Annotated in this window: 51 protein-coding genes and 6 pseudogenes (1 of these 57 only partly in view); 29 read left to right on the plus strand and 28 right to left on the minus strand. The window is 59.1% G+C overall.

Annotated features, from left to right (window positions below):
* Window positions 1-290: 290 nt before the first annotated feature.
* Window positions 291-1,400: an NAD(P)H-binding protein gene (locus L0Z65_RS18050; RefSeq protein ID WP_392342313.1), complete on the plus strand. Its 1,110-nt coding sequence runs from the start codon at window positions 291-293 to the stop codon at window positions 1,398-1,400.
* A gap of 5 nt (window positions 1,401-1,405) precedes the next feature.
* On the opposite strand, the pseudogene L0Z65_RS18055 reads toward L0Z65_RS18050, so the two are convergent.
* Together L0Z65_RS18055 and L0Z65_RS18060 are read right to left on the minus strand one after the other, a co-directional pair.
* Window positions 1,406-2,652: pseudogene (locus L0Z65_RS18055) on the minus strand (lytic murein transglycosylase).
* A gap of 87 nt (window positions 2,653-2,739) precedes the next feature.
* Entirely contained in the window at window positions 2,740-3,213 is a 474-nt protein-coding gene (locus L0Z65_RS18060; protein WP_392342315.1) for an Lrp/AsnC family transcriptional regulator, read from the minus strand.
* A gap of 84 nt (window positions 3,214-3,297) precedes the next feature.
* Between L0Z65_RS18060 and L0Z65_RS18065 the strand changes: the two genes are divergently transcribed.
* Together L0Z65_RS18065 and L0Z65_RS18070 are read left to right on the plus strand one after the other, a co-directional pair.
* The gene (locus L0Z65_RS18065) at window positions 3,298-4,323 is read left to right on the plus strand and encodes a pyridoxal-phosphate dependent enzyme (protein WP_392342317.1); all 1,026 of its coding nucleotides are present in this window, start codon (window positions 3,298-3,300) and stop codon (window positions 4,321-4,323) included.
* Window positions 4,316-5,443 (plus strand): amidohydrolase, encoded by a 1,128-nt coding sequence (locus tag L0Z65_RS18070; protein WP_392342319.1) that lies wholly within the window; start codon window positions 4,316-4,318, stop codon window positions 5,441-5,443. The genes L0Z65_RS18065 and L0Z65_RS18070 overlap by 8 nt, the downstream gene beginning before the upstream one ends.
* Here L0Z65_RS18070 and L0Z65_RS18075 read toward each other — a convergent pair.
* From L0Z65_RS18075 to L0Z65_RS18095, 5 genes are read right to left on the minus strand one after another with little or no spacing between them, the layout of a single operon-like run.
* Window positions 5,435-6,595 (minus strand): sensor histidine kinase, encoded by a 1,161-nt coding sequence (locus L0Z65_RS18075; RefSeq protein ID WP_392342320.1) that lies wholly within the window; start codon window positions 6,593-6,595, stop codon window positions 5,435-5,437. The two genes, L0Z65_RS18070 and L0Z65_RS18075, sit on opposite strands and share 9 nt — an antisense overlap.
* A 4-nt stretch (window positions 6,596-6,599) precedes the next feature.
* Entirely contained in the window at window positions 6,600-7,613 is a 1,014-nt protein-coding gene (locus L0Z65_RS18080; protein WP_392342322.1) for an ATP-binding protein, read from the minus strand.
* Window positions 7,610-8,017, minus strand: a complete 408-nt coding sequence (locus L0Z65_RS18085; protein WP_096873306.1) for an ATP-binding protein — start codon at window positions 8,015-8,017, stop codon at window positions 7,610-7,612. The genes L0Z65_RS18080 and L0Z65_RS18085 overlap by 4 nt, the downstream gene beginning before the upstream one ends.
* On the minus strand, window positions 8,014-8,376 hold the full coding sequence (locus L0Z65_RS18090; RefSeq protein ID WP_096873305.1) for an STAS domain-containing protein: 363 nt from the start codon (window positions 8,374-8,376) through the stop codon (window positions 8,014-8,016). The genes L0Z65_RS18085 and L0Z65_RS18090 overlap by 4 nt, the downstream gene beginning before the upstream one ends.
* A gap of 1 nt (window position 8,377) precedes the next feature.
* Complete coding sequence (locus tag L0Z65_RS18095) at window positions 8,378-9,253, minus strand: STAS domain-containing protein (protein ID WP_096873304.1); 876 nt, start codon at window positions 9,251-9,253, stop codon at window positions 8,378-8,380.
* A 219-nt stretch (window positions 9,254-9,472) separates the two neighbouring features.
* Between L0Z65_RS18095 and L0Z65_RS18100 the strand changes: the two genes are divergently transcribed.
* The 5 genes and pseudogenes from L0Z65_RS18100 (at window position 9,473) to L0Z65_RS18120 (ending at window position 14,697) form a co-directional block, all read left to right on the plus strand.
* Window positions 9,473-9,970, plus strand: coding sequence for an MgtC/SapB family protein (locus tag L0Z65_RS18100; protein WP_392342325.1), 498 nt, complete (start codon window positions 9,473-9,475; stop codon window positions 9,968-9,970).
* 126 nt (window positions 9,971-10,096) lie between these two features.
* Window positions 10,097-11,439 (plus strand): annotated as a pseudogene (locus L0Z65_RS18105) (hypothetical protein).
* Window positions 11,440-11,716: 277 nt separating this feature from the next.
* Window positions 11,717-12,250: an ATP-dependent Clp protease proteolytic subunit gene (locus L0Z65_RS18110; RefSeq protein WP_392342327.1), complete on the plus strand. Its 534-nt coding sequence runs from the start codon at window positions 11,717-11,719 to the stop codon at window positions 12,248-12,250.
* Window positions 12,251-12,361: 111 nt separating this feature from the next.
* A pseudogene (locus L0Z65_RS18115) lies at window positions 12,362-13,509 on the plus strand (lytic murein transglycosylase).
* A gap of 138 nt (window positions 13,510-13,647) precedes the next feature.
* Window positions 13,648-14,697: a DUF418 domain-containing protein gene (locus tag L0Z65_RS18120; protein ID WP_392342366.1), complete on the plus strand. Its 1,050-nt coding sequence runs from the start codon at window positions 13,648-13,650 to the stop codon at window positions 14,695-14,697.
* A gap of 116 nt (window positions 14,698-14,813) precedes the next feature.
* Here L0Z65_RS18120 and L0Z65_RS18125 read toward each other — a convergent pair whose 3' ends face one another.
* Together L0Z65_RS18125 and L0Z65_RS18130 are read right to left on the minus strand one after the other, a co-directional pair.
* Complete coding sequence (locus tag L0Z65_RS18125; protein ID WP_392342329.1) at window positions 14,814-15,467, minus strand: Rho termination factor N-terminal domain-containing protein; 654 nt, start codon at window positions 15,465-15,467, stop codon at window positions 14,814-14,816.
* 292 nt (window positions 15,468-15,759) lie between these two features.
* A complete protein-coding gene (locus L0Z65_RS18130; RefSeq protein ID WP_392342331.1) occupies window positions 15,760-16,338 on the minus strand; it encodes a metallophosphoesterase in 579 nt (192 codons plus the stop codon).
* Between the two features lie 127 nt (window positions 16,339-16,465).
* Here L0Z65_RS18130 and L0Z65_RS18135 point away from each other — a divergent pair, with 127 nt between their 5' ends.
* Genes L0Z65_RS18135 through L0Z65_RS18160 form a run of 6 tightly spaced genes read left to right on the plus strand, consistent with a single transcriptional unit; the run spans window position 16,466 to window position 20,945 of the window.
* Window positions 16,466-18,289, plus strand: coding sequence for a YjbH domain-containing protein (locus tag L0Z65_RS18135; RefSeq protein WP_392342333.1), 1,824 nt, complete (start codon window positions 16,466-16,468; stop codon window positions 18,287-18,289).
* Window positions 18,282-18,596 carry a YjbH domain-containing protein gene (locus tag L0Z65_RS18140; RefSeq protein WP_405112800.1) on the plus strand — a complete coding sequence of 105 codons (315 nt, stop codon included), beginning with the start codon at window positions 18,282-18,284 and terminating at the stop codon, window positions 18,594-18,596. The genes L0Z65_RS18135 and L0Z65_RS18140 overlap by 8 nt, the downstream gene beginning before the upstream one ends.
* Entirely contained in the window at window positions 18,593-19,087 is a 495-nt protein-coding gene (locus L0Z65_RS18145; RefSeq protein WP_392342335.1) for a YjbF family lipoprotein, read from the plus strand. The genes L0Z65_RS18140 and L0Z65_RS18145 overlap by 4 nt, the downstream gene beginning before the upstream one ends.
* The gene (locus tag L0Z65_RS18150) at window positions 19,080-19,253 is read left to right on the plus strand and encodes a YjbF family lipoprotein (RefSeq protein WP_392342338.1); all 174 of its coding nucleotides are present in this window, start codon (window positions 19,080-19,082) and stop codon (window positions 19,251-19,253) included. Before L0Z65_RS18145 ends, L0Z65_RS18150 begins: the two co-directional genes overlap by 8 nt.
* Before the next feature lie 34 nt (window positions 19,254-19,287).
* On the plus strand, window positions 19,288-20,661 hold the full coding sequence (locus tag L0Z65_RS18155) for a polysaccharide biosynthesis/export family protein (protein ID WP_392342340.1): 1,374 nt from the start codon (window positions 19,288-19,290) through the stop codon (window positions 20,659-20,661).
* 26 nt (window positions 20,662-20,687) lie between these two features.
* A complete protein-coding gene (locus L0Z65_RS18160; protein ID WP_405112805.1) occupies window positions 20,688-20,945 on the plus strand; it encodes a hypothetical protein in 258 nt (85 codons plus the stop codon).
* A 26-nt stretch (window positions 20,946-20,971) separates the two neighbouring features.
* Here L0Z65_RS18160 and L0Z65_RS18165 read toward each other — a convergent pair whose 3' ends face one another.
* Both L0Z65_RS18165 and L0Z65_RS18170 read right to left on the minus strand, forming a co-directional pair.
* Window positions 20,972-22,417, minus strand: a complete 1,446-nt coding sequence (locus tag L0Z65_RS18165) for a UdgX family uracil-DNA binding protein (protein WP_392342343.1) — start codon at window positions 22,415-22,417, stop codon at window positions 20,972-20,974.
* The gene (locus L0Z65_RS18170) at window positions 22,417-23,652 is read right to left on the minus strand and encodes a putative DNA modification/repair radical SAM protein (protein ID WP_392342345.1); all 1,236 of its coding nucleotides are present in this window, start codon (window positions 23,650-23,652) and stop codon (window positions 22,417-22,419) included. Before L0Z65_RS18170 ends, L0Z65_RS18165 begins: the two co-directional genes overlap by 1 nt.
* A 189-nt stretch (window positions 23,653-23,841) precedes the next feature.
* Between L0Z65_RS18170 and L0Z65_RS18175 the strand changes: the two are divergent.
* Together L0Z65_RS18175 and L0Z65_RS18180 are read left to right on the plus strand one after the other, a co-directional pair.
* A pseudogene (locus L0Z65_RS18175) lies at window positions 23,842-25,220 on the plus strand (NAD-dependent succinate-semialdehyde dehydrogenase).
* 74 nt (window positions 25,221-25,294) lie between these two features.
* Window positions 25,295-26,272: a DNA topoisomerase IB gene (locus tag L0Z65_RS18180; RefSeq protein ID WP_392342347.1), complete on the plus strand. Its 978-nt coding sequence runs from the start codon at window positions 25,295-25,297 to the stop codon at window positions 26,270-26,272.
* Between the two features lie 9 nt (window positions 26,273-26,281).
* On the opposite strand, the gene L0Z65_RS18185 is transcribed toward L0Z65_RS18180, so the two are convergent.
* Entirely contained in the window at window positions 26,282-27,616 is a 1,335-nt protein-coding gene (locus L0Z65_RS18185) for an MATE family efflux transporter (protein ID WP_392342348.1), read from the minus strand.
* Between the two features lie 193 nt (window positions 27,617-27,809).
* On the opposite strand from L0Z65_RS18185, the gene L0Z65_RS18190 reads away from it, so the two are divergent.
* The 5 genes from L0Z65_RS18190 to L0Z65_RS18210 all read left to right on the plus strand — a co-directional run bounded on the left by L0Z65_RS18190 (window position 27,810) and on the right by L0Z65_RS18210 (window position 31,836).
* Complete coding sequence (locus tag L0Z65_RS18190; protein ID WP_392342349.1) at window positions 27,810-28,823, plus strand: ligase-associated DNA damage response exonuclease; 1,014 nt, start codon at window positions 27,810-27,812, stop codon at window positions 28,821-28,823.
* Window positions 28,823-30,379 (plus strand): cisplatin damage response ATP-dependent DNA ligase, encoded by a 1,557-nt coding sequence (locus L0Z65_RS18195; RefSeq protein ID WP_392342351.1) that lies wholly within the window; start codon window positions 28,823-28,825, stop codon window positions 30,377-30,379. Before L0Z65_RS18190 ends, L0Z65_RS18195 begins: the two co-directional genes overlap by 1 nt.
* Window positions 30,380-30,456: 77 nt before the next feature.
* Entirely contained in the window at window positions 30,457-31,179 is a 723-nt protein-coding gene (locus L0Z65_RS18200; protein WP_102898345.1) for a tryptophan-rich sensory protein, read from the plus strand.
* A 41-nt stretch (window positions 31,180-31,220) separates the two neighbouring features.
* Window positions 31,221-31,496 carry a type II toxin-antitoxin system ParD family antitoxin gene (locus L0Z65_RS18205; RefSeq protein WP_040169778.1) on the plus strand — a complete coding sequence of 92 codons (276 nt, stop codon included), beginning with the start codon at window positions 31,221-31,223 and terminating at the stop codon, window positions 31,494-31,496.
* Window positions 31,480-31,836, plus strand: coding sequence for a type II toxin-antitoxin system RelE/ParE family toxin (locus L0Z65_RS18210; protein ID WP_392342353.1), 357 nt, complete (start codon window positions 31,480-31,482; stop codon window positions 31,834-31,836). Before L0Z65_RS18205 ends, L0Z65_RS18210 begins: the two co-directional genes overlap by 17 nt.
* 12 nt (window positions 31,837-31,848) lie before the next feature.
* Here L0Z65_RS18210 and L0Z65_RS18215 read toward each other — a convergent pair whose 3' ends face one another.
* From L0Z65_RS18215 to xylF, 4 genes and pseudogenes are all read right to left on the minus strand, one after another.
* On the minus strand, window positions 31,849-32,277 hold the full coding sequence (locus L0Z65_RS18215; protein WP_392342368.1) for a helix-turn-helix domain-containing protein: 429 nt from the start codon (window positions 32,275-32,277) through the stop codon (window positions 31,849-31,851).
* Window positions 32,278-32,402: 125 nt separating this feature from the next.
* Window positions 32,403-33,185: an ATP-binding cassette domain-containing protein gene (locus L0Z65_RS18220; protein ID WP_061047529.1), complete on the minus strand. Its 783-nt coding sequence runs from the start codon at window positions 33,183-33,185 to the stop codon at window positions 32,403-32,405.
* Entirely contained in the window at window positions 33,182-34,483 is a 1,302-nt protein-coding gene (locus tag L0Z65_RS18225) for a sugar ABC transporter permease (RefSeq protein ID WP_392342355.1), read from the minus strand. The genes L0Z65_RS18220 and L0Z65_RS18225 overlap by 4 nt, the downstream gene beginning before the upstream one ends.
* Before the next feature lie 118 nt (window positions 34,484-34,601).
* Window positions 34,602-35,628, minus strand: a pseudogene (xylF, locus tag L0Z65_RS18230) (D-xylose ABC transporter substrate-binding protein).
* A gap of 186 nt (window positions 35,629-35,814) precedes the next feature.
* On the opposite strand from xylF, the gene L0Z65_RS18235 reads away from it, so the two are divergent.
* Window positions 35,815-37,029 carry an ROK family protein gene (locus tag L0Z65_RS18235; protein WP_392342370.1) on the plus strand — a complete coding sequence of 405 codons (1,215 nt, stop codon included), beginning with the start codon at window positions 35,815-35,817 and terminating at the stop codon, window positions 37,027-37,029.
* Window positions 37,019-38,577 (plus strand): annotated as a pseudogene (locus tag L0Z65_RS18240) (CRTAC1 family protein). Before L0Z65_RS18235 ends, L0Z65_RS18240 begins: the two are co-directional and overlap by 11 nt.
* Before the next feature lie 12 nt (window positions 38,578-38,589).
* Here L0Z65_RS18240 and L0Z65_RS18245 read toward each other — a convergent pair.
* Both L0Z65_RS18245 and L0Z65_RS18250 read right to left on the minus strand, forming a co-directional pair.
* A complete protein-coding gene (locus L0Z65_RS18245) occupies window positions 38,590-39,942 on the minus strand; it encodes a cytochrome-c peroxidase (RefSeq protein ID WP_392342357.1) in 1,353 nt (450 codons plus the stop codon).
* Window positions 39,935-40,996 carry an aldose epimerase family protein gene (locus tag L0Z65_RS18250; protein WP_392342359.1) on the minus strand — a complete coding sequence of 354 codons (1,062 nt, stop codon included), beginning with the start codon at window positions 40,994-40,996 and terminating at the stop codon, window positions 39,935-39,937. Before L0Z65_RS18250 ends, L0Z65_RS18245 begins: the two co-directional genes overlap by 8 nt.
* A gap of 355 nt (window positions 40,997-41,351) precedes the next feature.
* Here L0Z65_RS18250 and L0Z65_RS18255 point away from each other — a divergent pair, with 355 nt between their 5' ends.
* Both L0Z65_RS18255 and L0Z65_RS18260 read left to right on the plus strand, forming a co-directional pair.
* Window positions 41,352-42,035, plus strand: a complete 684-nt coding sequence (locus L0Z65_RS18255) for a sugar transferase (protein ID WP_102898338.1) — start codon at window positions 41,352-41,354, stop codon at window positions 42,033-42,035.
* 120 nt (window positions 42,036-42,155) lie between these two features.
* Window positions 42,156-43,649 carry an oligosaccharide flippase family protein gene (locus L0Z65_RS18260; RefSeq protein WP_392342361.1) on the plus strand — a complete coding sequence of 498 codons (1,494 nt, stop codon included), beginning with the start codon at window positions 42,156-42,158 and terminating at the stop codon, window positions 43,647-43,649.
* Between the two features lie 824 nt (window positions 43,650-44,473).
* Here L0Z65_RS18260 and L0Z65_RS18265 read toward each other — a convergent pair.
* From L0Z65_RS18265 to L0Z65_RS18310, 10 genes are all read right to left on the minus strand, one after another.
* Window positions 44,474-44,893 carry a methyl-accepting chemotaxis protein gene (locus L0Z65_RS18265; RefSeq protein ID WP_405112816.1) on the minus strand — a complete coding sequence of 140 codons (420 nt, stop codon included), beginning with the start codon at window positions 44,891-44,893 and terminating at the stop codon, window positions 44,474-44,476.
* Window positions 44,850-45,770 carry a methyl-accepting chemotaxis protein gene (locus L0Z65_RS18270; RefSeq protein ID WP_392342372.1) on the minus strand — a complete coding sequence of 307 codons (921 nt, stop codon included), beginning with the start codon at window positions 45,768-45,770 and terminating at the stop codon, window positions 44,850-44,852. Before L0Z65_RS18270 ends, L0Z65_RS18265 begins: the two co-directional genes overlap by 44 nt.
* A complete protein-coding gene (locus tag L0Z65_RS18275; RefSeq protein WP_392342174.1) occupies window positions 45,767-46,624 on the minus strand; it encodes a cache domain-containing protein in 858 nt (285 codons plus the stop codon). Before L0Z65_RS18275 ends, L0Z65_RS18270 begins: the two co-directional genes overlap by 4 nt.
* A 177-nt stretch (window positions 46,625-46,801) precedes the next feature.
* Window positions 46,802-48,604, minus strand: a complete 1,803-nt coding sequence (locus L0Z65_RS18280; RefSeq protein WP_392342175.1) for a M24 family metallopeptidase — start codon at window positions 48,602-48,604, stop codon at window positions 46,802-46,804.
* Complete coding sequence (locus tag L0Z65_RS18285; RefSeq protein WP_392342177.1) at window positions 48,597-49,595, minus strand: ABC transporter ATP-binding protein; 999 nt, start codon at window positions 49,593-49,595, stop codon at window positions 48,597-48,599. Before L0Z65_RS18285 ends, L0Z65_RS18280 begins: the two co-directional genes overlap by 8 nt.
* On the minus strand, window positions 49,592-50,590 hold the full coding sequence (locus L0Z65_RS18290) for an ABC transporter ATP-binding protein (protein ID WP_392342179.1): 999 nt from the start codon (window positions 50,588-50,590) through the stop codon (window positions 49,592-49,594). Before L0Z65_RS18290 ends, L0Z65_RS18285 begins: the two co-directional genes overlap by 4 nt.
* Before the next feature lie 27 nt (window positions 50,591-50,617).
* The gene (locus L0Z65_RS18295) at window positions 50,618-51,484 is read right to left on the minus strand and encodes an ABC transporter permease (RefSeq protein WP_096873275.1); all 867 of its coding nucleotides are present in this window, start codon (window positions 51,482-51,484) and stop codon (window positions 50,618-50,620) included.
* On the minus strand, window positions 51,481-52,422 hold the full coding sequence (locus L0Z65_RS18300; protein ID WP_392342181.1) for an ABC transporter permease: 942 nt from the start codon (window positions 52,420-52,422) through the stop codon (window positions 51,481-51,483). Before L0Z65_RS18300 ends, L0Z65_RS18295 begins: the two co-directional genes overlap by 4 nt.
* 68 nt (window positions 52,423-52,490) lie before the next feature.
* Window positions 52,491-54,077 carry an ABC transporter substrate-binding protein gene (locus L0Z65_RS18305; RefSeq protein WP_392342182.1) on the minus strand — a complete coding sequence of 529 codons (1,587 nt, stop codon included), beginning with the start codon at window positions 54,075-54,077 and terminating at the stop codon, window positions 52,491-52,493.
* A 147-nt stretch (window positions 54,078-54,224) separates the two neighbouring features.
* Entirely contained in the window at window positions 54,225-54,836 is a 612-nt protein-coding gene (locus L0Z65_RS18310) for a helix-turn-helix domain-containing protein (protein ID WP_040182375.1), read from the minus strand.
* A gap of 200 nt (window positions 54,837-55,036) precedes the next feature.
* Between L0Z65_RS18310 and L0Z65_RS18315 the strand changes: the two genes are divergently transcribed.
* The 4 genes from L0Z65_RS18315 to L0Z65_RS18330 form a co-directional block, all read left to right on the plus strand.
* Window positions 55,037-56,062, plus strand: coding sequence for a trans-3-hydroxy-L-proline dehydratase (locus tag L0Z65_RS18315; protein ID WP_392342184.1), 1,026 nt, complete (start codon window positions 55,037-55,039; stop codon window positions 56,060-56,062).
* Window positions 56,063-56,155: 93 nt separating this feature from the next.
* Complete coding sequence (locus L0Z65_RS18320) at window positions 56,156-56,824, plus strand: GntR family transcriptional regulator (protein WP_096873272.1); 669 nt, start codon at window positions 56,156-56,158, stop codon at window positions 56,822-56,824.
* A 155-nt stretch (window positions 56,825-56,979) separates the two neighbouring features.
* Entirely contained in the window at window positions 56,980-57,420 is a 441-nt protein-coding gene (locus L0Z65_RS18325; RefSeq protein WP_392342186.1) for a hypothetical protein, read from the plus strand.
* A 109-nt stretch (window positions 57,421-57,529) separates the two neighbouring features.
* Window positions 57,530-57,671: the 5' end (the start) of a Dps family protein gene (locus tag L0Z65_RS18330; protein ID WP_014881656.1), read on the plus strand. The gene runs 332 nt beyond the window's last position; the window shows 142 of its 474 coding nt (coding positions 1-142); the start codon lies at window positions 57,530-57,532; the stop codon falls past the right edge of the window.

Raw genomic sequence — 57,671 nt, forward strand, 5'->3', positions numbered from 1 at the left:
CTGATAACTTGGCCCCTGTATGGCGACCTAACGCGCCAGAAGGTTCCGGTCATTCAGCTGCTAGGGTTCATGCAAAGCGTGCATTACATCCAATCGAAACTTTGAAATCTGCGCCTCAGGATTTCTGAGGCTGCCGGGCGCATAGACCATCAGACATCGCTGATGCCCGACCTCAAGATTTTCGATGTGCAATTTTGACCTGCCGCTGCGAGCTTGCCTGCGGATGGAGGGCGCGCCGCGTGTCGGCTCGCCCAGTTTGAACGTATCGCTCTGAATAAGGGGACAATGCCATGACCCGTGCCACCCTGCCGCAAAATCTGAGACGAGCTTCCTTCGGCAGTACTCAACGCAAGGCTCGGCATATCTGTGTGGCTGGTGTTTCTGGACTGGCAGGCGCACATATCGCCCGCGCCGCCCTCGCGTCGGGATGGCATGTTACCGGCACATTGCGGGACGCGACAGATACCTCAAAAACTGTTCCGCTCATGGCTTTACCCGGCGCCCGTGACAGGCTCCGCCTGGTATCCGCAGACATCGCCCAGCCCGAAAGTTTTACCAACGCACTGAAGGGGAGCGATGCTTTGGTCATTGCCTGCTTGCCATCGATTCGGACCGCCCCGGACGGGATCCCTGCAAACGATCTGGATCCGCGCGCCGGGATGGCGCATTGCGTAACCCCCGCAAAAACAGCCTGCCGAAACCTGATCACAGCGGCGGATCGCAATGGGATTAGTGATATCGTGCTCCTGTCGAGCATCGCCTCAGCAGACCCAAACCCGCCCCCCGCGATCAAGAATGAACTGCAGCACCATTCTGACCTTGAGCACCAGATTGAACACGGGAAATTCATCGCGGCCCAGAAAACCGCGATGGAGATTGCCGCGACACGTCTGGCACAGGACCGTGACTTGCGTCTGGTTACTTTGCTCTCGGGTATGATCCTTGGCCCTGGGCTAATGCCCTGCCATGATCAGGGTCATGTGTTGGGCCAGCTTCATGACATGGCCGTCAAGGGGCGCCCCTGGCATCGCAATATGCCTAATGGGTCAATGTCGCTGATCCATCCAGTAGATCTTGCAAGCCTATGTCTTGCAGCTCTGCAAAAACCTGAAGCGGAAGGCCGCTACTTTGCTGTTGCGAAAAGCTGGCAGTGGTCTGATATATATAATGAAATATCTAATTTCGCACCCAAAGACGCCTTACCCACCGCTGTCCCCAAGGGGACAATCCCAGCAGCAACCACGGCGTTTGATTTCACCAGACGGGACAGCCTTGCACCGCCGCGCAACGGGTTGCCGGAAATGGTTGCCGACTTTTATCACTGGCTGGATGATCGCGCCGAACCAAAGCTGAACGGTCTGCAAATCAGCGCTGAACCGGTCGGTGCAGTGGTCAGGTAATAGGCTTATCTGGACAGGTCAGCCAGCAGTGCAGCACTTGGGAAGCAGGTCGCCCGCCGTCCGGTTGCCTCCTGCCAGCGTCCGATCGAACGCCGTGTTTTGAACCCCGCAAGCCCATCTGCGCCGCCAACATCATGGCCGCGCCGTTCCAACCCGCGCTGCATGGTGGCCACATCAGACCGCAGCATGCTGTCCACCCGGCCCCAAGCGCCCCGGAAGTCCTGCACGCCAAACTGGATGCGATCCCCGACATGCCCGACAAACAACGCATAAAGATCGCTCTTGTTGTAGTCCTTCAGCACATAGAAATTCGGTGTCACCAAAAACGCAGGCCCGCTGCGCCCTGCTAAGCATCATCAGATAGGCTACGCCGTCCCGTTCATGGGCTGGAAACGGCTAAGCCCGAACTGCGTCGGATGCCGCGGGCTTCCCACTCGCGAATGCTCAGCCCTTGGTCCGGTCCCTCCAAAGAACAGGATACCGACGCGGGCACAGAAACCTCAAACCCCCAGTCGCGGGTCTTGTCCCAGCCGTGTCGCGCCAGATACCCCCCGATTGAGGCGATCGTATCCGCTTCTGATCGCCAGATATCAGCGCGTCCGTCCCCATCGCCGTCTTCGGCAAACTTGAGAAAACTGGACGGCATGAACTGTGGCTGCCCCAGCGCGCCCGCCCAACTGCTTCTCATCGCCTGTTCAGGCGCATGTCCGGCCTCAGCGATTTGCAACGCAGCAATCAATTCCTGGCGAAAATAGTCTGCACGACGGCTCATAAATCCCTTGGTGCCCAGAACTTCAAACGCGTTGTGAGGGATTTCCACCTGACCATAGCCACTTTCGCGGCCCCAGATCGCCAGAATAATCCGCCCCGGCACGCCAGTGCGACGTTCGGTTTGCCGCAGGGCGGTCGCCTGCCGCTTAGCCATCCGCCTCCCCATGGAGGTTGCGCCATCAACGGAACCGCGGTTGAAATATCGTCCCGGCGCGCCGAATTCCGCCTGACGTTGGCGGCGGGGTGAGGTCGTTTTGCTACCGGGCGGCACCAGATCCGGCAAGTCCCAGTTCAAGCTCACTCTGGAGAAGGCCGCGTCAAATGTCGGGCGCCGCACCCCAGCCGCCCGCGCCTCGGGCCAAATCTCCTGCACCAACCATTGCTGAAACTGCCTTTCGACCTGTGAACGATCCACGGCCAACGCAGGCCCATGTGGCAGCGCCAAGAGGATCAACAACAGGGATAGTAAACGAAACAGCATCTCAGACACTCCGTTCGGTTGATAATTGGGAGGCGGCCCGCATATGTCGGCGGCCCCGCAACTCCGCACCGCCCTGTCCACCTGATTTCACCCGGCGGAGATTGGAATTTCAAGGCTGACTTTCTTTCGCCCCATCACCACGGAAGTGCGGAAGCGGCGCACATTTGAGTCCTCGAAAAACAGTCGTTTGGTCAACTCTTCAAATGCCTCCATATCCGACGCGGTGCAGATCAGACAGAAATCCGCCTCACCTGTTAGATAGTAACACTGCTGGACCATCGGTTCGGAACCAGCCCTCCGGGTGAAGGCGTCAATCTGGTCCAACCGCTCCCGCTCCAGCTCCACCATCACCACAAATGTCATTGGCATACCCACCTTAGCCGGATCGACCAATGCTATTTCATCGGTGATCACCTTGCGCTGGCGTAGCGATTTCAGGCGCCGCTGGACGGAGGCCGCAGACAGCCCTGCCTGAGCCGCCATCGCCTCAAGCCCGAGCCGCGTGTTGCGCTGCAGGAGGGTCAGGAGCTTCACATCCGCCTTATCGAGTCTTTCGCCCACAGAACCTCACCAGTATGCAATATTTTTTCGCATGTGGCCCAATATTGATCAGAACACAGCAACACTCTTGCCTAGACTGCCGGTATGAACAAGATCAATGTCACGCTCGACCCCGCGAAACCACAGCAGATGCTGCAGGCCTGCCCCGCGTATCGCCCCTCACCACTGGCCGTGCATGAGGTGGCCGGAAAGCAGGTCTGGATCAAGGATGAAACCGATCGGATGGGCCTTGGCGCCTTCAAGGCGATGGGGGGTGTCTACGCCGTCGCCGAGTTGCTGATGCGTGAAACCGGGCTGACGGAAAATGATCTCACCAGTGACGCCGGGCGGGCGGCGGCATCACATGTGACCTTCGTCTGTGCGAGTGCGGGGAACCATGGCATGGCCGTTGCCGCCGGAGCGCGGCTTTTTGGGGCGGCTTGCAGGATCCATCTCGCCGATACCGTCCCTGAGGATTTTGTCCAGCGGCTGCGCGCCAAGGGCTCCGAGGTGGTCCGCTCCGGTGCTACCTATGAGGAGAGCATCGCCGCCGCCATCAAGGACGCTGAGGAAAGCGGCGCTGTTCACCTCGCCGATGGGTCCTGGCCCGGCTACACGGAGCCCCCCCGACTGGTGATGGAAGGCTACACGGTGATCGCGCAGGAAATACGCGACAGTTTCGCAAGCTCGGGCCAATGGCCGACCCATGTCTACCTGCAGGCTGGTGTCGGCGGATTGGCTGGTGCGATGGCCTATATGATCCGCACCAATTGGGCGGTTCAGCCCGAAATCATCGTGGTTGAACCCGACGCGGCGCCTTGCCTTCAGCATAGTGCACGCGCAGGTGAAATGGTAACAGTAGAAGGCCCGGTCTCCAATATGGGGCGTCTGGATTGCAAGACACCCTCGATGCTCGCCTACGAAATTTTATCTAAGGCAGCCGACCGATATGTGACCATCTCTGATACAGCGGCGCTCAGAGGGGTCGAGGTCTCGGCCACGCTCGGGATTGCCAGCACCCCATCCGGCGCTGCCGGGTTGACGGCTCTGGTTCAGGATCTGGAGGCGGGCACATCTCCTGACATGCGCCCGCTGGTGATCCTCTCAGAGGGGGGCGTTGACGATGCCTGAGCTAGATCTCGTCGCCTTTCGGCGTGATTTACACGCGCATCCGGAAACAGGTTTTGACCTCGCGCGCACCTCAGATGCCATTGCTAAAGAGCTGGAACAGGCCGGGCTGACGGTGACCCGCGGAATTGGTGGGACAGGTCTCGTGGCCACCCTGACACGGGGCCAGTCTACCGCCGGGGTCGCGCTGCGCGCCGATATGGACGCGCTGCCGATTGAGGAAGCCACCAAGCTCCCCTATCGCTCCCGCCATCCCGGCCGGTTCCATGGCTGCGGTCACGATGGGCACAGCACCATGCTTCTGGGGGCTGCCCTGCGTCTGGCGCAGGATCCAGATTTCAATCAAACCGTTCATTTCCTCTTTCAACCGGATGAGGAAAACGGCACGGGCGCTGCGGCGATGATTGCCGATGGCCTGTTTGATCGCTTTGATATCACCCGGATTTATGGCCTTCACAACATGCCGGGGATGCCGCTTGGTCACTTCGCGACTGAGACCGGCGCTTTCTGTGCCTTTGAGGATAATTTCGAGATCCGCATCACAGGGCGGGGCGGCCATGCCTCCATGCCGGAGAAAGCGATTGACCCAATCGTGACAGGCGCTGCGATCGTCACCCAACTACAGACAATCACATCGCGCTCGGTGTCAGCACGGGATCATTGCGTCGTTTCAATAACGGATTTCGAAACCGATGGTGCGCGCAATATTCTGGCTAGCAACGTATTGATTTCCGGAGACTGTCGGGGATTTGACACCTATATATCCCATACAATCGAACAGCGCATGCGCGACATCGCCAATGGCATCTGCGCCGCACAAGGCGCCAGCTGCGAGGTGGCCTATTCAACATCATTCCAGCCACTGGTGAATGATGCGGAAGCAACTCCATTGGCCGTTGCTGCAGCAGGATCCGCTGGCAGCATTGATACGCAGTACGGTCGTGTGGGGTTTTCAGAGGATTTTGCGGCCTTTCTACAGCACCGACCAGGCGCATTTATGTTGATGGGCAATGGCACTGACGGCGCCCATGCTATGCCGCTGCACAATCCAGGGTATGATTTCAACGACGGCGCCATCGAACATGGCATTGCGTATTGGTGCGCCTTGGCCAGATCAGGTTGATCTGTCGGCCTGCTCGCGGACAAACGGCAGAGTGAACTGCACCCGCATACCATTGGAGCCATCCACCTCGGTTGTGCCTGCATATTTTCCGACCATGCTGCGGATCATACGCCAGCCGAGAGAACCCGACCGCTCAGGCCGAGCATCCCCCTCGGCCAGGCCGCGCCCGTCATCCGCGATCACCAATCGCAATGCGTCATCCTGTTCGGTCAGCTCAACCAGTATATTTCCCTGCTCACGCCCGACAAAGGCGTGCTTGTACGCATTTGTCAGCAGCTCACCCGTCAGAAGGCCCAGATCAATGGCCATCGAGCTGGGGATCTCAACGTCGTCACCACGTACCGACACCGCCACGTTGAGGCTGTCGGAGTTGAACGCCCCCTCGGCATTGGTCGCGACCTCCTGCAGGAAAGGCACTGCCTGCAGATGATCGACTCGCGCAGAACGCTGCAATTGTTCGTGCACGCGGATCACCGATTGCACCCGCGCCTCCAGATCCGACAGCACCGAGACAGTTTCCGGTGCCTCGGCCCCTCTCCGGCTCATCCGGATCAGCGCGCCAATCAGGGCCAGGTTATTGCCCGTCCGATGATGCACCTCTTTCATCAGGAGATCCCGTTCCGTCAACGCCTCAAGCAACACCCGGTTCTGTTCTGCAAGTTCCGCAACAGGATCAGCGTCGCGGATCTTGCCGATGGCGTCCGTCGCAGCCTGAGCAGAGACGATCATTTCGTCGCTTTTTACCGGGCTCAGGAACAGAAGTTCAATCTCAGTGCCCTCTGGCCCGCTGCGTATTGCGTGATGATCCGAAAGACGTGACAACCCACGCAGCCCCAGCCCCAACCCAGGAGCCGGCGCCACCCCGCCCCGACGGCCCCGCAGAATGTCGTCGAGCCCGTCAATACCCGGTCCCTGATCCGTGATGATGGCCCGCATGGCCACCTTGTCGCCGTGTTCTTGCAGGCTCAACCGTACCCGTCCAACACTGGCATGTTGTTGGGCATTTCGAGCCGCCTCAAGCAGTGCCGTCACCGCCCGCGTCTGCGCAAATGTCCCAAACTGCAAGGCCTTGGTGATCGCCATCGCGATAAATCGTAGCCTCAGAACATCCTGTTCTGTATCAATTTTCAAAGTAATCAGGGCGGTCGACACGAGTTTAGATCTCTTTCGCGATTTTAATGACAGCAAGGCTGGCGTCGTCACGACCTCTGAAGTTCTCGGCCATCAGTTTTCCAGCAATCAACAGCGCCGAGCGCATCAGCAGAGCGGGTTTCTCGTGCAGGTCACGTAATGTCCGCAAACCATCGCTATGCAGAATTACAGTATCACCGGGCTGTAAATTGACCTCGTCCGAAAACGGAGAAAGTGCGGCTCCTCCAAGATGGCCATCGCGGGTCGCAAATCTCTTTGTCTCACCCAGCCGGGCGCGGATCGTCGCAATATTGCCAACGGAGGCATAGGACAGGCGTCGCCCGTCCGCAGCCACCGCGACACAGGCCGCAACAGCACCACGGGTATCAGCGATGTCATCCGATATATCCGCCAAGGCCGCGGCAGGGGTGCGACCCGGCTTGTGCCCGAAGGCCTGCAGAACCCGCTCAGCAGCATCCGCCGCCCGATGCCCGTGGCCAAGCCCGTCGCAGAGGATCAGATCCAGCCTGCCATCCGGGGCGATGTTGGGTGTCACACACGTCATATCCCACGCATCGCCACAGCGGGTTTCGCCAGGGTGGGTCACCAATAAACCGGCAACATCCATAGCGGCTGGCCGGTATGGGCGCTGCTGGAATTCACACGCAACAACTGTGCCTTCATCACGGTTTGAATAGATGTCAAACTGATCCGACAACCGTTGCATCGCACCCAGACCCAGCCCCGCCGAACCTTCGCTGCTGCTCCCGTCCCGCATCATTTTGTCGAGTGTATCAATCCCCGGCCCCTGATCCACGACGACCATCGCCAAACGCGGACCACCGATGCCCGGCATTTGTTGCAACAGACAACGGCCCCGTTTGGCATATCGCAGAACATTGGTCGCCGCCTCGCTGACAACGATGGCGATCTCCTCTGTCCGGGCCTGTGAAAATCCGGCCACCCGCGCCAACTGGCGCGCGTTGCGGCGACAGACCGAAACGTCGCTGGGATCTGAAAGAGGCAACCAATGGGTCATATCCGGGCCATCATTGTCACGCGTGTTCCTTTGCCTTCGTTGGTCTCGACCTCCAGCGCATCACTCAGTCGTTTCGCACCACCAAGACCACGCCCCATGCTGCCCGCAGTGCTGAAGCCATCACTGAACGCAGCGTCCAGATCCGCAATCCCGGGCCCGTTGTCGACACAGACCACGCTGATTGCGAGCGGTTCACTGTGCATATAGATACGCGCTTCGCCTCCGCCACCATGCATCACCACATTTCTTGCGATTTCACTGACCGCAGTGACAAACCGGGTTTTTTGAACAGTGCGCGCTCCGCGCTGGTCCATTTCGCGACCGGCGATCCGACGCACCTGAATAACGTCGCGATCCCTGATCAGCGCGTAAACACCAATCAGAACACCATCCGTGGGTATCATCCCCGAGCTTCACCGCGCAGATCGCGCAGCGCATGTGTCAAGCTGAGCGCCGTTTTGCTCTCAGGTAGGTCCATGCCCAATTCCACCAGTGTCATTGCCACCGCCGGACGCATGCCAACCACATAAGTCTGGGCATCCAACAGTTTTGACACGCTCGCCAGTTGCGCCAGAATCCGGCCCACGAATGTATCGACAATCTCCAATGCGCTGATGTCCATAACCACCGCGCGGGCCGCTTCGTCCACCACACGCTCGGAGAGGGCCTCCTGCAAATCCAGAATATCGGTGTCGGAAATATCTTCCTGGATCGCCACCAACAAAACGCCTTCGACAAAGTAAATGGCCGATGCGCTGGACATGTCAGTGATCCTTCTTCTTGGTGATTTCATACCCTACACGGTTCAACGCATCTGCCAGACCACTGCGGATGGTAGACCGGGTTGTTACCTCACCAACATCCACACCCAATTGCACCATTGTCTGCGCGATGGTCGGGCTGATACCGCTAATAATGCACTCCGCACCCATCAGACGTACAGCTGCAGCCATCCGCAGCATATGCTGGGCCACCTGGGTGTCCACGGTCTGCACGCCGGTAAGGTCGACGATCACCACCTCTGCCTGACGGCGCAGAATGGTCTCCAACAGGTTTTCCATCACCTCCTGCGCGCGTGCTGAATCCATCGTACCGATGAGGGGCAGGGTCAGTACCTTATCCCACAGTTCAACCACCGGTGTGGACAGCTCCTGCATCTGGTCACGCTGCTGTTCGATGATGCGGTCCCGTTCGGCGATGAATACGTCGGTACAATAAACCGCAAACGCATCAATGACCCTGCTGATGAACCAGATTTCTTCCACCAGTTGGCTGGGATAATCAGCGAGTCGATCCTTCAATCGGTAGAAAATTGGTGCCTTAAGAGCCAAGACGAATGAGGCCATATCACTCGGAGTAACCCCGCGAGAACTGCGTTCCTGAGTGACATCTATCAGAACGGTACGCAAATCCACCCAAGCATCGCTGGACAAATCAAACCGATCGCCGGTCGCACCCTTTTCGATCCCGGAAATTAGCGCACGCAACAAGGCACTGGTCTGCTCCCGCCCCTCTTTGTGGCTGAAAAGATCAGTCCGTTGCACGCCTTCGTCGCTCTGGGTCGAAATCCAGGACGCAACGATTTCATCAAAATCATTCTGCAAAATCGTGAGCACGGTTTCAGTAGCGGTTTCTGACATCTCAACCTCATTTGGGCAGGAGATCCGGCATCAGAAGTGCCGGAATGCTCTGTGGAGTGATCGATTTGATAACGCTCCATAGCCCTAGCTGTAAACAGAGAGTTTTGAAATCACACACAGAGTGGTGGAAATTTTCCTTTTTTCTTGCAAGGATAGGACGTGATGGCCGTATCGCGACACGTAGCATGCATTCCGGCTCCTCACTTGGAAAGGTCCACCATGTCCGCATCCCAGACAGCCGCCATGATTGCCTACGACAGTTTTATCCTGCGCTGCTGTCTCGCCGTTGCTCTGGGCCTGTTGATTGGTCTTGATCGCGAAATCAAAAAGAAGCCGCTGGGCGCGCGGGCCTATATGCTGATCTGTCTTGGCTGTTGCGCGCTGACGATGCTCACTCTTAATCTTGCGGCAACTGCGCAGGAGGGAACCGCTGCCGTTGATCCATCCCGGACGATACAGGGTATCGTGGGAGGTATCGGATTTCTGGGCGCCGGGGCGATCATGTCGACGACCGAGACCGGCAAACTCCGCGGGGTTGGCAGCGGTGCAGCCATCTGGGTTGTTGGCGTGGTTGGCATTGCGGTTGGATTTGGCTTCCTTGCCGAGGCTGCCTCGGTCGCCCTGCTGGCGTTTCTGATCCTCACCATCGTTGATTGGGCACAGCAACATAGACCAGATCTCGACAACGGCCAGGACACCTCCGACGGCGACGATTAGTTCCCGGCCCCAAGGCCCGACCAAAACCGACCCAAATAGCGCGGCAATTCAACAGCGCTGCGACAGCAGCGATTGCATCTGCCCCTCTGCGTCATATCTTGGACCCAGCAACAAGGAGCATCGCACATGACCACTGAACCCAGCGGCCAGCACTCAGATCGTGCAACCGGATCCGCCTCCGGGTTGAGTCGGAGCGAAGCTCGCGCCGCGCAGAACGCCCGCGATCTGGAGGACCACCTCAGCTGGCTTGATAGCATCACAGGCACTGCGCTTGGCGTCCTGGCCGTCGCTTCGGGGATCTACACCTATCTTGGCGTCTCATCTCTCTTGGATGACACCGGCGCATTCTCGGTGATTGCTGCCTTGGCCTATTCGGTGGCCGTATCCGTCGGAATTTTTGTATTCTGGTCTTATATGATGCGCCTGGTGCCAACCGTACGGACAGCCGCCGCGCGCATCGGCCTTGTGCTGTCGATGGCGCTAGGATCGGTTGCGATCATCGCAATGTCATCCTGGCTGAATGCCGCGGCCCTAGCCGGTGCTGCCGCTGTTGAACAGCATCTGGCCGTGACGGTGCAGGACTACCAAACGGCATTGGAACGCGCGGATGAAATCACCCAAAGCGGTCAGAGCCTGGCGCGGGATGTTGCACGGGTGCGGCAGACCTTTGTTGATCTCTCCGAGCAAGAGGCGACCGGTCAACTATCCGGTTTCGCTGGTCAGGGCGCGGTTTTCCGATTGCTGCGTCAAAAATCGGATGAGCTGGCGGCGTTGGAAACGCAGATCACCAGCCAGCAACCCTTGGTGGAGGCGGCCTTCGATGAGGGCAACGCCATCCTGTCACGCATGCGGGCGCTCACAGTCGAACAAGGTCCGGTCGCCCAGCGATCAGTCCTCTTTTCAGAAGAGGCTGTACGCCTTGCCAATGTCATCACCCAGCTGCGCCAACTGTCGGTCGCTCCACTGGTCCAAAGGGCCGCGCGCGACCTTTCCGACAGTGTCGTCACACCAGAACTGGACGGTTCGGATGCGGCCACCCGACAGGGGCAGCAGGCCACAATCGACAGCGTTCGCCGTGTTCTGGCGCAACGCGCAGATGGGCTTGGCGCTGCGGCCAGCGCGGTACTGAGCATGACCCCGCCACGTGATACCACCTACACTCCTGTCTCTGCTGCGGATGCTGTTATTCTCTATGCTGGCAATTTCGTACCGTCTTGGGCAGGCGCGATTGCGATTGACCTCCTGCTCGACGGTGCTGGTGTTGATTGTCGCCATTACACAAGCGGCAATCCGCGCCTAGCCGTGAAGGGGCCGCCACCGAGGACACAATGACGCTGGCGGAGCTGCGCGCCGCCGTGGCCGCCATCCGGGATATTGACACGTCTCTGGAACGCGCGGGCCCCTTCGCCGCACCCGGCAGTCAGCCCCCGGATATCGCCAGTCTGGACGATAAACGCCGTGCCGACTGATCGCGACGACCCCCAGCCGATAGCTGTCGCGCGCCGTCGTAAAAGGCCAGATACCTGGCGCGTATTGCGATGGGTATTTGCGGCGCAGCTCGGGTTTGCGGCTGTCCTGCTCGGAACGGATCTTGCAAAGCTAATCCCGCAACTGGCTTGGCCCTCTACCGCACCGGAGCTGACAGCACCGATTGGTCCTGGCGATCAGACCAGGCGATACACTCCCACACAGCTGCCAGATCGCCCGCCTGCCCCTGGCAGCCGACCATTGCCCAGCACTGAGAATATGCCCGACAGGCTGACCTTCGCCACACCTGAGTGGCAGGGTGAAACCGTGTTGACCCTGACTGGCCGGATCGCCGAGGGCGACGCGATGCGCTTTAGCGACTATCTGGAGACGCTGGAAACTCTGCCGTCACGAGCCTACCTCAATAGCCCGGGCGGCTCCGTCTCTGACGCTTTGACCATTGGTCGCGCCCTGCGCGCACGAGATATGAACACTGTGATGAGTGCCAGTGACATCTGCCTGTCCGCGTGCCCCTATATTTTGGCCGCCGGGGTCAGCAGAATTGCAGATGCAGACGCCATGATCGGCGTACATCAGCATTATTTCGGTCAGAATACCGTGCTGCCCGCCTTTGTCGCCGTAGAGCAGATCCAGCGCGGTCAGGGTGAGGTCATGAGCTATCTTCAGGAAATGGGCGTGGATCCGCTGATGATGCAACCCGCGCTGATGACCCCATCCGATGAAATCTACCTCCTGACGCCCGCCGAGCGGAGCACCTACCGCCTCACCACCACGGACGGTGATCCAGGGTAGGCGCGCTGACGCCTCTCCATCATGACAGGCGAATAATCGCCAGCCAAAGCCTTGCAGCACCGCAGTGATCCGATAGGATTGTCGTGACAAAAACAGATGGCAGGCAGGCAGATGAGCATTTCACGACGCAGCTTCGGACTCGGACTGATGGCGCTTGGCGTCGGGGCCTGCAGCGAAGGGGTAACCAGGACATCGGCACCGCGCACTGTCGGCGGGTTACCGGCCGATCTGCGCCCGGTACCCAACGCGGCCTATGATGCTTGGGTTGCCGGGTTTCGCCAACGCGCAAACGCCGCCGGGATCAGCAACAGCACTCTCAATGCCGCGTTTCGTGGCGCAGGTTACCTGCCGGGTGTGATCAAGCGCGATCGCAACCAGACAGAGTTCAAACGCAGCCTTGAGGATTACCTCTCTATTGCCGCTTCCGACGAACGCGTCAGCAAAGGGCGCGCGGCCTATGCCCGCTATCGCGGCACTCTCAACGCGCTTGAGCAGACCTATGGTGTTGATGCCGAAATCATCACTGCGATCTGGGGTCTTGAGAGCTTTTTCGGAGAGCGTCGGGGCGACGTGCCGGTCATCTCCGCCACATCAACCCTCGCTTTTGACGGTAAGCGGGGCGCCTTTTTCGAGAAACAGCTGATGGCTGCCCTTAGAATCCTGCAGAATGGCGATATCTCCGCCGCACGCATGACTGGCAGCTGGGCTGGTGCGATGGGGCATACCCAGTTCATCCCCACGTCCTATCAGGCTTTTGCCGTTGATTTTACCGGCGATGGTCGTCGCGATATCTGGTCCGAAGATCCCAGCGACGCGCTCGCCTCAACCGCCGCCTATTTAGCCCGCAACGGCTGGACCCGCGGGCTGCGCTGGGGTCAAGAGGTGAGCGGAACAGCCGCCCCCAGCGGAACACTCATCCAACCCCAGGCAGGCGGTCCGAAGTTTGCCGTCACGAGCAATTTCCGCGCCATCAAGCGCTATAACAACTCTGACGCCTATGCGATCGGGGTTGGCCATCTCGCTGATCGTATCGGTGGGGCTAGCCCCCTGCGCAGCAGCTTTCCACCAGACGCAAATGGGCTGACCAAGGATGATCGTATCCTGCTGCAGAAACGCCTGACCGCGAAGGGCTTTGACACTGGCGGTGCTGATGGCGTTATCGGACCAAACAGCGAAAACGCCATCCGCGCCTATCAGCAAAGCCGTGGCCTGCCTGCCACCGGGGCCCATCGCAAGCCCTGCTCGGCGCATTGGGCTAAGCAAGCAATTAAAATCAGGCTCGCCGGGTCTACGTGATCAACGTCGGCGGTAAACGCATGCGCGGCGCCTTTGGCGCCTTGAACTGGGATGTGCGCACCTCATATAGTGAACGTACGTTCATTCATTTTGGAATCATTATGACCTCCACACCCGCACCTCGTCTGCAAGGCCTGGACCTTGCACGCTATTTCGCATTTGTCGGAATGGTCATTGTCAACTTCAAGATCGCCATGGGGGCCGAGAGCGGCACGGGTGTTGTGGCGTTTCTCAGCACCGCTCTTGAAGGGCGCGCGGCCGCATGTTTTGTTGTTCTGGCCGGGATCGGGCTGGGCCTTGCGTCAAACCGGTCAACCGGAAGCATCGCTGCAACGACGGTACGACGCGCTGCGTTCCTGATGGGCCTCGGGATGATCAACATGCTGATATTTGACGCTGATATCCTGCATTACTATGCCGTCTATTTCATGTTCGCGGCTGTCCTGCTGAGAGCGTCGACACGGGTGCTTGCATCGCTCACAGCCATACTGATCCTGATGTTTCCAGTGCTGCTATTGATCTTCAACTACGACAGCGGCTGGGATTGGGAGCTTTATACCTATGCAGACCTCTGGACGATAACGGGGTTTTTGCGCCATCTTCTGTTCAATGGCTGGCACCCTGTTGTACCCTGGATTGCATTTCTGCTTGCCGGTATCGTCTTGTCTCGAATGCCATTGCAGAGCCAAAGATTTCAGATCGGCCTTATCCTCGTCGGCGCGGTGATTTACACGGTGACCGAAGCAACCAGCGCAATCGCGGTTCAAAGTCTACAGCAGATTGATCCTGAACTGGCAGACTTGGCGACAACACTGCCAATCCCGCCAATGCCGTTCTACATGATCGCCGGGCTCTCCTCCGCCGCTATCGTGATCGGTGGATGCCTGTTGTTGACGCCTACGCTGCAACGGCTCGGCATCGTGCAGGCATTGGCCCCCGCGGGCCGCCAGACCCTGACGCTTTATATTGCGCATATTCTCATCGGTATGGGTATTTTGGAAGAAATGAACATGTTGGAAGGTCAGACGCCTGAGACCGCCGTCGCGGCAGCCCTTCTGTTCTGCATCTGTGCGACCGGATATGCGTGGCTCTGGTCACGATTTGCCAAAACCGGCCCGATTGAAATGGCCATGCGCAAGCTGGCGGGGTGACGGTTGGTATTCTGCGCGGTACCAGATAGGCACACACCCCGCGCACCTGTGGCTGCAAGAAGGATGAGGACCTTAGTACAATCCTCATCACTAGAAATGACCTTGATTAGACCCAGTCAGGTCTTGGCCAAGGCATCAACCAGTTCAGATTTGGTCATGTCAGAGCGGCCGGGAATATCGCGATCCTGTGCGTGTTGGTACAATTCGGACTTGGTTTTCGCATTCAGAGCGGCCTTGCTGCCCTTGGCACGACCATTGTCATCGGTTGAGTGACGGATAACCTTCAGCAGATCTTCCTTGGACATCTCAGATCGCCCGTCGATCCCCAAATCCTGCGCCCGCTCGTACAGCATATTATAGGTCGGGCCGCTCTCCTTCATCTGCGCAACTTGGTCTTGGACGTCGTCAGGCTGATCGGAAAACTGCTCACTGCCATCCTGCGTATCGCTCTGTTTTTTGGCGGTTGAGCGTTGGTATTCATCTTCGGTCAGAACCATCCGGACTTCCTTGGGCAGGTAGCGCTCGCCGGTGTCGCTGCTTTTGGCGCCGGATTTTGTGCCCCAATCCTCTTCACTCCATTGGTTGAGGTCAGTCTCGTCCTGATCGGGACCGTCATCTGCATAGGTCCCGCCGCGTCGCTTGTACATCTGCACAGCCAGCTGGGCCTTTCGGGCAGACCATTCGCCCGGCTCACCGCCCTTATCGCTTTGCGTGATCTCTTCCTTGACCTCCTGCCAAAGCTCAGGGTCATTCTTCTTGGCTGTTGTCATCAATCGCTCCTCCTGATGCTGTTGCAATCAGCAATCCGCCCGACCAGGAAAAGCGTCCGCCACCCTCGCCCCGTCGGCCATGCAGGTTTGATGAGAAACGCGCCAAGCGGCTTTCCGTTCCCCGACATGAAAAGATCCATTTCACGTCGAGATAAACGTAACCTCGCCGCGATCAATCTCTGCCGCTGTCAGACGGCCGGTGGCGAATGCACCAGTATCCAATGCGATCCGCCCCTCGGCGACGGTCGGCTCGTTCACGATCCAGTGGCCATGCACGACCCAGATACCATCCTCACGGCGTAGGCGGCGTGTATCTGGGCGGCCCCATACCAGCGCCTGCCGAAACTGAGCCGTCAACGGCGCCTCGGGATCGGCACCGGCATGGGCCATAAAGACGTTGCCAGATTGGCAGCAGGCTAGGCAGGGTCTCCAGCCACGTAATCATCTCGGCACCCATCACCGCGCGCAGCGTCTGCGCCGCGCTCTCAAGGTCAGCTGCAGAGGATTGTTCCGAAACCCCACCCACACCAAAGCTCGCCAGCGTCTGCAATCCGCCATTGCGCAGCCAGATCTCCGCGTTCGGGACTGGGTCCGCCAGAAAATCAAGCAGCATCGCCTCATGATTGCCGGTCAGGGCTACAATATCAGGCCGTGCCATCAGCCGCCGCAAAACCTTCGCGCTCTGCTCTCCCCGGTCGATATAATCCCCAAGGCAGACAATAGGCAGATCAGGATCAAGTTGCCCCAGAAGTTTGGCCAGCAGGTCATCACAGCCATGGATGTCTCCGATCACGTAAAAGCGCAGCTCTGGGTTGAGAGCTACGAAATCTTGCGATTTTCCCTGAACTCCGGTAATTAACTTTTTGAACATAATCGCTGCTCCCTGGGGGCCTGACGCTGTTTCAACCGGCAAATCTGCGGGTTTAGTGTTAGGCGGGGTTGGGCGCAGTGTGAAGAAGCACCACCAAAAAAGGTGGGCACGACGAGGCTGGGTGGGAATGCGGGTACACGCAATTCTTCTGATTGGCTGTCTGAGCACGCTCAGCGGCCCGCTGGGTGCAATCCGTGCACCAGCCCAAACTCTGTCGACCTATGGCACCCCGGGGTTGGTCGATATGCCAACTGCTGAGGTTCTGCCGGATGGAACACTGGCGCTGACCACCTCGAACTTTGAGAACACCAGCCGCAATACCCTGACGTTTCAAATGTTGCCGAATGTCTACGGCAGCTTCCGCTACAGTTTTCTGCGGGACTTTGATTCCGGGGTGGGTCTCAGCCGCTATGACCGCAGCTTTGATGTTCACTTTCAGCTGCGCCGGGAAACCGCTGCGGGGCCTGCCATTGCCCTTGGCCTGCGCGATTTCGGAGGTACCGGTGTCTATGCCAGTGAATATCTTGTCGCAACAAAACACGTGACACCCGATGTCATCGTTACTGGCGGGATCGGATGGGGGCGGCTGGCCGGACGCGGCGGGCAGCGCAATCCGCTGACCGCACTGAACGGTCGGTTTGATACCCGTGAAGATTCAAATGCCGGTGGCATATCGACCACAGGCCAGCTGGATTTCGGCAATTGGTTCCGGGGCGACGCTGCCCTCTTCGGTGGGCTGCGCTGGGATGTGACTCCGCAATGGTCTGTGATGGCGGAATATTCCTCCGACACCTACTCTGCAGAGGCTCAGCGAGGGCTGAGCGATGTTCGCTCCCCTTTCAATATCGGGGCATCCTATCAGTTCGACAATGGCGTGACCCTGGGCGGGTCATATCTGAATGGTTCTGCGCTTGCCGTGCAGCTGAGCTATGCGTTTGACCCGCGCCGCGCCGCAACACCCGGTGGTCAGGGCGCGGCAGCGCCCGCGCTGAAACCAGCCGAACAGGTGGCAGTGGCGAGTTGGAACCTCGCCCAGGGCGGGCCTGATGAACCACAACCTCCCCGCCTGAACGATGTGCTGAAATCCCAGCTGGAGGCAGAGGGCCTTCGCTTGATCAGTTTTGAACGCGAAGGGTCCAGCGCGCGCATCACCGTGGAGAATTTGCGCTACGGCGCGGCGGCGCAAGCGGTTGGGCGCACAACCCGCGTCATGGCCAATACTCTGCCGCCCCATTTGCAGCATTTTGAGGTGACGCTCGCTGAAAACGGGCTGCCCACAACCCGCATCAAAAGTCAGCGCAGCGACCTCTACGAGCTGGAGGGGGATCTGGATGAAGCCTGGCGCAGTCTTGCCCGGACTGAGATCGAAGATGCCCCGGACCGCATCGCTGTGGATGAGGATGTCGCTGCCTTTGCCCGCTTCACCTATCGCTTTGGCCCCTATACGCAACTTTCCTTCTTTGATCCGGATGAGCCGCTGCGCTATGAGATCGGCGCGGAGCTGAAAGCCAGCTATCAGCCTGCGCCCGGCTGGACCTTTGCCGGTCAGTTGCGTCAGCCAGTGATTGGCAACCTTGATGCCTCGGCCCGCCCTTCGAACTCCGTCTTGCCCCGGGTCCGCTCAGACTGGGCGCGCTATGCCTCTGAATCCGACCTGCGTCTCAGCCATTTGACCGCTGACTACAGTTGGCGGCCCGGTCAGGATCTGTTTGCCCGCGTCACAGCAGGCTATCTTGAGCAGATGTTTGGCGGCATCTCAGCAGAGCTGCTCTGGTTTCCGGTTGGCAGCAACCTCGCGCTTGGAGCGGAGCTGAATTATGCCAGACAGCGGGATTTCGATGTCCAGTTCGGGTTCCAGGACTACGACGTTATGACCGGCCATGCCTCCGTCTACTACAAAACCCGCGGCGACTATCATGTTCAGGTTGATATGGGCCGGTATCTTGCCTAGCGACTGGGGCACCACGGTTACGGTTGATCGTGAGTTCAACAACGGATTCAAAGTCGGCGCATTTGCAACGCTGACAGACGCGTCTTACGAAGAATTTGGCGAGGGCTCCTTTGACAAAGGCATTCGTGTTGAGGTGCCGGTTGCCTGGCTCACCGGAAAACCCTCCCGACGCAGCATCACACAGGTCATCCGCCCAGTTCTGCGGGATGGCGGTGCCCGCCTGAACGTACAGACACGCCTCTATGACAAGGTCCGCGACAGCCGTGGACGGGCGCTTGCCGCACAATGGGGGCGCTACGCCAGATGATAAACGCGCGACGCCTCCACCGGATCACCCGTGCCATTGCGACCCTCGCCTACCTGAGCACTGGGGCCTGCACGAATGATGAACGCGAGATCCTGACGGCAGAGCAGTTGACACGAGGACTTTCTGAACAGACCACTGCACGCGCCGCCATGCTGGCCAACGCAGGTGCCGAGCAGATGCAGGTCCGATTTCTCAAGACCGGGAGAAGCGGTGTAATGCTGCAGGAGACCCACCGCGCCGGACTGGTAACATGGCTGTCCTCCGACGGGGCAAGTCTGCAAACCGATAAGGGCTTGCTGCGCGCGACCCGTGGGTTCGGGGCGGGTTTGATGGCTGTCGACCTGGAGCAATCTCATCGTCGTATTTTTGCACATGCAGAAGGCCCGGCAGAGCGATTTCACAGCTATCTGACTGGAAATGACGAGACTGAGACCCGAACTTATCACTGCGACATCAGGGATCGCGGCAACCGCACACTGACCATTGCCTAGCCAGGGCATCACGACCCGTCTGATCGCCGAAAGCTGTGTCAACCCGGACCAGAGCTTCCTGAACCTCTATTGGCTACGAGCAACCGATAACAGGCTAGTCCAGAGCCGCCAGTGGACCGGACCCTATCTCGGCACAATGACAACACGGCTGCAGGTGACACCATGACCCGCACCATCCCACCCCGACCGGAGGAAAGACCTTGCGCGTGATTTCCATGATCTGCTGCGCCACCCTTGCGCTGGCAGGATGTTCAACCGTCTACCGCAGCTCTGATGTCATCCCCGGCGCAGGGGATGGCACACAGGTACGTGTGGTGCCGCTGAATGGCGAAACCGTAACGCAAGCCAATCGTGCCCCCTATGCTCCGCAATCCCTTCCGGAGGCCTATGCCCGCAGCGCCGGAACCGGCGCGGGTGTTTCTGTTCGCGGCGCGGGGCGACTGCCAGAAGCGCCATCCACTCAGGATGGGCTTCGCAATCAGCGCCTTGCCCTGAAGCGTCCTCCGGCGGTCCCCGAGATGTCCTACCAGATCGGGGTCGGCGATGTCGTCATGCTGGCAACGCCCACGACGCGCAACACCCTGGAAGAGCTGACCGGGCTACTGGCGGCGCAGAACAGCCGCAATGGCTACACCGTCCAGGATGACGGATCGGTCAATATCCCCGATGTCGGGCGCGTGCGCATTGCGGGCCTGACAATTGAGGATGCAGAGGAACTGCTGTTCCAGAAACTAGTAGAAGCCCAGTTCGACCCGACTTTCAGCCTCGAAATCGCAGAATTCAACTCGCGCCGGGTCTCCGTTGGCGGAGCCGTTGGAAAACCCGGTGTTCTGCCGATCACCCTGACACCGCTCTACCTCAGCGAAGCGCTGGCCGCTGCGGGCAGCGTGTCCGTAGCGGATATCGACGTGAGCTCCGTCAGGATCTATCGCGACGGTGAACTCTATCAGATCCCGCTTACAGATTTCTACGCCAGCCCCGATCTACAAAACACACGCCTCATCTCAGGCGATGCCGTGTTTGTCGATACGGATTTCAATCTCAACCGCGCTGAGCGCTTCTTTGAACAACAGATACGCCTGAAGCAGACGACGCTCGCTGCCCGCGCACAGGAACTGAGTGAGCTGAACACTGCGATCTCCCTGCGCCGCAGTGACTATGCAGAACAGCGCAGCACCTTTGAGGCGCGCGAAGTTCTTGGCGCGAATGACCGTGACTATGTCTATCTGACCGGCGAGGTCGATAAACAGACCCGCTATCCCCTGCCCTATGAACGCCAAGCCTCTCTGGCGGATGCGCTCTATGATGCAGGTGGTGGGATCGCGCGCGAAACCGGTGATGTTTCACAAGTCTATGTGCTGCGCGCCTCCAGCGACCCGCGTGAATTCGGCGCGGTGACCGCCTGGCATCTGAATGCCAGCAGTGCGGCCAACCTGACACTTGCAACTAAATTTCAGCTGCGACCGGATGATGTGATCTTCGTCGCCGAGAACCCGGTCACCAAATGGGGCCGTACTCTACGCCAAATCACCCCTTCTCTGATCACAACACCCGTCGCAGCGGCGGTGAACTGATGGGACAAACGGCGATAGGCTATATCATGCGCCCAACCTTAAGCTGCGCCCTTTCCCTTCTGCTGATGGCAGGTTCGGGTCTGGCGCAGACTGGAACGCCCGCAGAGGACCAACTGGATTGCGAGGATGACCGCAACGCGGAAGAGGACGCGTGTCTTTTGTTCATTGAGCCGGTTGCAGGTCAATTCGCACCGATGATTGCACCTGCAATTGGTCTTCTGGGTCTGGCACTGGTCGCGGGCCTTGGCTCCTCAGGGTCGACCAGCACCACAAGCACGGACTAGGGGCGGGGCCTTAGTGGCGGCCCGCATTAAGGCTTGCCCGACATCTCGCACTGAACCAACCAATCAGCTGCGACCCGCAGGTCTGCCCGCAAATCCTCGGTTGCCTGCGCGCGCAGATGGGGGTCAGGCACCCGAAGCAGATAAGACGGATGCAAGGTGATCAGGACAGGGGTCCCGTCGGTGCGATGCTCAATCGTTCCACGCCGTTGCAGGATATCCTTGCCCGACCCAAGCAATGCCTCCGCCGCTGTCGCGCCTAGCGCAAGGATCAGCTTTGGTTGGACCAGATCCAGTTCAGCCCGGAGCCAAACCTGACAATGGCGGATCTCCGATCCGTTGGGCCGTTGATGCAGTCTCTTGCGACCTCGGGGCATGAATTTGAAATGTTTCACCGCATTGGTGACATAGGCCGCCTCCCGCGGCAGCCCGGTCTCAGCCGCCAATTGATCAAACAGCTGCCCAGCGGGCCCCACAAATGGCCGACCCACCAGATCCTCCTGGTCACCGGGTTGTTCGCCGACAATCATCAGATCCGCATCTGTTGGACCTTCACCGGGCACGGCCTGGGTGGCTTGGCCATACAACGGACAGCGAGTGCAGCTATTGATCGCGGCTGGCAATTCATCTGCCGGTCCCCGCCAATAGGGGTTTGCCTCTGGCAAGCGGGCCTGCACCCGCGCAGCGCGTAACGGTGGCAAGGTTGGTGCGGCTTCCGCCATGGCGCGTGCCCGCGCCGGGGCTGTGGCGATCAACTCCGGAATGGCGGCGGCCTCCGGCATATTCTTCCAGTATTTTTTAGGCATCTCCGACTGCATGGCCTGAACCTTCAGCCGCGCCGGATTGAAGATATTGCGGAAATAGGTGATCCAGAGCTGTTCGCTGGCATCCTGCGGCAGTTCAGGCCGGGGATGGCCGGGCTCAAACCGCAGCTCGCCCCCCTCAAATATCGCTGCAACATCCGGCGTCAGTATGCGCCAGTCCATATCGGCAAAGCGCCGAGCGAAGAACGTTGCCGTTGGCTCCACCGTGTGATGTGTCGGCTCGAACCACGCCGCGAAGGACCGGCGCGGCGCATCGGCGTCACCCAGTTCACGAAACCGGACGAAGGCTTTCATCTTGTGTTGGCAGCGCGACACAGCTTTTTCCATCTGCCGCAGCCGGGCCAAATCCACATCACCGCGATCACTCATCAGACCACGCGCCCCCCGCAGGCGCCAGAGAAACCCATAGAGTCGGGAAAACCGGCTCGGATCGCTGTGCCAGACCACCTTATCCGCCAAGGTGACAAAGCCGCGCGGCACCTGGATATCACCATTAGGCGGCGGGCGGGTCTGCGATGCGAACAGATCCGGCGCCGTGCTGTCGTTGTTCCAGAGAATTGCCTCAGGTGGAACACCCTGTGCCAGAAACCCCCGCGCAGCGCGGCGCCAGGCCTCCGCCGTCCCAATTACAGGCATTTCAGCATGGTACATCAGAACAGGGCCAGCTGTTCTGGTGGCGGTGCAAACCGCGCCCGCAAATCGACACTGTCCGTCAGCCGGCCCGGTGTCCAACCACCCGCCACGACAAAGGCCCGTGCCTTCTTCATGGACGCCCCGATGCGCAGAAGATCCTCATATCGCAGCGACCGGTGCCGCCGGGTACTCAGGATGCGGTTCACCGTCTTCACGCCAAACCCCGGCACCCGCAACAGCATCTCTCGGCTGGCACGGTTCACATCCAACGGGAACATTTCACGATGGGCCAGCGCCCAGGCCAGTTTGGGATCTATATGCAGATCCAGATTGCCATCCGGCGTCACCGAGGTGATCTCATCAAGCTGGAAGTCGTAAAACCGCAGCAACCAATCTGCCTGATACAAGCGATGCTCGCGCTGCAACGGCGGAGAAATCAGCGGCAACTTGGCCGAACTGTCGGGGATTGGGGAGAATGCAGAATAATAAACCCGCTTCAGCTTGTAGCTGGAGTAAAGCCGGGTCGACTGGCCCAACACCATCGCGTCGTTTGCCCCATCCGCCCCGATAATCATCTGCGTCGACTGCCCTGCCGGGGCGAACCGTGGCGGGCGACGGCCTGTGTGGCTGCGATCCTTGGCAGCCTCCTTGCGCAGGCGCACATCGCCCATCGCCTTGCGGATTTGGCTAGGATCTTTCTCCGGCGCATGTTCGCGCACTGCTGCATCATTTGGCATCTCGACGTTGATAGACAGGCGATCCGCCAACAGTCCAGCCTCAGCGATCAGCTCCGGCGCTGCATCAGGAATCGTCTTGAGGTGGATATAACCGCGAAAATTCTCTTCCTGCCGCAGTTTACGCGCAATCTGTACCATATCCGACATCGTCGCGTCCGGCGACCGGATGATCCCAGAGGAGAGGAACAGACCTTCGATATAATTGCGTCGGTAGAATTCGATGGTCAGTTTCACCACTTCATCCACCGAAAACCGCGCGCGCGGCACGTTCGAGGACACCCGATTCACGCAGTATGTGCAGTCATAGATGCAAAAGTTGGTCATCAGGATCTTCAACAGGCTGATGCAGCGCCCATCTGGCGCGTAGGCGTGGCAGATTCCCGTCCCCTCGTTTGAGCCCAACCCCTTCCCATCGCGTGAGTCGCGTTTGGTTGAGCCAGAAGACGCGCAAGAGGCATCATATTTGGCAGCATCACTTAGGATGGCGAGTTTTTGATCCAGTGTCTGTCGAGTCATATGTTCTGTATATGTTCTCATTGAGGGGAAGGCAATCCAAGTTGCAATGAACAGGCCGACCCATCCCACAACTTCGGCTGCGACCTCACGTCCCCGCGATTGCCGGGAACCCAATCGCGGACGCCACGTTATGCCTGCAAGAGACAGGCAGAGGCATCCCTCTCTTGCCGATAGTACGAGAGGCCGATCATGTCCGATACAATCACAACCGTGAACCCCACCACTGGCGAGACGCTCGACACATATAATGTGCTCAGCAATGCGGCGCTGGAGGACGCTGTGCAAAGCAGTCACAAAGCGTTCCTGGAATGGCGGCTGACCCCTGTGGAAGATCGCGCAAATGTCATCAAATCTATTGGCGCGGCCCTGCGCGACCGCAAGGATGAGCTTGCAGAACTGATGACAAAGGAGATGGGCAAACTGCTCAAGCAAAGCCATCAGGAGATCGATCTATGCGCCGCGATCTGTGACTACAGCGCGGCCGAAGCTCCGGCTGTGTTCGCCCCGGAAGAACGCGATATCGAGGGTGGCGAGAAAGGGCACATTTTCTACTCACCCATCGGCGTCGTATATGGCATCCAGCCATGGAATTTCCCTGCTTATCAAGTTGTCCGCTATTCGATTGCCAGCTTGATTGCTGGCAACGGCGTGCTGCTGAAACATGCTTCCAATGTGACCGGCTCGGGTCAGATGCTGCAGGAAATCTACGAAGCCGCAGGCCTGCCGAAGGGTTTGTTTCAGGCGCTGGTGATTTCCCATGATCAATCGGATAGTTTGATCAGCCACGATCTGGTGCGCGGTGTCACCCTGACCGGCAGCGATGGCGCGGGCCGCAAGGTCGGTGCCAAGGCCGCAGAGGCGGTGAAGAAAACCGTTTTGGAGCTGGGGTCCAACGATGCCTACATCGTGTTGGAGGACGCCGATATCGAGGCTGCCGTCCAGACCTGCGTCAATGGCCGGACCTACAACAACGGCGAAACTTGCATTGCCGCCAAGCGTTTCGTCGTGGTGGACGCCATCTATGATCAGTTCCGCGACGCCTATGTCGAAGCGATGAAGCGGGTCACCCCCGGGAGCCGATGGGGGAAGATGCCGACATCGGGCCGATGGCACGAAAGGATCTGCGCGACGATCTTCATCAACAGGTGAAAGACAGCCTCGAAGGTGGTGCCAAACTGCTTTGCGGTGGTGAGATGCCAGATGGCGATGGTTTCTTCTACCCGGCCACCGTGCTTGAGAATGTGACCCCCGGCCAACCCGCTTATGACGATGAACTCTTCGGCCCGGTCGCCGCATTGATCCGCGCGCAGGACGAAGATGACGCCATGCGCATCGCCAACGACAGCCGCTTTGGCCTTGGTGGCGGCATCATGACCAAAAACACCGAGAAGGCACTTGCCCTCGCCCGTGATCACTTCGACACCGGGATGGTGTTCATCAACGGGTTTGGTCTCGCGATCCCCAACATGCCTTTCGGTGGTGTCAAGGATTCCGGCTATGGTCGGGAACATGGCGGCTTTGGCATGAAAGAATTTGTGAACGTCAAATCAGTCATGGTTATGAGCTGACATCGTGAGGGCCGCCTGACCCCGGGCGGCCCTCAACCTCATGGTCCATCGTTGTGGAGACAGGGATCAACACAATGAAACTGGTCTATTACACAGATGATCAGCCCGGTATTACCCGCCGCCGTCGAGGCCGCGGGTTTTCCTATTACATGCCCGATGGCAGTCATATCGGCGATGCGACGGAACGGGCGCGACTGAATGGTTTGGGCGTCCCGCCTGCCTACACAGATGTCTGGTTGTGCCCACTGACCAATGGCCATCTTCAAGCCACCGGGCGCGACGCCCGCGATCGGAAGCAATATCGCTATCACCCTGAATGGCAGGCGCACCGGGCCGAACAGAAATTTGCCCAGCTCGGCACCTTTGGGGAGCGCCTACCCGTGTTGCGCCGCTGGATCAGCGACAGGTTGACCGGCCCTGTTGGAGACGAAGAAACCGCCATCGCAGCGGTACTCGCCCTGTTGGATCGCGGCTCGCTCAGAATTGGAAATCCCAGCTACACCGAGGAGAACGGCAGCTACGGCGCCACCACATTGCGCCCGCGTCACGTCGCCTTTTCGGGACAGGTGATACAGCTGAGATATACGGCGAAGGGTGGCCAGACCGTGGAGAAATCCCTACGTGGCCCTGCGCTTCAACGCATTCTTGAACGCTCACAGGATCTGGCCGGTCCCGAACTGATCTCTTGGGTCGACGCCGACGGCAATGCCCGCGCCGTGCGGTCAGAGCAGGTGCAGGAAGTTTTAGCTGAGCTCTGCGGCGATGGGGTCTCCGCCAAGACCCTGCGCACCTGGAACGGCAGCCACGCCGCATTTACCGTCGCTCTCGATGCCCCGACCCTGACCATCACCGCGATGGCCGAAGCCGCTGCAGAGCGGCTACACAACACCCCAACCATCGCCCGCAACAGCTATATCCATCCGCAGATTATCGGATTGGCCGAGCTACCAGACCCTCAACGTGCAGCACGGCTGAGCGCTTTGCCACAGCGCCAAATCAGCGGGCTGCGCTTGGGGGAGGATAGACTGATTGATTTCCTCAATGCCGGTTGAGCGGCGCTCTCAACGCGCCACCAAGCCCGTCCTGCGACCGGTGAAATAAGCGCCCGGAACAGCCGCCAGATTGGCGATCACCGCAGCGCCAAGAATGCCCGCATAACCAAACATCCAGACACCCAGCCACGCCAGCGGCACATAGATCGCAAAGATCCGCATCAGGCTCAGACCCATCGACCACACAGCTTTGGAACGCGCATTCATCGCGGCGTTGGCGGTCACCAAAACACCATATCCGAGAAAGCTCCAGCTGACGATGCGCAGGTATTGCGCGGTCGTTGCAGCCGCCCCCTGATCTGACGTAAGGAGCCCGGCAATGTCAGATGCAAAGAGCGTCAACACCAGGGCCATGGCCAGCCCGTATCCGACGCAGAATTGCCAGGATCGCCACACTGCCAGACGCGCCCGCGCCTGCTGATCCGCACCCCAGTTCTGCCCGACAACAGGCCCGATACCCGCCGACAGCGCCAGCAATGGAACAAGAGCCACCGATTGCACCCGCTGTGCAGCCCCAAGCCCGGCAACGACAGTATCACCCAGCGTTGCCGCTGCGGCTGTGACCATCGCCATTCCGGCCGGGTTGATCGCATTTGAAAATGCGGCAGGGAGGCCGACACAGATAACTTCGCGCACAGAACCGCCAATGCCATCGGTGAACACCTCTGGCGGGCGAATGACCCCGATCCGAAGCGCGTAGCTAAAAGCCCCAATCAGCGTCAGAACCCGCGCTACAGCAGTGGCAAGTGCAGCCCCGGCAGTCGACATCTCCGGCACCGGGCCGAGCCCGTAGATCAGGACCGGGTCCAGCGCGATATTAAGCACGGCTGCAACCAACATGATCATCGCCGAGGTTGCGCCATCCCCATGCGCCCGGAACACCGCATTCAAAAGTGCCATGCCGACTAAAAACGGGAAAGACAGCGCCCAGAATGGCGCATAAGACTGCGCCTCTGCCAGCACATCATCCTTCGCGCCCATCACCGAGAACAGAGCGCCCGCGCCCAGGTAAAACGCCAGCGCCACCAATGTCGCAACCACGGTGCCCAAGACGATGGCGTGGACCGACAGCCTGTTGGTTTCAGCCTCGCTATCGCCGCGCCCCAGACTTTGAGAAATTGCCGCATTTGCACCAGCGGACAGGCCGATCGACAGCGATGTCACTGCTGTTGTCACGGGATAGATGAAACCGACAGCGGCAAGCGGCGCCTCTCCCAATTGACCTAGGAAATAGGCATCAGCCAAACCAACGCTCAACACGCCCAGAATGCCCAGCGACATGGGTGCTGACACCGCTGCGAGCGCACGCCAGACGGCCCCTTGCGTCAAATTCTTCTGCGCCACGGGTCGTCTCCTCAGCTGATATGTTGGGATGGCTGCGTCACAAAGAGCAAAACGCGTGACTCCGCAGATGGTTCCAGCCCCCATCATTTAACACTGAAGTTGACAGTCCAAGACGCCACAGCCCTTGTCCAAACATCTGATTGGGTTAGCTTCTTTGCGATACCCGTTGGTTTGATACGAAGGAGCCAATCCCGTGAGCGCAAAACGCCTGCCGGAGGAGTTACTGCATCCCCAGCCGGATGGCCTCTATTGTCCGGCGGGGGATTTCTACATCGATCCAATACGCCCGGTGCCCCGCGCGATGATCACCCATGGGCATGCCGATCATGCCCGCGCCGGTCACGGCACGGTCTGGGCCAGCCCCCAGACTCTGGATATCATGGCCATACGCTATGGTGAGGACTTCTGCGCCACCCGTATCGCCGTTGAAGAAAGGGCGGAAGTGGATGGCATCGACGCGCGGTTCACGCCCGCAGGCCATGTGTTGGGCTCTTGTCAGATTACCGTCGACGACGGCGATACCGCCATCACCGTTTCAGGTGACTACGCCCGCGTAGACAATCCCGCCTGCGCATCTTTTCAACTGGCCCCTTGCGACGTTTTCGTGACCGAGGCCACCTTCGGTCTGCCGGTGTTCAACCACCCCAGTCCGCAGTCCGAAATCGAAAAACTGCTGCGCTCTGTCGCGTCCCAACCTGAGCGCTGCCACCTTGTCGGGGCCTACGCATTGGGCAAGGCGCAACGCGTCATCGCGCTGTTGCGGCAGGCGGGTTGGGATCAGCCGATTTATATCCACGGCGCCTTGCAGCGCTTATGTGACTATCACATCGCGCAGGGGGTCGATCTGGGGGAACTGCGTCCGGCCACCACCAAGGAAGGCAAAGCGGCATTTAAAGGCCAGATTATTCTTGGCCCGCCTTCCGCCTTTGCCGCGACCTGGGCGCAGCGCTTTCCCGATCCGGTCATCTGTTTTGCCAGCGGCTGGATGCAGGTGCGTGCCCGCGCCCGGCAGCGGGGTGTCGAACTGCCCCTGATCCTCAGCGACCATGTGGACTGGCCGGATCTGACCCGCACCATGAAGGATCTCAACCCGAAACAAGTATGGGTAACTCACGGTCGTGAGGACGCGCTGGTCCGCTGGTGCGAGTTGAACCAGATCACCGCCCGCCCCCTGAGGCTCGTCGGCTATGAGGAGGAGGCAGAGTGATGCAGGCCTTCGCCGAGCTTTTGGAGCAACTCGCCTTCACACCGTCGCGTAATGGCAAGATTGCGCATCTTAGGACCGCGTTTGACGCCATCCCGGACCCGGACCGGGGCTATGCGCTTGCGGCCATCACCGGTGACCTTGCCCTGCGCAACGTAACACCCTCCCTGCTGCGCGGTCTGGTGGCAGAGGAAACGGACGCAGAGCTGTTCCGCCTGTCCTATGATTTTGTCGGTGATCTGGCGGAAACCGTGGCCCTGATCTGGCCGCACTCCGACACGGTGATTGATCTGTCGCTGGCCGATGCGGTGCATGAATTGACCAGCACCGCCAAAGCACAACTCCCCGCACTCATCGCTCGGCGGTTGTCACAGATGACCCCGACGCAGCGCTATGCGTATCTGAAGTTGGCGACAGGTGGTCTGCGCGTTGGTGTCTCTGCCCGGTTGGCGCGCAGCGCGCTGGCTCAGTTTGGCAATGTTGATGTCAACGAGATAGAAGAGCTCTGGCACGGGCTGACCCCGCCATATCTACCTCTGTTTGCTTGGCTAGAGGGTGGCGAAAAACCCGTGAACCTTGCCGCGGCCCCCTTTCGCCCGGTCATGCTGTCCACCGGCACCGATCTGGAAGACCTCACCAGCCTCTCACCGGCAGACTTCGTCGCGGAATGGAAATGGGACGGCATCCGGGTTCAAGCCGTGAACGACAAAGGGACAAGACGGCTGTATTCACGCACCGGTGAAGATATCTCCGGATCCTTCCCCGATGTGATTGAGGCGTTGAATTTTGACGGGGTGCTGGATGGTGAGCTGTTGGTGAAGCGCGAGGACATCGTTGCCCCCTTTGGCGATCTGCAGAAACGGCTGGGTCGCAAGAAGGTCGGCAAAGCCATGTTGGCAAGCCATCCCGCCGCGCTGCGGGTCTACGACCTGCTGTTCTGGAATGGCGAAGATCTGAGGTCCCGCACATTGGTTGATCGCCAGACCTATTTGCAAGCCTGCGTCACAGATCTAAGTGATCCACGTATTGATCGCTCTCTGCCGCTTGACTTTCAGACTTGGGAAGATCTGGCGAAACTGCGCGCGGATCCCCCAAACAGCGTAATAGAAGGTGTTATGATCAAGCGCCGCGACAGCGCCTATATTGCAGGGCGCAAGCGCGGCAACTGGTTCAAATGGAAACGGGATCCGATGCTTGTGGATGCGGTCATGCTTTATGCACAGCGCGGGCATGGCAAGCGTTCAGGCTACTATTCCGATTTCACCTTTGGCGTATGGGACGGCGACCAGTTGGTGCCTGTCGGCAAGGCATATTTCGGTTTCACCGACGCTGAGCTGAAGGAGCTGGATCGGTTCGTGCGCAACAATACCATTGATCGTTTTGGTCCGGTCCGCGCGGTAAAACCTGAGCTTGTTTTGGAAGTTGCCTTTGAAGGGCTGAATGAATCATCCCGTCACAAAAGTGGTCTGGCCATGAGGTTTCCCCGTATCAATCGCATACGAACCGATAAACCAGCGTTAGAAGCAGGAACGTTGGCTGAGCTGAAGGCGTTTCTTTAACCTCATGTAAACAGAGCGTAATACTGAAATAATAGGCTCTCAAACACGCCGGTAAATTATAGCGGGATTTGAAGATAATGAACAAACAGTCGTTAGCCTATCTTACCTTGGGACTCGCTATCGCCTTTGCAGTAGCGCCGTTGGCGACGGAGCCTTTCACGGGCTATTCCGCCGATCAGCTGCCCTATCCACAGCCTGATCCGATCATTCAGCCGATCGGACCCGCGTTTTCCATCTGGATCGTTATCTATCTGTGGCTCATTGCTGGGGCCAGTTTTGGGGCCTTTCGGGCAGCGGATGGCGCAAGCTGGCATGAGATGCGCAAACCGCTGTCGATCAGCCTCGCCATCGGCGTTTGCTGGCTCTGGGTTGCGAATGCTTCGCCAATTCTGGCCACACTCCTGATCTTGGCCATGACGGTCACTGCGATCCTCGCAATGCGCCGCGCCGGTCGCGACAAAAGGATCTGGAAACGCGGCCCAATAGGTCTTTACGCCGGGTGGCTAACAGCCGCATCTGCCGTTTCGATCAGCATCGTCGTTCCGGGATACGGCCTGATGAGCCCACAAACAGCTGGGGTGATCTGTCTTGTGGCGGCGCTGGCAGTTGCAGCGCTGGTTCAATCACGCCACCCGACGGCGTCGACCTACACAATTGCTGTCTGCTGGGCCATCGGCGGGATCGTCATCAATCAGTGGGGCAGCGACAACTGGCTGATCGTCGCCCTTGCAGGACTGGGCTGGATCGCACTGGCGCTGCGTGGATTGTACGGCGCCGGATTGATAACCACTACTCAGTAGCATAAGGTGAGATCGAAACCCACAGCAACATCAGGTGCAAAATGAGTGTGAAAGCCTCCATCTCCCTGACCGAAGCGCAGGATGACTTTGCCCGCACCTTGGTCGCGGAAGGCCGGTATTCGAGCCTTAGCGCGGTGTTGCAACAGGGTCTTGAACTTTTGCGCGAAGAAACAGAGGCGCGCCGTGCCGATACCGCAGCCCTGCGCGCCCTGATTGCAGAGCGGCGCGATGGTGCCTTTGTCAGTGCATCAGATGGCCGTCAACGCACAGCTGATCTTCTGAAACGGAAACGGATGCAGCATGATCTACCGGGTTGATCGCGCCGAAGCGATCGACCGAGACCTAGAGGCTATTTTCGACTTTCTCTTTGAAGCCGCCATCAGCTTTGGTGAGAACGCAGAGATAGCGTTTGAACGCGCCGCGACACGTCTGACAGAGATTGACGGGGCGATTGAGGCATTGGGGCAAGCGCCTTACCAGGGCACGCTGCGCACAGACATCGCACCCGGCCTGCGCAGTGTCACCAAGGGGCGTGCCATCTTCTATTTTGATCTCAACGAAGCAGACCACCAGCTGCGCGTGCTGGCCGTGTTCTTCGGCGGACAGGACCACCAGCGCCGGATGCTGCTGCGTGCACTTGGCCATGATGAGACGTGACCAAAGATCTAACTAGGCCCCGATTTCATCGTGATTGGTCAAGCATTCGGAGTGATCCCGCAACACCTCCAGAACGCGGCATTCAGCGACCGTACCGCCAGCACAATCGCAGATCATACGCTGCAGCTCAGTCTGCAAGGCTTCCAGCCGCGCGATCCGATCCGCGACCTGTTTCAGCTGCCGTTGCGCAATGGAATCCGCATTGGAACATGATTGACCGGGGTGATCCGCCAGATCCAGCAATTCGCGAATGGCATCCAACGGAAACCCTAATTGCCGGGCGTGGCGAATGAAGGCCAGCCGGTCCAGCTCCGTATTACCATACCGACGTTGCCCACCCGCGGTTCGGCCAGGTTCCGGCATCAAACCGATTTGTTCATAGTAGCGAATGGTCTGAACCTTTGTCCCGGTGCGTTTGGCCAATGTCCCAATCGTCAGCATGCTGTTTTCCCCAGCGATCATAAAAATCTACATAGACTGTAGAGTTCGACCTGACGCCCCGCAACCCAGGGAAACCGCAAAAAGGGGCCGCCAATGGCAGCCCCTTTTTCCGAAACCTTGATGCTTCAGGCAGCCGCTTCTCCCGGCCGCTTACCCAGAATAATCATACTCAGCAGATCGTCATCGGTGACATCGTCAATATCAACGGTGCCGACCAGCTGACCGTTCTTCATGACAGAGGCACGGTCGCACAGCTCCATCACCGCATTGACGTCATGATCGATCAGGAAAATCCCGATCCCCTGTGCCTTCAGCTGCTGAATCAGCTCTGCCACCATCTGCGTCTCATGTGGACCAAGGGCTGCGGTCGGCTCGTCCATGATCAGGATTTTGGCGTTGAAATACACCGCCCGTGCAATGGCCACCGACTGGCGCTGACCACCAGAGAGCGCCGACACCGGTTCTGAGAATTTCTGAAAATTCGGGTTCAGCCGGTTCATGATCTTGCGGCACTCGGCCTCCATCGCGGAGTCGTCGACCAGACCAAACGGAGTCACCAGTTCGCGCCCCAGAAACAGGTTTGAGGCCGCATCAAGGTTATCCGCCAGCGCCAGCGTCTGATAGATCGTCTCGATATTATGCGACCGCGCGTCCCGGGGATTAGTGATCTCAACCGTGTCGCCATTGACCCGGATTTCACCGGCGTCCATCTGGTAAGCCCCGGACAACACCTTGATCAGGGTGGATTTCCCGGCACCATTATGACCCAGAAGCCCGACAACCTCACCCGGGTAAAGGTCGACGCTGACGTGATCCACGGCTTTGATGCCGCCAAAGGAGATCGAGATATCCTTCATCTCGACCAGCGGGGTGGCGCCTGCGGCGCGCAGCTCTTTTGCGGTGCTCATATCCGGGCCCCCACACGTTTGCGATACAAGATATCAATCCAGACTGCCGCGACCAGCACTGTGCCGACAACGATATTCTGAAACGGTGCATCGACACCAACCATGGCCATACCCGATTGCAGACTCTGCATGATCAACGCGCCAAGGATCGCACCGTAAATCGTGCCAAAGCCGCCAGACAGGGCCGTGCCGCCGATGACTGCCGCTGCAATGACGCGCAGTTCATCCAGGGTGCCGATATCGTTGGAGTGGTTCGCCAGTCGCGCCGACGCCACAACAGCAGAGAGCGCACAGAGGAACCCCATGAGGGCGAAAATCTTCACCGTCAGAAGCCGCGTGTTGATGCCAGACAGCTCAGCCGCATCAGGATTGCCGCCAGTCGCAAAGATATACCGCCCCAGACGCGTCCGGCGGGCGATAATTGTCATCACCACAGCGGTAGCAATCAGGATCAATACCGAAATCGGCAGACCATAGCCAACGACCAGCCCCTCAGGCATGGTTTCTCCCTGCGCCTCCATCATCCGCTTCAGACGGCGGGCGGGAATTTGATAGGCATTGAGGACGGCAACAAAACCAAGGATGGATGCGGCAATACTGCCTGCGATAACCGCTTCCGCCCAGGCGGGCTTCACCGGGAAGCCATGTCCCTGTTTCGCACGGCGGCTGTTCCACAATGCCGCCAGCGCCAGAACGGTCGCAACGATCCCAACCGCCCAGCTCAGCGTGGTGCCCAATGTGCCGGAGGTGCCGCCAAAGACCAGAAAGGTGCTGTCGAGCGGGCCAATCGTCTGACCATCGGTCAGATACCAGGCCACATTGCGCCAGACCAGAAAGCCGCCCAGCGTCACGATAAAGGCCGGAATGGTCAGAAAACCCACCATCCACCCCTGAAAGGCACCGATCAGCGTACCAATGGTGAGGCCCACAGCCACGGTGATAATCCAGGTGGCAGGATGGTTGAGGCCAAGACCCAACATATCCGGCAGCACATCCGTCTGAACCACGGCCATCACAGCCGAGCAGGTCGCCAGCAGCGCGCCGACACTCAGGTCAATGTGACGGGTCACGATCACAAACACCATGCCCGTGGCCATGATCGCCACAGACACGGTCTGAATGGTCAGGTTAAAGATATTGCGCGGCGTCAGGAAACGCCCATCCGTCAGGATGTTGAATCCAATGCACAAGATGACAAAGGCACCGATCATTCCCAATAGGCGGACGTCCAGTTCCAATTGCTGGAACAGGCCACGCTTGCTGTGTTCGGGGATCGGCTGAGACGTGGTTTCGGTCATATCCGAACTCCAGTGATCAGCGGTATTTAAAGGAGGGACGCGCGCCCGATCCGATCAGGACCGTATTGTGGGCGCGCGCCGGTTTGAAACGCAGCAGCCGAGCGTTCTCAGCCGCAGCTTAGTTGCAGGGCGCGGGGCCGTTGGTCACACCCTGGCACAGCGCTTCTTTGGTGATCCATCCAGCATCCACAACAACCGACAGGTTGTCGGCGGTTACCGGGATCGGCTCCAGGAAGCGCGCGGTCAGCTCAGTGCCCGCAGGAGAGGTCCAGGCAGCGCCGCCCGCAACATCACCCATGGCAGAACCTTCGGCCATTTCGACCGCGATGTTTGCCGCAGCCTTGCCCAGATCACGGGCGTCTTTCCACACAGATACAGTCTGCGTGCCCTTGGCAACACGGTTGAGTGCAGCGTGATCCCCATCCTGACCGGAAACCGCGATGCCTTCCATGCCCTGCGCGGTCAGCGCGGCAACAACACCACCGGCGGTGCCATCATTGGAGGCAACAACCGCATCAACCTTGTTGTCATTAGCGGTCAGGATCTGCTCCATGTTCCGCTGTGCATTGGCTAAGCAGCCAGCCATCGGTATAGGCCTCGCCAACGATTTTGATATCACCGCTGTCGATTGCCGCCTGAATGATCTCCTGCTGTCCACCGCGCAGGAAATCGGCGTTGGGATCGGTGGGCGAGCCCTTGATCATCACATAGTTGCCGCTGGGTTGGGCCTCCAGCACGGCGCGCGCCTGCATCCGGCCCACTTCGACGTTGTCAAAGGTCAGGTAGAACGCACGGCCGTCTTCGATCAGGCGGTCATAGGCAACAACAGGAATGCCCTCGTCTGCGGCGGCCTGCACGGCCGGGCCGATGGCCTGGGCATCCTGGGCCAGTACGATCAGCGCATCAACGCCCTGTGCGATCAGGCTTTCGATGTCAGAAAGCTGCTTTGCCGAAGATGACTGCGCATCTGCAGACACATAGGTTGCACCTTTTGCTTCCAGCGCGGCCTTGATCGCGGCTTCGTCGGTTTTCCAGCGTTCTTCCTGAAAGTTCGACCAGCTGACGCCAACGGTCACATCTTCGGCAAGGGCCATGCTCGCGGTTGCGGCAAAAGCCAGTGCGGATACGCCACTCAAGAATTTCATTGTTTTCCTCCCTCGGGTCGTTGCGGGCCCGTGCAGCAGTCAGGTCCCCCCTCGCTGCATGCCCGTCCTGATATCCCTAACATTATTTTTTTTGAAACTCAAATTAAATAATGTATCATGAGGTTGGATATCTTGTCGGTCGGTCGTTTCCTGCGATAACCCACCCGACAATAAGGGGGAAATATGGTGGTCAAATCGGACAGGCTTTCACATTCCGGCGAGTTGCGCGAAAGCAGCCGCCTACAGGTATTTGATACCATACGCGCCGCCGGGCAGATCGCCCGAATCGATATTGCCCAGATCACCCGGATCAGCCCGGCCACTGTCACCGCAATCACCGCTGAACTGCTGTCCGCCGGGTTAATTGAGGAAGTCAGCCCCGACACGGCGCGCGGCGCCAAACGGGGCCGTCCACGGGTTGCCCTCAAAATTCGGGGCAGCGCACATCATATCGCAGGGCTGAAACTGTCCCATCACGCCATCACCACGCTGATCACCGATTTCGAAGGCACCGAATTGATCAGCCACGAAATGCCCCTGCGTGGCGGTCAGATGTCCCCGGATGCCCTGTGCGAGAAAATTGTCGAGGCGCTGGATCAAAGCTGCGCCAAAGGTGGGCTGACCCGCGCGCAGATCTCCGGCGTCGGCATCGGCATGGCAGGTGTCATGGATGCGGAGCGAAATTTCATCTATTGGTCCTCATCGCTCAATGTGCGCAACATTGACCTCGGCAGTGCTCTAAAGTCGCACCTCAGCATGCCGGTGTTCATCGACAATGACGCCAACCTAGTCGCCAAAGCAGAGCATCTGTTCGGCGAAGGCGACACCCGCAGCAACTTTGTCGTTGTCACCGTCGAGCACGGCGTCGGCATGGGCATCGTTATTGACAACCAGATCTATCGTGGCGCGCGTGGCTGCGGTGCAGAGTTCGGCCATATCAAGGTGCAGTTGGAAGGTGCGCTTTGCCAGTGTGGGCAACGTGGCTGTCTGGAGGCCTATGTTGGCGACTATGCCCTGCTGCGTGAGGCAAATATCACCAGTGGAGTCGAACGGCACAAGGATCTTGCCTCGCTTTATGCGGCGGTGGCTGATGGCGACATGATGGCGCAATCTATCCTCGATCGCGCCGGGCGGATGTTTGCCATGGGGCTGGCGAACATCGTCAATATCTTTGACCCGCAGATGATTGTTCTCGCAGGCGCGCAGCTGGCTTTTGGTTATCTGTCCTCTGACAAGGTGGTCGAAGAAATGCGCCGCTGGGTCGTGCAGGTGGATGGCCCCCTGCCAGAGGTGCGCGTGCATGGCTGGGGCAATCAGATGTGGGCGAAAGGCGCCGCAGCCTATGCGATTGAAGAAGTCTCGGCCCTCACCATCCGCGAGGTTGCAAGCCATGCCGGTTAGGATCCGTCTACGTCTGGCACCGCTGTGCCTTCTGCCGCAGCTTGCATTTGCCAACGGATCTGAGCCGCCCGCTTTCACCCCACGCCCGATCGCCGCGCATATCTATGATGGCGGCTGGGAGCATTTCGTGGGCGGAGGGTTGGCTTCACTTGATTGCAACGGCGACAGATTTCCCGATCTGGTGGCCGCGGGTGGCAGCAACCCGGTTCAGCTGATGGTCAATCGGACCAAGACCCCCGGTGCAAATGTGCAGTTTACAGCCGATACGCCAGAAGCCTTGGCGCCAACGGGGGTCACCGGCATCTATCCGCTGGATATTGACGGTGACGGGATTCTGGATCTCGCCGTGTTGCGTGTCGGCGCCGACCAATTGCTGCGTGGCATCGGGGACTGCCGGTTCGAACCATTTGATGATCTTGGATTTTCCAGTGGTGATCACTGGACCACTGCCTTCTCCGCGACATGGGAAAATGGGGCGCAACTCCCCACTCTGGCCTTCGGCACCTACGTAGACCGGAGCAACCCGGATGGTCCTTTTGAGGCCTGTGATGACACGCTGCTCTATCGCCCCGAGGGGCATAGATACGGCCCGCCAAACAGGCTCAAACCCGGCTATTGTGCCCTATCCATGCTGTTCACCAACTGGCACCGACGCGCTGACGGGCCTGCGCAGGGACGCGCCGACCTTCGCATCAGCAATGACCGGCACTATTACGTTCGCGACGGGCAGGAACAGATGTGGAAGATGACCACGCCGCCGGTGCTGTACCAGCAGGATGACGGCTGGGCCCCCTATCACCTCTGGGGCATGGGAATCGCGTCGCGCGATCTCAATGGCGATGGGTTCTCTGATGTCTATCTCACCTCGATGGGGGATCAGAAGCTTCAGCTGTTTGACCCGGCCGGTATCGGCCCGTCCTACCGCGATGTGACCTACGACTACGGAACAACCGCCCATCGTCCAACCAGCGGCGGCGACGGGCGACCCTCCACCGGATGGCACGCGGATTTCGGTGATGTGAACAACGACGGGCGTGACGATATCTTCGTGACCAAAGGCAATGTGGAACAGATGCCAGACGCCGCCATGCGTGACCCAAATACACTTTTGATCCAAGGTGTTGACGGGCGATTTACGGATGCCGCCGCAGCGGCACAAATCGCCAGCATGGCCCGGTCTCGTGGCGCCGTTCTGCGTGACTTCAATCTGGATGGCCGCCTTGACATCGCCGTGGTCAACCGTCGCGCGCCGATGGAGCTTTATCAGAACGCCACTCAAGCCACAGGTAACTGGCTCTCCCTCTCGTTGCGGGGCGCTGCGCCAAACACCCAAGCCATCGGTGCCTTTGTCGAACTGGACACCGGAACCCAGATCCATACCCGCGAAATCACGGTTGGTGGAGGTCACGCTGGCGGTTCCGCTGCGGCGATCTACATTTTGGTCTGGGAGAGGCGCAGGGCCTGCAATTGCGTGTGGTCTGGCCGGATGGAGAGACAACCGAGTGGCAGGCGGTGCCACCCAACCAGCATATTACAGTGATCCAGTAGCCCTGTCCGGGCCTACTGCTCCACGGGCAGGCCTGAGGGCACGGTATCAGGCACGCCAAGCCGCCCCGCCGCCGCTGTGCGATCGGTCAGAGCCTCAAGAAAGGCAACAAGATCGGCGATCTCACCGTCACTCAGCGCAACAGACGCCAGATCATTGGCGGATGCGATACGCTGCACCTCCGCAGGATCATCCAATGCGGCCCAATCTACCGCGCCCGAAAGTGCAGGCAGAACCACCTGACTGCGGTCATATGCCATCAACGCGTCCAGCGGGTCCAGATGGTGACGCACAACCGCCTCCAGCGTGGCATAGGCGCCGCTGTGCCCATAGGGCGCCGTCAGCGCCACATTCCGCAACGAGGGGGTGCGAAACCTATACGCATCATCAGGGGTTCCGGTGACACGTAGCCGGCCTTCATCGCGGGCATGCGCTTCAAACCGCGCCGCCTTTCCCGGTCCGAGTTGTGGCATTGCGATTGCGTGAAACCCATTGTCCGTCTGCAACCAGCCGGAATGGCATTGGCTGCAGCCTGCTGCGCCATAAAACAAGCCCTGCCCCCGCGCCGCAACGGCTGGCAGCGGCTCTCCCTCCCTCTGCGCACGATCAAACGGGCTGTCATCGGCCCGCCACTCAAACCTGATAAAGGCGGCAAGCATATTGCCGATATCCGTGAACCGAATGGGAGCCCCAGCGCCTAGCACGCGATCAAACCGCTGCCTGTACTCCGGAATATCCGCCACCCGACCCGCAATCAGGTCCCATGCACCGCCCGGATGACTCAACTGACCCAAACGCACCGCGCGGGACACCTCGTTTTCGCCGTAATGGCCCGCCATCTCATCTGCTGAAAGTACCGGAAACATCGCCTGAGCAGACAGCGCCGAGTCAAACCCAGACAGCATATCGCCCTCCAGCGGTGTACGAATACCTGATCCGTAGGCGGGATCTGCTTCCAGACGACCGTCATGAAACATCACATCCATCCCGCGCGCGCCAAGGTTCCAAAGTGCGGGCGCATTGCGCGGGATGCGTTGCTCCGGCAGGTTTTCGGGATCCACCTGTCGTTTGGGGCCCAGCCCTCTGGCCCCCTCACCCAGCGACAACGACACACCATCACCAGTGCCAAACCGCGGATGATGACAGCTGGCGCAGCTGATATTGCGATTGCCTGACAGGATCGGATCGTAGAACAGGAGCTGCCCCAACTCGACCTGTGCCTGATCCATCAGCGCGAAACTCGGACGTGGACCCAGATCCAAGGGCTGATGCTTGGTCTCTGCGATGCCCCCGCGAGCGTAGGCCACAAGGCTCAGACTAGCGATAACACACCCCAGCAGGCCGCTCCGACGCCAATACTCAGTCATCCTGATCCGCCTCATTTGTTGAGAAATTCAATGACAACCTCTGATGGTACGGCCGCCCCGGTTGCAACATAACACTTGGGAAATCAGGTTGATTGACCGCATCCGGGAACCCCTGCGGCTCGATACAGACAGCGGCAAAGGGTGCAAGCTGCTGCCCGCCCTGTGCCTTCACCGCGCTGTTCAGATGTGTCGCGGTATAGATCTGCGCACCCGGCTGATCCGAAAAAACCCGCATGGCGACCCCGTTTGGAGCAGTCAACTTTGCAACCTCCGGCATATGGCTATCGACACCCTTGGCAAAGATGACATGAGTGTCGGTCCCGCGCCGCTGTGGATCCAGTTCTGCAAAAGACTGCCCAACGGTAAAATCCAACGAGGTCCCCGCGACCGGCGCAATCGCGCCTGTTGGCACCCCGTCCGGGCGAAGCGGAAGATAGGCGGCCGCAGGACAGCAGAGGCGATGCCCCCAAATGTCGCCGGTGACACCCAGCGTATAGTAATTGTGCTGCGCCAGATTGATTGGTGTCGTCTGATCAACGCTGGCACTCATATCATAGCTGACACTGGCGCCGGACACTGTGATCCGCAGCAGGAATTCAGCGCACCCGGGATAGCCATTCTCACCATCAGCTGAGGTATATCTCAGCTCCGCCGCATCATCGGCCACCTGCTGGATTTCCCAGAACACCCGCCCGAGACCCGCCGTCCCACCATGCAGCTGATTGCCCCCCTCATTGGCATCCAGTGCAACCCGCCGCCCCGCCACATCGAAACCCGCGCCGCCAACGCGATTGGCCACCCGGCCAACAATAGCGCCCAGATAGAAAGGGTCCCCCAGATAGGAGACCATATCATGATAGCCCAGAACCATCGGCACCCATCCATCACCGACGCGCAGATCCAGCCGTGCCGTGACCGCGCCGAAGTTGAGGACCCGAAGCCGCAGATGATCAGTCTCCAGATCCAGCCATCGCAGCTGATCAGCGGCAGTCTCCGGCAGATGCGCGTGCGGCGGAGCGGATCCTCCAATAGATGACTGGCTGGCTGATGGCATGAATGGGTGTCCTTAGCTACAGAACCCCGACTAGTCCTGATGTGGGATATTTATTTCGAATATCAAATTAATAGGTTGCACCAGAGCTGTCAATTCAGCCGACACAGGTGGCTGAGAAACGAACAGCTGAGATTTCGGCGGCGGTGTCAGCCACACATGTCATTGGTCACGCCAGACACCAGACGCAGCCCCGACATTCAGACAACGCCCAAGCAATACTCTGTTTAAGACAAATTCTTGCCACGAATTTGAATCAAATCTTAGGAAAGGCGGATGAGGTCGCAGCCACCAAGAGCAAATAGCGACCCTGTCGACATTCATGTTGGCACCGCGAGGTTGAAGATCGGGGTAAGACATGAGCGACATTACAAATTTCGACAACCTGCGCTCACCCGTCGGCTGCGAGCAGGCCGCTCCAAGGCGTATTGGCCTTTACGCCATCATCGGGAAACGCCTTCTCGATATCCTCTTGGCCCTGATACTGTTTCCGCTACTTTCGCCGGTGATTGCCCTTCTGTGGATGATCAGCCGACGCGACGGGGGGCCGGGCTTCTTCGGCCACACGCGCATCGGGAAAGACGGTACCCCCTTCACCTGCTGGAAAATCCGCACCATGATCCACGGTGCCGAAGACGTATTGGCCGAACATCTGAAAACCGACGCCAAGGCGGCTCAGGAATGGGCGCGCGACCGTAAGCTGAGCCGGGACCCGCGGATCACCGGCCTGGGCCTGTTCCTGCGTCGCAGCAGCCTGGACGAGCTGCCGCAGATCTGGAATGTGCTGCGCGGCGACATGAGCTTTGTCGGGCCACGGCCAATCGTGCGGTGCGAGTTGAGCAAATATGGATCCGCCGCGCCGATCTATCTCAGCCAGAAACCGGGAATCACTGGCTTGTGGCAGGTATCCGGGCGCAATGACGTCAGCTATGAGGATCGCGTCTCTTTTGATATTGATTACCTCGCACGCCGGACATTCAGCTTTGATATCAAACTGATCCTGTTGACGGGTCTGTCGGTTATCGGCCGGACCGGACGGTAAAGACGCCATTAAGCCCTATGCGATACTGTCCGGACGAAGGCAAAAGGGATCACAGCCTGTGTCAGCGGCGGAGAGCCGCGCGGCATCAGGTTCCCTCACTGCAATAGCGGGACGACCAGAATGCACGACAGCAATACCGACGCATCAACACTGAGCCATGTATCAAGAGGCCGCGGCCGCCTCGCGTTGCTCGGGGTGTTCTGGTCTTTCGTCAACATCATGGTCAGCAATGGTCTCACCGTTGTTGTTTTCCTCGTCACCTCGCTGCTGCTGGAGCCTGCCGATTTTGGCGCGGTGGCCCTTGCGACATCAATTGTGATTTGGGTGATGACCTTGGTGCCCCTCCCCCTGGGCGACGCCATTATTCAACGCAGCGATCTGAGGCAGGCGCATCTGGACAGCGCATTCTGGCTGACCATGGCCATTGCCTTGGCCGCGATCGCGGTCTTGGTTTTCACAGCTCCGCTGATCGCAAGCTGGACCAGTCTCGATGTGCTGGCAGTCATTCTGCCGGTCTTGTCCCTGCGCATCCTCTTCGTATCGCTTGGAAATATCCCGGCCGCCCTGGTGAACCGGCGGATGGAGTTTCGCCATATTGCCCTGCGCACAACGCTGGCCAACGGGTTAGGTGCGGCGGGTTGCCTGCTGCTTGTCCTACAAGGCTATGCCATCTGGGCGCTAATCATGGCACAGGTCATCACCGCAGTGGTTGGCTGCATTGTGTCCTATTGGACTGCGGATTGGCGTCCGGGATTTCAGCTGTCGCGCGCGGCACTGACTGATTTGCGCGGTTTCACCCTGTTCACCATGGGTGGGCGGATGATCGAACCGACCAAGATCAACCAGATTCTTCTGGGGATTGTTGCAGGGCCGACTGTGCTCGGTATTTTCTTCTTCGCCCGTAGGATCTGCGAAATCCTGCAGGAGCTGACCATCGGGACCCTGCTGCCAGTCACCAGAGTCCTGTTTGCCAGCCTGCAAACGGAAAAAAATCAACGCCGCGAGGCGTTTATCCTCAGCAGCTTTGCCGCAGCAACTGCTGCCTTTCCACTCTTCATCGGCTTTATCATCGTGGCACCAACCGCCATCCCCTTTGTCTTTGGCAGCAAATGGCTGGCGGCAATCTATCCGCTGCAATGTTTTGCCATGCTGAGCCTGATGATGAGCATCGGTGTCATGCAGGCGTCTCTGGTTCGGTTCTCAGGCCATGCAAGATGGTGGTTCGGCTTCGAATGTGTTGTCAGCCTGTCGGGATTTGCCGCAATTCTGCTGCTGGCACCTGAAGGCCTGAACCGGATCATGTTCGCGCTCGTAGGCATTTCCTTCCTGCTGTGGCCAATCGCAACACGCAAAACCCTAAAAATACTCGATATGTCGGCGGCAACATATATCTTCGATGCCCTGCGACCGGCCCTGATATCCGTGTCCATGATGGCCATCGCCTTGTTTGCGCTGCGCGAATTGGGACCTCCGATGTATGGGACGTCGCAACTGCTGGCGCAGTTTGCCGTGGCCATTCCCACCTATGTCATCATGATCTTCCTGGTTGGGGGGGACCGGCTGCAACAAATATTGGACAAAATCCGTAGCAGCCGAAACCATAGCGCTCAGTGACGTCGACCACGGTCAAGCAGTCTGCGAGAACAGCAGCTAGCCGGAACCAGCGTACACTACTGACATAGCGCAACAGTATCGCGGCGCGCGGCGGGGCTAACATCACTCGTCCCAACCCATCGAGGGCGTCTGGCAGCACTCAACCGGGCATTTTCATTGATCACTCACCCTGCACTGCCCGCGTGGTCTGATCCGGACAGGATCAGCGGTTATGGTGCTCCATATCCGCTCGGCTTCAAAAACTGGGACTCGCAACATAGTCGAGCCCTCTTCGCGAAAATTCAATTCGCCAGCTCAGCGGGTTCCACCAGCCTTTTGACGATAAGGCGATGCCCAAACCCGGCAAAAGCGGCACCTCGACACCACGATCCCCTGCCATGCGCCGCTGTCACGGCGCAGCTGAGGGGCCGATCAGGACACCGTAACACTGCGCCAAACAGCGGCCGCCTGCAGGCTCTATGTCGCATCGCCAGTTCGCCCCGGCGCGCCAGAATTCCCACGGGCAACCCCGTGTCAGGCGCATAGAAATTGACAGTAACGGCACGGTGCCGAGCCATTTTCGAGATATCAATCATCTAGCGGCTTCACGGCGTGCGGAACCCCTGCACATCCCCGGTGACGGCATCGTAAAATGCCACCGCCCCAGGCAAGGAGCGGTGGCCTGTTGTCATTGCACCCTCAAGAGAGGCGAACCATCGACCGGTGCGCCGTGCAGGTGGGCCGGACGTATGATGCCAAACACAACCGCCCCACGCCCCCTGACCATCAGCTGTCACGCTGTGACTGATCCCGCGACGGTGCGGGCACCTGGTGCTTCAGGACGACTAGGCAGCCGCAACGTAGCCATGCTGGGTCTGCGGTTGCTGGGGCTGTGCGCGGTCACCCGTCTGAAACGCCGTGACCAGTCGGGACAGATTCGTCGTCTCATGATCGAGAGAGCTACAGGCCGCGGCGGTCTCTTCGCACATGGCGGCGTTCTGTTGTTGTGCAGACTCCAGCGTGCTCATGGCCCCATTCAGCTCAGAGATGCCTTTGGACTGTTCGTCCGCCTGCTTCGCAATATCGCCGACATGTTCGGAAATACTACCGATGGCATTCATGATCGTGGTCAGTGAGTCGTTGGTCCGGCCGACCAGATCAACACCATGGGCCACCTGCGCCTCGGACGCGGTAATCAGCTTCTTAATTTCGAGCGCGGATTCAGACGAGCGCAGGGCAAGACTGCGGACTTCCGCCGCGACCACGGAGAACCCGCGCCCTGCTTCGCCCGCCCGCGCGGCTTCGACAGCCGGCATTCAATGCCAGGAGGTTGGTCTGGAACGCAATGTCATCAATCATACCGGTGATCCGCGTGATCTGCTCGGACGTCGCGGCAATGGAATCCATTGCATCCACCGTTTCGCGTGCGACGGCTGAACTGTTTGTTGCATTCTGGCTCACAGAGGTGACCAGGGCGTCGGTTTCGCGGGCACCGCTGGCGACGTGCTGTACGTTTTGCGTAAGCTCGCTCAGCGAGGCAGCCGTCTCTTCCAGCTGCAGTGCGGATTGCTCAGTCCGCTGGGACAGATCATTGGTTGCAGACGCAATTTCCGTCAGCCCGGTATCAATGGAGTCAGCGGAGTCATTGACCGAGGTGATCAGCTTGCTCAGTTGTTCAACCGTGTTGTTGAAATCCTGGCGCAGCGCCTCGTACTGGCGTGGCATTTCATCGTGGATTTTGACATCCAACCGTCCACCAGCCAATTGCTGGAGCTGCTGTGCAAGTGTTCTGACAACCTCTTCCTGCTGTTGTTTCTCGCGCAATTGAGTTGCCTCCAGCTCCTCCTTGGAGGCAAGGCCCTGACGCAGGGTTTCAATGGAAACCGCCATCGCCCCGATCTCGTCTTTTCGCTTTGGGATATCAACAGGTTCGTGGACTTTCCCCTCGGTCAGGTCCTTCATGACGCCAAGCATCTTTCCCAGAGGGCGCCGGACCAATGAACGAACCGAAAAGAAGATCGTCGCCAGGGTCAGCCCCAGCAACAGTACATTTGCAACCAGCTGTTCATAAATGCTCGCCTTGACGGGGTCGACGAATACGTGACGCGGGACATCCAGAACCACCACCCAGGTCTTGTTCATACCATAGGCGGTAAACGGGTAGAACAGACGTGTAGATCCGTCCGCACGATCAGAGACAATCTGCACCGCACCCGTTTCAACAGCAGCCTGAAATTCAGCGACTTCCTCACCTTCAAAGGCTTGGACCAACATTTCCGGGTCCGGATGAGAGAGCCATTTCCCCCCTGCCCCAGCAGCATAACACTACCACCCTCATAGACGGAGAGCCCACGAACGAAGTCGCCCAGATTGTCGAGAACGATATCTACGCCCGCAACACCCACGATCTGCCCCTTTGCGTTGACCGGGACGGACACCGATGTCAGCAGCCTGTTTTCATTGGAAAGATATGGCTCGGTAATCACACTCTCACCGCTGTCGATGGGCAGGCGATACCACTCGGATGTGTCATTCGGGTCAACATTGAAGGTCTCGAAGTTCAACCCGCCCGCATCGGATTTGGTCCAATAGGCGGCAAAGATCCCATCCGCATTGCGGCCTTCGGGTCCCGTGATGAAATCCTCGGTGGCGCCATCAGGGATTGCGGACATCCAGGAGGAAAACACAAGATCATAGCGTCCGGGTACACCTTCCATGATTTTGATCAGATCGGCGGTGGTCGCTTCGCCATCTTCGATGTAGCCGGACAAGGCTCCCCCGAGAGCAGATGCGGCCGAGGTTGCCTCAACCAGTTGCGAAGACAGGCTCTGGGCAATGTCCGAGGCGCGTTGGGATGCGCCTTCCAGGACCCGCTCTCGAACCTGTTTGGACTCATTAAGAGCCGTGAAGACGCTGAAGCACAGCATCAACCCGGTGATAGCAACCGTGGTCGCGGCAAGAAGCTTGCCTGAAATTGTATTGAACAGAGCTGGCATTGAAATCTCCACTTGGAAGGCTCGTCTTTAACGATCTCTCCCACATCGGCCTGAACAAAGTGTTGACCCATGCTTTCAAAGCGCAGGTCCAATCAGGTTTACCCAGCAGATTTCAATCAGATTGGAGGTAATTTTAACGCCCCTGCGTTCCACCGCTCCAACGGGAGTGCGGCCCCATCAGATCTCCGCAGTCACCGCAGACAGCCACGCCTGTGCAGCCTCACTTAGCAACGGCGCCAGCCGTTGTGACACCTGTTGATGATAGCTGTTCAGCCACAGCCGTTCAGCCGCAGTCAATGCACCGGGGATCAACATGTCTGTCTGTATCGGGGCCCAGGTCATATTCCGAAACGCTAAGAAACCATTCGGTTCTTCAATGATTTCAAAGATATTCTCGATGCGGATACCAAACCGATCAGCCTCATAGTAGCCCGGCTCAATCGACACCACCATGCCTGCGGTCAGATCCACCGGGTTAAAGGGCTTACCGATGCGTTGGGGGTGTTCGTGAACCGACAACCGGTGCCCGATCCCGTGACCGGTGCCATGATCGTAATCAAGACCTAGATCCCAGAGCGGGCGTCGGCAGATCGCATCTATATGATGCCCTTGGGTACCGCGCGGAAACCGCAGCGTGGCAAGCGCATGGAAGGCTTTGAACACCGCAGTATAGGCCCGGTCGTATCCTTCGGGACGCAGATCAAACGCATAGCTGCGGGTGGCATCGGTGGTCCCTGTCTCATACTGGCCGCCGCTGTCCAACAGGTAGGGGTGCTCTGGCAGTATCGGCGCATTCCGACCGTTGGTAGCTGCGTAATGGCACATGGCAGCATTTCCCCCAGCAGCGGAGATTGTCTGGAAACTCTCGGTCAGGAAACCGGGGCGGTCTTGTCGAAAGGACAGGATTTTCGCTTCGACTTCGCGCTCGGTCACCGGATGGCCAAGGGCGGCACGGGCCGGGACGGCTTCGGCGAGCCAGCACGAAAACTCAGCCCAGGCGACACCATCCTGAACATGACAGTTGTGCAGCCCCGTCAGCTCCACCGGATTCTTGATCGCTTTCGCCCGGGTCAACGCGCTGGCCATTGCAACCGGCGTGGCCCCGGCTTCCGCAATCGTCTCGCGGACAGCCACGGGTGAGAAATCAGGGTCAAACAGCACCCCCGCGCCCGCGACGCATAGACGGCGCAGAGTGCTTAGAAACTCTGGCATTGGATAGACGGTCACGGCGGCGGGAAGATGATCCTTCACCTCGTCATTCAGCTTGGCTGAATCTACAAACCATGCAATCGCGCCGCTCCGGTCGACGATGAGAAAAGACTGTGGCATTGGATTAAACGCGACATCATCACCGCGCACGTTCAACAACCACGCGATGTTGTCTGGCTGAGTCTCGACCAGACATTCCGCGCCTTTCTCGTTTAGATGCGCAACCAAATCCGAGGATTTCTCGACACAACTGCACCCTGACAACTGCACAGGGAATACCGTAATCTTGCCCGATGGCGGGGGCGGCTGATGCTGCCAAATGGCATCCACCGGATTGTCCTGCTGCGGCTGCATTGCGGCGCCTGCCTGCGCGCAAGCCGCAGCAAACCGGTCATACCAACCTGGCGGCAGGTGCATCGGGTCAAACCCTATCTGCCAGCCCTCCCGCGCGACCGAGGCCAGCCAGTGTTCCGGCGGCTGATCAAAGATGTGCAGCCGCGAAAACACGGGGCCTGCACATTCATGTGCAACCTGCACACTGTAGCGGCCATCGACGAACACCGCGACGGTTTCTGCCGTCACAATCGCCATTCCGGCGGAGCCGGTGAACCCAGTGATATAGGCCAAACGTTCGTCATGCGGGGCGACATACTCCCCCTGATGGGCATCAAACCGGGGCAGGATGAAGGCATCAAGGTTGCGGGCGGTCAGTTCCAAACGCAGATCAGCGATACGGGCCGCAGTTGGCGGCGTGCGCAGTGTGTCAGGCATTTTGAGAGATCTCTTCAGCAAGATGGCAGGCGACCTCACCCCGGTCGCCAAGAGGGCGCAGGCGCGGAACGTCCCGCCTGCAGACATCGGTGGCATGAGCACAGCGCACATGAAACGGGCAGCCCGGCGGTACATTCAACGGCGAGGGCAACTCGCCTTCCAGCCGGATCGCATCGCCCGTATCATCCGGGTCAAGCGAGGGCGCCGCACTCAGCAAGGCCTGTGAGTAGGGATGAGCAGGGTTGGCAAACAGGGTCTCACTGTCGCCGATTTCAACGATGCGGCCCAGATAGATGACCGCCACCCGGTGTGAGACATGACGCACCAGCCGCAGGTCATGGGCGACAAACAGGATGGTTAGATCCAGTTGCTCCTGCAATTCCAGGAGCAGGTTCACCACCTGCGCCTGAACTGAGACATCCAGCGCCGACACCAGTTCATCAGCAATCAGCACCTCTGGCTCCACCGCCAGCGCCCGCGCAATCGCAATTCTCTGGCGTTGGCCACCGGAAAACTCATGCGGCAGTTTCTGAGCCGCATCAGCGGGCAGCCGGACCAGCTCCAACAGCTCATCCACCCGCGCCGGGATATCATCCGCCGGACGCATCTTATGCACATGCAAAGCTTCGCTCAGGATCTGACCACAGGTCATACGCGGATTGAGCGAGGAATAGGGATCCTGAAACATCATCTGCACGCGCCGGTTATAGCTGCGATCGTTGCGTGCCCCTTCAGCAAAAATATCCTGCCCGTGGTGGCGAATGCTGCCATTCTGCGGCTGATAGAGACGCACGATACAGCGCGCCAACGTGGATTTTCCACATCCGGATTCACCAACAACGCCAAGGGTTTCGCCCTTTTGCAGCGACAGGCTGACACCATTCAGCGCCCGCACAGCGCGCCCAGGCCTCTTGCGTATCACATCGACCAGGCTGCGCGGCAGCTGAAAGGTCAGGCTGAGATCATCAATCTCCATCACCGGATGCGTCATGCCACTTCTCCGTGAATGGCAGGCACCGGATTGAAACAAGCCGCGCGCCGCCCTGCACTGATGGTTTCCAGCGGTGGACGCGCGTTGAGGCAGGCTTCCGTTCGCCCCTCACAACGCGGCGCATAGGCGCAGCCCCGCGGCAGCATCTCAAGGCTCGGCGGTGTGCCCGGCACGGAATAGAGCGGCGTGCGCGGCGCGATATCCTGCGGCACCGACCGCATCAGCCCGGCAGTGTAAGGATGCCTTGGCGCGCGCAATACCTGTCGCACCGCACCCTGTTCCACGATGCGACCGGCATACATCACCGCAACGTTTTCACAGGTTTGCGCCACCACCCCCAGATCATGGGTGACCAGAATAACCCCCATGTTCATCTCCTGCGACAGACGCAGGATCAGGTCGAGGATCTGCGCCTGAATGGTGACATCCAGCGCGGTGGTCGGCTCATCCGCCAGCAGAAGCTTCGGTTCCGCCGCCAGCGCGATGGCGATCATCACCCGCTGGCGCATGCCGCCGGAAAACTGATGCGGATAGTCCTGCAACCGGGAGGCCGCGGCGGGTATCCCGACGTGATCCAGCATTTCAATGGCCCGGTCCCGGCGCGCAGCGCGAGACAGATCGGTATGGGCCTTCAGCGTCTCGGTCAGTTGCAAACCCACGGTCAACAGCGGGTTAAGCGAGGTCATCGGCTCCTGAAAAATCATCGCAATCTCACCGCCGCGTACCCCACGCAGCTGGCGATCCGTCAGCCGGGAGATATCACGCCCGTTCCAACGCACCTCCCCCGTGACCTCGCCGTGGCGGCGGGTCAGCCCAAGGATCGACCGCAGGGTAACGCTTTTGCCCGATCCGCTCTCCCCAACAAGGCCAAGAACCTCCCCCTGGCGGAGGTCAAAACTAACATCACGCACCGCTGGCAGCAGCACACCACCACGCCGGAAGGTGGTACAGAGGTTGCGAACCTCCAGAACTGGATGTGTCTCTTGCATGGTCATTGGTCCTTCCCCCGCCTTTGTCACGGGTCAGCCACGGGGCCGGAGCAGATCAGCCAGCCCGTCACCGATCAGTGAAAATCCGATACCCGTTAAGACGATGGCGATGCCCGGCATCAGGCTCAGCCACCAGGCTGTGGTGATGAAATTGCGCCCCTCAGCGATCAGCACACCCCATTCCGCCTGCGGTGGCTGCGCGCCCAGACCGAGGTATCCCAGTGACGATCCCAGAAGGATTGCCAGCGACATATCCGTCATCCAGTAGACAATCACCGGGGTGATCGCATTGGGCAGGAGGTGGCGAAAAATAACCCGCCGGTCGGAATACCCCATCACCACCCCTGCTGAGGCATAATCGTTGCCCATCTGGGTGATCACCTCGGCGCGCATCAGGCGTGCGTAATACACCCAGCCGACCACTGTGATGGCGATATACATGTTGACCAGTCCCGGCCCCAGTACGGCAACAACCGCAATCACCAGAACCAGAAACGGAAAGGTGATGACCGCGTCCACCACCCGGCCAAAAATCATGTCCGCAATACCACGATAATATCCAACCAATGCGCCTATGGTGACGCCAATCAGCATCGCAAAGACCGTGGCCAGAACCGCCATCTGCATATTCACCGAATAGGCCGAGATCACCCGGCTCAAACTGTCCCGGCCCAACATGTCAGTGCCAAAGGGATGCGCCCAGCTCGGCGGCTGGCGCACCGCGTTATAGTCAATGAAGTTGGGATCATATGGGGCGAACAGCCCCGGCGCGATGGCCAGCAGCGTCGAGACTGCGATAATCGCGACACCAATCATGAAGCCGGGTTTGCGCAGGGCAATCTGCCACCGGCTCTGCTGCGGGCGCGTCGCCTCGGGCGACTGGAGTGTGGCATCAGTCATGTCAGACGCATCCTCGGGTCTAGGGCGCTTTGGATCAGATCGGTCAGCAGGAACACGATCGACACCAGCACGGCAAAGGTCAGGGTCAGCCCCTGGATCAGCGGATAGTCACGGGCAAAAATCGCCTCCAACATCAACCGGCCCACCCCCGGAACGGCAAATACCGTCTCGGTAACCAAAGTGCCGCTCATTAGATTGCCAATGGACAAACCCAGCAGCGTGACCGTGGAAATCAGCGCATTTCGCAGCACGTGCCGTCCAAGGATCTGCCAGGCCGACAGCCCTTTGGCGCGGGCAAATTCAACATATTCCGCATCCACCACCTCAACGATGGCCGACCGCAGGTTCCGCATGATGATCGCAGAGGTATAGAGCGCCACCGCCACCGACGGCAGAAACAGGTGGTAGAGCCGTTCCGCAAAACTGTCGCCATATCCGCCCACCGGGAACCAGCGCAGCTGCGCCGCCAGAAAGGTGAGCAATATCAGTCCAATATAAAACACCGGCATCGACAGACCGACCTGAAAGACGGTTCGGATCACCGCATCTGGCCAGCGCCCCCGGTTGAGTGCCGCAACAAAAGCCAGCGGCCCCGCGATCAGCACGGACAAGGCCACCGCATAGGTGGTCAGAAACAGCGTCGTTGGCAGGCGACTGGCAATCACATCTAGCACCGGTGCGCGCATCAGGATCGAACGCCCCAGATCCCCCTGAACGGTGTTGGACAGGAATTGCCAGAACTGGATCACCAGGGGTTGGTTCAGCCCCAATCGTTCGCGAATGGCAGCCAGATCAGCGTCAGACGCACGATCCCCTGCAATGGCGATAGCCGGATCCCCCGGCAACAGGCGCACCAGCAAAAAGATGATGATCATGACCAAAAAGAAGGTCACCGCCATCAGCGCCAGGCGCTTGAGAACATACTGAATAGTGGCCATTTCGGCATCCGTTCATCGGCGCCGTCAACCAGGTGGGTTGACGGCGCTTGGTTGTCCAAAGCAGTCGATCAACGGTTGATCGACGCCTCCTCGAACAGGTTGTTGCCCAACGGCGTCTGCACATATCCGCTGACACTCTCGGCCACGGCCACGGCAAACGGCGTCTCGTACATGAACAGCAATGGCGCCGCCTCTGCATAGATCGATTGCATCTCGGCGTATTGGCCAGCGCGGGACTCTGCATCCATTTCCGTCGCCGAGGCTTCGAACAGGCTGTTGAACTTCTCGTTCTCCCAGCCCGTGCCAACTGCCTTCGCCGTGGGGAAATAGCCCAGCCAACCGGTGACCTGACTTGGATCATTCACGTCATTGACCCAGCCATAGGTGTGGATGTCGAACTCGCCCGACCGGTTTTTGGCACCACGGGTGGCATTGTCCACCTGCTCCACCTTCAGCTGGATGCCCAGAGGCGCCCACATCTGCTGCAGCGCTGCAAAGATGGTGCTGTCATCAGCGGAACCGGCCAGAGTGGTAAAGGTGATCTCAGTGCCCGGTGCCAGACCGGCCTCGGCAATCAACGCCTTGGCCTTGTCCATGTCATACCCGTAGAGCGGATCGGTCTCAGTGGCCAGCTGCGTCGCAGCCGCCATCAACGGCGAGGTCATCGGCTTGCCAGCCCCCTGCAGCACCAGGCCAATCAGCGCCTTCTTGTTGGTGGCATAGTTCAGCGCCTGGCGCACGCGCGCATCGGCCAGTGGGTTGGGTGACCCATCCGCTCGCGTCGGACGCGTATTGATCGGCGAGTAGATAATCCGGGTTGACGGGAACAGATTCATATCAATCTTCGGATCCGCTTCCAGCTCAGCCACGCGTGAAAACGGGATAAACTCTGCCGCGTCCATCTCGCCCGCCTGCAGCTTCAGGATGCGGGTGGCGTCATCCGGAATGATTTCAAAATGCACACCCTCCAGATAGGGCAGCGGTTTGCCGTCCGCACCTGCGCGCCAGTAGTGTTCATTGGCGCAGAAATCCATCGAGGTCCCTTGTTCAAACCCGCAGAGGTAAAAGGGCCCAGTGCCAACGCCAGCATTTTTCGCGGCAAATATAGCAGCGGATTTCTCCTGATCGGTCGCGCCATCGGCGGCCTCGAACATCGCCTTGGACACAATGCCGGTCGTGAAGGTGGCGAGCATCGACAGGATCGTGGGGTCGGGCGCCGAAAGCGTCAGCGTGATCTCACTGCCATTATTGGCAACTGTATCCAATGTTCCGAGAAGACCCGCCCAAGGGCTCAGATCAGCATCACGCGCGCGATTTAGCGAAAACACCACATCTTCTCCAGTGAGCGGCGTTCCGTCGGAAAATTTGATGCCCTCGCGCAGGGTCAGCGTCACGGTGGTGCCATCTTCTGACACGGTATAGCTCTCGGCGAGGCCAGGTACGACGGAGTTCCCATCCTGACTGGGGCGCAGCAAGGTATCAAACAGGCTGCCAACCATCCAGATATCTGGGTTCCGATCAGCATAGATCGGGTCAATCAGCGTGGAGCCATCATAGCGGGCGAAATTCAGCACGCCGCCGCGATCCTGCGCCAGGGCTGGCGTGGTCAACACTGTGGTTAGGGCGGCCGCAGCCGCCACCAGTTTTCTTGTCATTTGTGAGATCCTCCCAGATCGATTCTCCGTCTCATGGGAGGGAGCATAGCGCGAGTTTTAAAATTACTAAAATTATTTTTAGCAAAAACGCGTTATGAGAGTATCGGGGTGCTCATTCCGCCGATGAAACCAGATCCGCACAATCCGTCAGGGTGACGCGCTCTTCATCGGCATGGTGCTGACCCAGAGTTCGACGGCTTCTTCCTCGCTCAACACAATCGAATAATGTGGTTTTGAGCAGTCATGATGGACAGTGTCCCCCGGTGACATGATATGCACAGCGTCGCCCAGATGATATTCGAGCTGTCCCGAAATCAGATAGCAGAACACCTCCCCCTCATGGCACATTTTTTCTGACACATGGCCAGGTGGTCGGTGGATGATGGACGGATAGCACAGCGCGCCTGAGAACCCCGGCCCCAGTTTCTCGTAAAGCCTGCCGTTCACGCCCAACGCGTAGGTTTGCCGATTATCCTTATGAATATATTCGCGGAATTCTTCCTCAACACTCAGCAGTTGCTCCACCGTGGTCTGCAGAGAGGCGGCAATCGACAACAGAGACGACAACGACGGCGTGCTGATGCCGCGTTCCACCTGTGAGATGAAGCCGGGCGTCAGCTCGGTTTCCTCGGCAACCTGCACCATTGTCATTCCCATCGCCTTGCGACGACGGCGGATGGCATGGCCCAACTGTTCAGGGTTGTCTTTCTTCCGGCTTCTTTTGTTGGTGCCTGCTTTGCGCGTGCCTGAGACGTCCATGTCGATATCCTGAAAATTTTGGCGAGCCTCGCATCATACCATCCAAAGCCATCAAGCCGATCATCCGGGGTGGCCTGCGGATAGCGGGACCGCGAGTGCTAGGAAAACGTATACTAAAATTTGTTGAAGTGCTACATCAGAAATAGCCTGCGATTGACCACGCGAGGCGTTTCGCTTGTTTCCAACCTCAGTGAGGCCCGATGCGCAGCACCAAGACCGTACATGTAATTTCTGCTCATGCCGAGGGGGAAGTGGGCGATGTCATCGTTGGCGGAGTTGCCCCGCCGCCCGGCGCCACCCTCTGGGAGCAGCGCTCTTTCATCGCAGAAGATCAGACCCTGCGGAACTTCGTGCTAAACGAACCGCGCGGCGGCGTGTTTCGGCATGTGAACCTTCTCGTGCCACCGAAACATCCGGATGCCGATATGGGTTTCATTATAATGGAACCAGAATTCACGCCGCCGATGTCGGGGTCAAATTCGATCTGCGTTGCCACCGTCCTGCTGGACAGTGGCATCCTGCCAATGCAGGAGCCGGAGACCCATCTCACGCTGGAGGCGCCCGGTGGGTTGGTCCGCGTCCGCGCCGAATGCAGGGACGGCAAGGCGCAGCGTATCTATGTTCAAAATGTCCCCAGCTTTGCTGGCGAAATCGGCGTTCCGTTGAATGTACCCGGGATCGGAACGCTGTATGTAGATACCGCCTATGGCGGCGACAGTTTTGTGGTGGTTCAGGCTGCGGATCTGGAGCTTGAGATCTGCGAGACAAACGCCAAAACGCTGGCCGAGATCGGCAGCCGCATCCTTGAGGCAGCCAATGAGCAGCTGGGGTTTGCCCATCCCACAAACCCGGACTGGGCGCATATTTCTTTCTGCGCATTCTGCGGACCACTCACACCGACAGCAACCGGCCTGCGCAGTCGCTCCGCCGTGACGATCCAACCCGGTAAGGTTGATCGTTCTCCGACCGGTACCGCTGTATCAGCGCGGATGGCTCTTATGCTGGCCAAGGGGCAGATGACCGCAGAACAGGACTTCGAGGCAATCTCTATCATCGGCTCAAGCTTTAAGGGCCGCATCGCGGCGCAAACCACCGTGGGTGACCTCGCCGCAATCATACCCGAAATCAGTGGGCGGGGGTGGATCACCGGCACCCACCAACACATGCTCGACCCTGACGATCCTTGGCCAACAGGCTATCGCCTGAGTGACACCTGGGGGGCGTGATGCGGATCCTCTTGATCGGTCGACCACAAAAGGGCACACCCGGCCCACCCCTGCCGAAAGGCACCAGACGCAACCACCACTGATGAGGTCTCAATGGCAGCCAGGCGTGCCATCTCCCGCAACACTCTCCCCGACGTTATCGCCGCTGATCTGCGTGAACGCATCCTGAGCGGCGAACTGGCGGAGGGGGAACCAATCCGTCAGGAGGCTTTGGCCGAGGAATATGACGTGTCGCGCATGCCTGTGCGCGAGGCGCTGAAACGCTTGGACGCCGAAGGTTTGGTACTGTTCACAAACAATCGCGGGGCCACGGTAACCAAACACTCGCTGCGCGAAATCGCAGAGATCTTTGATCTGCGTATTCTGGTCGAGGTCGATCTGTTCCGTCGCTCAATTCCGGCAATGACGACCACGGATTTTGCCCGATGCAGTCAGATCCTGGACGAGATGGACGCCTCCTACGACGCCGACGATGTCGCCACATGGGGCGCATTGAACCACCGCTATCATTCCGCACTTTATGCTGCGGCTGAACGCAAACTGACCAATGAGATGCTGCAGCGCCTCAGCCTCCACTCCGACCGGTTCATCCGCATGCATCTAAGCGTGATGAAACAGCGCGAGCCCGCCAAGGCAGAGCATCGCGAGCTGCTGGCCCTGGCCGAAGCGCGCGATGTCAATGCCGCCTGCGCCGCCCTGACACGGCATATTTCCCGCACCAAAGAAGAGCTGCTGACATTGGTCGCCGAAAACCGCGCCTAACCCCGGCGCTGCCGTCGACGCCAAACAGTGGGCACTGCGTGAATTCCGCAGGAAGCGCATCTTCCCCTCTTGTGAGCGCACTTAAAACCAATATATTTAGTCAGGAATTATTCAGACCGCCCGACCCGGGGTTTCAGCAGACGGATCCACCACCTATGATGCCAGTGCAGACGTTGCCCCTGCCGCAAGCGCAGGCCCCTGATGACTTGCGCCAAGCGCCCGCATTCAACGAACATGAATATAGCATTCTCAACACCTTACGTCTTGCCGCGATGGGGTGCCGAGCTGCCGCGCGCACTGACCTGTTCGAGGCCTGCGCCCTGCTCTGCGTTGATGGCGAAGACGCCAGGCGCACCTATATCGACACATTTGTAAAATGCCTGCCTGAGGCAATGCCGCGCCGAATCAAATGGTTTCGCCCCGGCACCACAGAGATCTCATTCGACGAAGCTTGGGTGTTGCGCTGCCTGTCACGCGTCTCTGCGCAGGATTACGACAGCCTCGGCTTTCTACTGAGGTCGCAAATCGACCCCGCCCGTCGCCGTTACATCGGGTTTTTGCTGGGGCGTATTTCCGAGCAATTTCCTCAGATTTAGAATCGTTCTAAAAACTCTTGATCTATGCGTCGTGTCGGGTATTGTATGGCTTACAGCAAGCCAGCTTCCTGCCAGCCAGCTATTTTATTACGGAATAATGGGGAACACGATGACACAGACCGCTGCTGCACTTTCGACCGATGCAAAAACAGCAATCGCCGACGCGCTGAACCAATCCGTGGCAGAAACCGCTGTCACCACGATGCTGGCCCAGAATTTTCACTGGAACGTCAAAGGTATGGCATTTGGCC

It is taken from the genome of Phaeobacter sp. BS52, from assembly GCF_045040595.1.
In the GTDB taxonomy this organism is placed as follows: domain Bacteria; phylum Pseudomonadota; class Alphaproteobacteria; order Rhodobacterales; family Rhodobacteraceae; genus Phaeobacter; species Phaeobacter piscinae.

Bases quoted from the DNA above. Each gene is read 5' to 3' on its own strand.
- L0Z65_RS18170 (WP_392342345.1), bottom strand. From the start codon at position 23,652: ATGACTCGACAGACACTGGATCAAAAACTCGCCATCCTAAGTGATGCT.
- L0Z65_RS18290 (WP_392342179.1), bottom strand. From the start codon at position 50,590: ATGACCATGCAAGAGACACATCCAGTTCTGGAGGTTCGCAACCTCTGT.
- L0Z65_RS18305 (WP_392342182.1), bottom strand. From the start codon at position 54,077: ATGACAAGAAAACTGGTGGCGGCTGCGGCCGCCCTAACCACAGTGTTG.
- L0Z65_RS18090 (WP_096873305.1), bottom strand. From the start codon at position 8,376: ATGTCCAGCGCATCGGCCATTTACTTTGTCGAAGGCGTTTTGTTGGTG.
- L0Z65_RS18180 (WP_392342347.1), top strand. From the start codon at position 25,295: ATGAAACTGGTCTATTACACAGATGATCAGCCCGGTATTACCCGCCGC.
- L0Z65_RS18125 (WP_392342329.1), bottom strand. From the start codon at position 15,467: ATGACAACAGCCAAGAAGAATGACCCTGAGCTTTGGCAGGAGGTCAAG.
- L0Z65_RS18085 (WP_096873306.1), bottom strand. From the start codon at position 8,017: ATGATACCCACGGATGGTGTTCTGATTGGTGTTTACGCGCTGATCAGG.
- L0Z65_RS18285 (WP_392342177.1), bottom strand. From the start codon at position 49,595: ATGACGCATCCGGTGATGGAGATTGATGATCTCAGCCTGACCTTTCAG.
- L0Z65_RS18210 (WP_392342353.1), top strand. From the start codon at position 31,480: ATGATCTACCGGGTTGATCGCGCCGAAGCGATCGACCGAGACCTAGAG.
- L0Z65_RS18315 (WP_392342184.1), top strand. From the start codon at position 55,037: ATGCGCAGCACCAAGACCGTACATGTAATTTCTGCTCATGCCGAGGGG.
- L0Z65_RS18200 (WP_102898345.1), top strand. From the start codon at position 30,457: ATGAACAAACAGTCGTTAGCCTATCTTACCTTGGGACTCGCTATCGCC.
- L0Z65_RS18135 (WP_392342333.1), top strand. From the start codon at position 16,466: ATGCGGGTACACGCAATTCTTCTGATTGGCTGTCTGAGCACGCTCAGC.
- L0Z65_RS18245 (WP_392342357.1), bottom strand. From the start codon at position 39,942: ATGACTGAGTATTGGCGTCGGAGCGGCCTGCTGGGGTGTGTTATCGCT.
- L0Z65_RS18300 (WP_392342181.1), bottom strand. From the start codon at position 52,422: ATGGCCACTATTCAGTATGTTCTCAAGCGCCTGGCGCTGATGGCGGTG.
- L0Z65_RS18325 (WP_392342186.1), top strand. From the start codon at position 56,980: ATGATGCCAGTGCAGACGTTGCCCCTGCCGCAAGCGCAGGCCCCTGAT.
- L0Z65_RS18080 (WP_392342322.1), bottom strand. From the start codon at position 7,613: ATGACCCATTGGTTGCCTCTTTCAGATCCCAGCGACGTTTCGGTCTGT.
- L0Z65_RS18065 (WP_392342317.1), top strand. From the start codon at position 3,298: ATGAACAAGATCAATGTCACGCTCGACCCCGCGAAACCACAGCAGATG.
- L0Z65_RS18070 (WP_392342319.1), top strand. From the start codon at position 4,316: ATGCCTGAGCTAGATCTCGTCGCCTTTCGGCGTGATTTACACGCGCAT.
- L0Z65_RS18195 (WP_392342351.1), top strand. From the start codon at position 28,823: ATGCAGGCCTTCGCCGAGCTTTTGGAGCAACTCGCCTTCACACCGTCG.
- L0Z65_RS18205 (WP_040169778.1), top strand. From the start codon at position 31,221: ATGAGTGTGAAAGCCTCCATCTCCCTGACCGAAGCGCAGGATGACTTT.
- L0Z65_RS18320 (WP_096873272.1), top strand. From the start codon at position 56,156: ATGGCAGCCAGGCGTGCCATCTCCCGCAACACTCTCCCCGACGTTATC.
- L0Z65_RS18130 (WP_392342331.1), bottom strand. From the start codon at position 16,338: ATGTTCAAAAAGTTAATTACCGGAGTTCAGGGAAAATCGCAAGATTTC.
- L0Z65_RS18225 (WP_392342355.1), bottom strand. From the start codon at position 34,483: ATGACCGAAACCACGTCTCAGCCGATCCCCGAACACAGCAAGCGTGGC.
- L0Z65_RS18215 (WP_392342368.1), bottom strand. From the start codon at position 32,277: ATGCTGACGATTGGGACATTGGCCAAACGCACCGGGACAAAGGTTCAG.
- L0Z65_RS18120 (WP_392342366.1), top strand. From the start codon at position 13,648: ATGACCTCCACACCCGCACCTCGTCTGCAAGGCCTGGACCTTGCACGC.
- L0Z65_RS18310 (WP_040182375.1), bottom strand. From the start codon at position 54,836: ATGGACGTCTCAGGCACGCGCAAAGCAGGCACCAACAAAAGAAGCCGG.
- L0Z65_RS18260 (WP_392342361.1), top strand. From the start codon at position 42,156: ATGCACGACAGCAATACCGACGCATCAACACTGAGCCATGTATCAAGA.
- L0Z65_RS18255 (WP_102898338.1), top strand. From the start codon at position 41,352: ATGAGCGACATTACAAATTTCGACAACCTGCGCTCACCCGTCGGCTGC.
- L0Z65_RS18050 (WP_392342313.1), top strand. From the start codon at position 291: ATGACCCGTGCCACCCTGCCGCAAAATCTGAGACGAGCTTCCTTCGGC.
- L0Z65_RS18100 (WP_392342325.1), top strand. From the start codon at position 9,473: ATGTCCGCATCCCAGACAGCCGCCATGATTGCCTACGACAGTTTTATC.
- L0Z65_RS18275 (WP_392342174.1), bottom strand. From the start codon at position 46,624: ATGCCAGCTCTGTTCAATACAATTTCAGGCAAGCTTCTTGCCGCGACC.
- L0Z65_RS18295 (WP_096873275.1), bottom strand. From the start codon at position 51,484: ATGACTGATGCCACACTCCAGTCGCCCGAGGCGACGCGCCCGCAGCAG.
- L0Z65_RS18110 (WP_392342327.1), top strand. From the start codon at position 11,717: ATGCCCGACAGGCTGACCTTCGCCACACCTGAGTGGCAGGGTGAAACC.
- L0Z65_RS18145 (WP_392342335.1), top strand. From the start codon at position 18,593: ATGATAAACGCGCGACGCCTCCACCGGATCACCCGTGCCATTGCGACC.
- L0Z65_RS18280 (WP_392342175.1), bottom strand. From the start codon at position 48,604: ATGCCTGACACACTGCGCACGCCGCCAACTGCGGCCCGTATCGCTGAT.
- L0Z65_RS18250 (WP_392342359.1), bottom strand. From the start codon at position 40,996: ATGCCATCAGCCAGCCAGTCATCTATTGGAGGATCCGCTCCGCCGCAC.
- L0Z65_RS18095 (WP_096873304.1), bottom strand. From the start codon at position 9,253: ATGTCAGAAACCGCTACTGAAACCGTGCTCACGATTTTGCAGAATGAT.
- L0Z65_RS18220 (WP_061047529.1), bottom strand. From the start codon at position 33,185: ATGAGCACCGCAAAAGAGCTGCGCGCCGCAGGCGCCACCCCGCTGGTC.
- L0Z65_RS18270 (WP_392342372.1), bottom strand. From the start codon at position 45,770: ATGAACAAGACCTGGGTGGTGGTTCTGGATGTCCCGCGTCACGTATTC.
- L0Z65_RS18165 (WP_392342343.1), bottom strand. From the start codon at position 22,417: ATGTACCATGCTGAAATGCCTGTAATTGGGACGGCGGAGGCCTGGCGC.
- L0Z65_RS18160 (WP_405112805.1), top strand. From the start codon at position 20,688: ATGCGCCCAACCTTAAGCTGCGCCCTTTCCCTTCTGCTGATGGCAGGT.